Annotated in this window: 50 protein-coding genes (1 of these 50 cut by a window edge); 23 read left to right on the top strand and 27 right to left on the bottom strand. The window is 72.4% G+C overall.

What is annotated here, in order from left to right:
• The 5 genes from ftsH to dacB all read right to left on the bottom strand — a co-directional run.
• On the bottom strand, window positions 1–678 hold the 5' end (the start) of the coding sequence (ftsH, locus tag ACWDZ4_RS22935; RefSeq protein ID WP_344495331.1) for an ATP-dependent zinc metalloprotease FtsH. Its footprint begins 1,356 nt before the window's first position; the window shows 678 of its 2,034 coding nt (coding positions 1–678); the start codon lies at window positions 676–678; its stop codon lies off the left edge, out of view.
• A 198-nt stretch (window positions 679–876) separates the two neighbouring features.
• Window positions 877–1,416, bottom strand: a complete 540-nt coding sequence (hpt, locus tag ACWDZ4_RS22930) for a hypoxanthine phosphoribosyltransferase (RefSeq protein ID WP_037647340.1) — start codon at window positions 1,414–1,416, stop codon at window positions 877–879.
• Between the two features lie 44 nt (window positions 1,417–1,460).
• Window positions 1,461–2,498, bottom strand: coding sequence for a tRNA lysidine(34) synthetase TilS (gene tilS / locus ACWDZ4_RS22925; protein ID WP_451510263.1), 1,038 nt, complete (start codon window positions 2,496–2,498; stop codon window positions 1,461–1,463).
• A 174-nt stretch (window positions 2,499–2,672) separates the two neighbouring features.
• The gene (locus ACWDZ4_RS22920) at window positions 2,673–3,803 is read right to left on the bottom strand and encodes a zinc-dependent metalloprotease (protein WP_451510262.1); all 1,131 of its coding nucleotides are present in this window, start codon (window positions 3,801–3,803) and stop codon (window positions 2,673–2,675) included.
• Window positions 3,804–3,879: 76 nt separating this feature from the next.
• Window positions 3,880–5,316, bottom strand: a complete 1,437-nt coding sequence (gene dacB, locus ACWDZ4_RS22915; RefSeq protein ID WP_451510261.1) for a D-alanyl-D-alanine carboxypeptidase/D-alanyl-D-alanine endopeptidase — start codon at window positions 5,314–5,316, stop codon at window positions 3,880–3,882.
• 180 nt (window positions 5,317–5,496) lie between these two features.
• On the opposite strand from dacB, the gene ACWDZ4_RS22910 reads away from it, so the two are divergent.
• Both ACWDZ4_RS22910 and ACWDZ4_RS22905 read left to right on the top strand, forming a co-directional pair.
• A complete protein-coding gene (locus ACWDZ4_RS22910) occupies window positions 5,497–5,991 on the top strand; it encodes an inorganic diphosphatase (RefSeq protein ID WP_069930540.1) in 495 nt (164 codons plus the stop codon).
• Between the two features lie 150 nt (window positions 5,992–6,141).
• A complete protein-coding gene (locus ACWDZ4_RS22905; protein ID WP_451510260.1) occupies window positions 6,142–7,896 on the top strand; it encodes a threonine/serine exporter family protein in 1,755 nt (584 codons plus the stop codon).
• A 72-nt stretch (window positions 7,897–7,968) separates the two neighbouring features.
• Here ACWDZ4_RS22905 and ACWDZ4_RS22900 read toward each other — a convergent pair whose 3' ends face one another.
• The 5 genes from ACWDZ4_RS22900 to ACWDZ4_RS22880 form a co-directional block, all read right to left on the bottom strand.
• Window positions 7,969–8,673, bottom strand: coding sequence for a DedA family protein (locus ACWDZ4_RS22900; protein WP_451510259.1), 705 nt, complete (start codon window positions 8,671–8,673; stop codon window positions 7,969–7,971).
• A 158-nt stretch (window positions 8,674–8,831) separates the two neighbouring features.
• A complete protein-coding gene (locus ACWDZ4_RS22895; protein WP_451510313.1) occupies window positions 8,832–9,590 on the bottom strand; it encodes a MerR family transcriptional regulator in 759 nt (252 codons plus the stop codon).
• A gap of 520 nt (window positions 9,591–10,110) precedes the next feature.
• Window positions 10,111–10,659 (bottom strand): DinB family protein, encoded by a 549-nt coding sequence (locus ACWDZ4_RS22890; protein WP_451510258.1) that lies wholly within the window; start codon window positions 10,657–10,659, stop codon window positions 10,111–10,113.
• A gap of 146 nt (window positions 10,660–10,805) precedes the next feature.
• Window positions 10,806–12,263: an aldehyde dehydrogenase family protein gene (locus ACWDZ4_RS22885; RefSeq protein ID WP_451510257.1), complete on the bottom strand. Its 1,458-nt coding sequence runs from the start codon at window positions 12,261–12,263 to the stop codon at window positions 10,806–10,808.
• A 63-nt stretch (window positions 12,264–12,326) separates the two neighbouring features.
• Window positions 12,327–13,190, bottom strand: coding sequence for a helix-turn-helix domain-containing protein (locus ACWDZ4_RS22880; RefSeq protein ID WP_451510256.1), 864 nt, complete (start codon window positions 13,188–13,190; stop codon window positions 12,327–12,329).
• Between the two features lie 341 nt (window positions 13,191–13,531).
• Between ACWDZ4_RS22880 and ACWDZ4_RS22875 the strand changes: the two genes are divergently transcribed.
• A complete protein-coding gene (locus ACWDZ4_RS22875; RefSeq protein ID WP_451510255.1) occupies window positions 13,532–14,035 on the top strand; it encodes an ATP-binding protein in 504 nt (167 codons plus the stop codon).
• 82 nt (window positions 14,036–14,117) lie between these two features.
• On the opposite strand, the gene ACWDZ4_RS22870 is transcribed toward ACWDZ4_RS22875, so the two are convergent.
• The 5 genes from ACWDZ4_RS22870 to rpmG all read right to left on the bottom strand — a co-directional run bounded on the left by ACWDZ4_RS22870 (window position 14,118) and on the right by rpmG (window position 16,392).
• Window positions 14,118–14,360: a DUF397 domain-containing protein gene (locus tag ACWDZ4_RS22870; RefSeq protein WP_451510254.1), complete on the bottom strand. Its 243-nt coding sequence runs from the start codon at window positions 14,358–14,360 to the stop codon at window positions 14,118–14,120.
• Window positions 14,361–14,477: 117 nt separating this feature from the next.
• Window positions 14,478–14,726, bottom strand: coding sequence for a 30S ribosomal protein S18 (rpsR, locus tag ACWDZ4_RS22865; RefSeq protein ID WP_451510253.1), 249 nt, complete (start codon window positions 14,724–14,726; stop codon window positions 14,478–14,480).
• On the bottom strand, window positions 14,723–15,874 hold the full coding sequence (locus ACWDZ4_RS22860) for a CobW family GTP-binding protein (RefSeq protein WP_451510252.1): 1,152 nt from the start codon (window positions 15,872–15,874) through the stop codon (window positions 14,723–14,725). Before ACWDZ4_RS22860 ends, rpsR begins: the two co-directional genes overlap by 4 nt.
• On the bottom strand, window positions 15,871–16,122 hold the full coding sequence (locus ACWDZ4_RS22855) for a type B 50S ribosomal protein L31 (RefSeq protein WP_451510251.1): 252 nt from the start codon (window positions 16,120–16,122) through the stop codon (window positions 15,871–15,873). Before ACWDZ4_RS22855 ends, ACWDZ4_RS22860 begins: the two co-directional genes overlap by 4 nt.
• 105 nt (window positions 16,123–16,227) lie before the next feature.
• On the bottom strand, window positions 16,228–16,392 hold the full coding sequence (rpmG, locus tag ACWDZ4_RS22850; RefSeq protein ID WP_450260721.1) for a 50S ribosomal protein L33: 165 nt from the start codon (window positions 16,390–16,392) through the stop codon (window positions 16,228–16,230).
• Window positions 16,393–16,442: 50 nt separating this feature from the next.
• On the opposite strand from rpmG, the gene rpmB reads away from it, so the two are divergent.
• The 3 genes from rpmB to ACWDZ4_RS22835 are packed head-to-tail and all read left to right on the top strand — an operon-like array spanning window position 16,443 to window position 17,512.
• Window positions 16,443–16,679, top strand: coding sequence for a 50S ribosomal protein L28 (gene rpmB, locus ACWDZ4_RS22845; protein ID WP_451510250.1), 237 nt, complete (start codon window positions 16,443–16,445; stop codon window positions 16,677–16,679).
• Window positions 16,679–16,984 (top strand): 30S ribosomal protein S14, encoded by a 306-nt coding sequence (gene rpsN / locus ACWDZ4_RS22840; protein ID WP_451510249.1) that lies wholly within the window; start codon window positions 16,679–16,681, stop codon window positions 16,982–16,984. The genes rpmB and rpsN overlap by 1 nt, the downstream gene beginning before the upstream one ends.
• A gap of 39 nt (window positions 16,985–17,023) precedes the next feature.
• Window positions 17,024–17,512: a hypothetical protein gene (locus tag ACWDZ4_RS22835; RefSeq protein ID WP_451510248.1), complete on the top strand. Its 489-nt coding sequence runs from the start codon at window positions 17,024–17,026 to the stop codon at window positions 17,510–17,512.
• Window positions 17,513–17,535: 23 nt separating this feature from the next.
• Here the strand turns inward: ACWDZ4_RS22835 and ACWDZ4_RS22830 are convergent, their stop codons facing one another.
• The 3 genes from ACWDZ4_RS22830 to ACWDZ4_RS22820 form a co-directional block, all read right to left on the bottom strand.
• Window positions 17,536–17,913: a hypothetical protein gene (locus ACWDZ4_RS22830; RefSeq protein ID WP_451510247.1), complete on the bottom strand. Its 378-nt coding sequence runs from the start codon at window positions 17,911–17,913 to the stop codon at window positions 17,536–17,538.
• Between the two features lie 257 nt (window positions 17,914–18,170).
• On the bottom strand, window positions 18,171–19,355 hold the full coding sequence (locus tag ACWDZ4_RS22825) for a DUF2786 domain-containing protein (protein WP_451510246.1): 1,185 nt from the start codon (window positions 19,353–19,355) through the stop codon (window positions 18,171–18,173).
• A gap of 198 nt (window positions 19,356–19,553) precedes the next feature.
• Complete coding sequence (locus ACWDZ4_RS22820) at window positions 19,554–20,465, bottom strand: NADP-dependent oxidoreductase (RefSeq protein ID WP_451510245.1); 912 nt, start codon at window positions 20,463–20,465, stop codon at window positions 19,554–19,556.
• A 139-nt stretch (window positions 20,466–20,604) separates the two neighbouring features.
• Here ACWDZ4_RS22820 and ACWDZ4_RS22815 point away from each other — a divergent pair, with 139 nt between their 5' ends.
• The 9 genes from ACWDZ4_RS22815 to ACWDZ4_RS22775 all read left to right on the top strand — a co-directional run bounded on the left by ACWDZ4_RS22815 (window position 20,605) and on the right by ACWDZ4_RS22775 (window position 30,919).
• The gene (locus ACWDZ4_RS22815) at window positions 20,605–21,903 is read left to right on the top strand and encodes a LuxR C-terminal-related transcriptional regulator (protein WP_451510244.1); all 1,299 of its coding nucleotides are present in this window, start codon (window positions 20,605–20,607) and stop codon (window positions 21,901–21,903) included.
• An 89-nt stretch (window positions 21,904–21,992) separates the two neighbouring features.
• Window positions 21,993–23,699, top strand: a complete 1,707-nt coding sequence (locus ACWDZ4_RS22810; protein WP_451510243.1) for a bifunctional 3'-5' exonuclease/DNA polymerase — start codon at window positions 21,993–21,995, stop codon at window positions 23,697–23,699.
• A 59-nt stretch (window positions 23,700–23,758) separates the two neighbouring features.
• The gene (locus ACWDZ4_RS22805; protein ID WP_451510242.1) at window positions 23,759–24,163 is read left to right on the top strand and encodes a DUF6479 family protein; all 405 of its coding nucleotides are present in this window, start codon (window positions 23,759–23,761) and stop codon (window positions 24,161–24,163) included.
• A gap of 149 nt (window positions 24,164–24,312) precedes the next feature.
• Window positions 24,313–24,786 (top strand): Dps family protein, encoded by a 474-nt coding sequence (locus ACWDZ4_RS22800; protein WP_451510241.1) that lies wholly within the window; start codon window positions 24,313–24,315, stop codon window positions 24,784–24,786.
• 33 nt (window positions 24,787–24,819) lie between these two features.
• Window positions 24,820–26,256, top strand: coding sequence for a cytochrome P450 (locus ACWDZ4_RS22795; RefSeq protein WP_451510240.1), 1,437 nt, complete (start codon window positions 24,820–24,822; stop codon window positions 26,254–26,256).
• Between the two features lie 140 nt (window positions 26,257–26,396).
• Window positions 26,397–27,050, top strand: coding sequence for a DsbA family protein (locus ACWDZ4_RS22790; protein WP_451510239.1), 654 nt, complete (start codon window positions 26,397–26,399; stop codon window positions 27,048–27,050).
• Window positions 27,051–27,122: 72 nt separating this feature from the next.
• On the top strand, window positions 27,123–27,941 hold the full coding sequence (locus tag ACWDZ4_RS22785) for a VOC family protein (RefSeq protein ID WP_451510238.1): 819 nt from the start codon (window positions 27,123–27,125) through the stop codon (window positions 27,939–27,941).
• Window positions 27,942–28,394: 453 nt separating this feature from the next.
• The gene (locus ACWDZ4_RS22780; protein WP_451510237.1) at window positions 28,395–29,849 is read left to right on the top strand and encodes a Gfo/Idh/MocA family protein; all 1,455 of its coding nucleotides are present in this window, start codon (window positions 28,395–28,397) and stop codon (window positions 29,847–29,849) included.
• Window positions 29,850–29,878: 29 nt separating this feature from the next.
• Complete coding sequence (locus ACWDZ4_RS22775) at window positions 29,879–30,919, top strand: NEW3 domain-containing protein (protein WP_451510236.1); 1,041 nt, start codon at window positions 29,879–29,881, stop codon at window positions 30,917–30,919.
• 33 nt (window positions 30,920–30,952) lie between these two features.
• Here the strand turns inward: ACWDZ4_RS22775 and ACWDZ4_RS22770 are convergent, their stop codons facing one another.
• Window positions 30,953–31,933, bottom strand: coding sequence for a helix-turn-helix domain-containing protein (locus tag ACWDZ4_RS22770; protein ID WP_451510235.1), 981 nt, complete (start codon window positions 31,931–31,933; stop codon window positions 30,953–30,955).
• A gap of 124 nt (window positions 31,934–32,057) precedes the next feature.
• On the opposite strand from ACWDZ4_RS22770, the gene ACWDZ4_RS22765 reads away from it, so the two are divergent.
• Window positions 32,058–33,086 carry a saccharopine dehydrogenase family protein gene (locus tag ACWDZ4_RS22765; protein WP_451510234.1) on the top strand — a complete coding sequence of 343 codons (1,029 nt, stop codon included), beginning with the start codon at window positions 32,058–32,060 and terminating at the stop codon, window positions 33,084–33,086.
• A gap of 211 nt (window positions 33,087–33,297) precedes the next feature.
• Here the strand turns inward: ACWDZ4_RS22765 and ACWDZ4_RS22760 are convergent, their stop codons facing one another.
• On the bottom strand, window positions 33,298–34,122 hold the full coding sequence (locus ACWDZ4_RS22760; protein WP_451510233.1) for a DeoR/GlpR family DNA-binding transcription regulator: 825 nt from the start codon (window positions 34,120–34,122) through the stop codon (window positions 33,298–33,300).
• Window positions 34,123–34,352: 230 nt separating this feature from the next.
• Here ACWDZ4_RS22760 and ACWDZ4_RS22755 point away from each other — a divergent pair, with 230 nt between their 5' ends.
• Window positions 34,353–35,303, top strand: a complete 951-nt coding sequence (locus ACWDZ4_RS22755) for an SIS domain-containing protein (protein ID WP_451510232.1) — start codon at window positions 34,353–34,355, stop codon at window positions 35,301–35,303.
• 3 nt (window positions 35,304–35,306) lie between these two features.
• On the opposite strand, the gene ACWDZ4_RS22750 is transcribed toward ACWDZ4_RS22755, so the two are convergent.
• Entirely contained in the window at window positions 35,307–35,819 is a 513-nt protein-coding gene (locus ACWDZ4_RS22750) for a 2'-5' RNA ligase family protein (RefSeq protein WP_451510231.1), read from the bottom strand.
• Between the two features lie 90 nt (window positions 35,820–35,909).
• Window positions 35,910–37,268, bottom strand: coding sequence for an APC family permease (locus tag ACWDZ4_RS22745; protein ID WP_451510230.1), 1,359 nt, complete (start codon window positions 37,266–37,268; stop codon window positions 35,910–35,912).
• Between the two features lie 545 nt (window positions 37,269–37,813).
• Between ACWDZ4_RS22745 and ACWDZ4_RS22740 the strand changes: the two genes are divergently transcribed.
• Together ACWDZ4_RS22740 and ACWDZ4_RS22735 are read left to right on the top strand one after the other, a co-directional pair.
• Entirely contained in the window at window positions 37,814–40,876 is a 3,063-nt protein-coding gene (locus ACWDZ4_RS22740) for an AfsR/SARP family transcriptional regulator (RefSeq protein WP_451510229.1), read from the top strand.
• An 88-nt stretch (window positions 40,877–40,964) separates the two neighbouring features.
• Window positions 40,965–42,242, top strand: coding sequence for a DUF1015 family protein (locus ACWDZ4_RS22735; protein WP_451510228.1), 1,278 nt, complete (start codon window positions 40,965–40,967; stop codon window positions 42,240–42,242).
• Between the two features lie 96 nt (window positions 42,243–42,338).
• Here ACWDZ4_RS22735 and ACWDZ4_RS22730 read toward each other — a convergent pair whose 3' ends face one another.
• The 5 genes from ACWDZ4_RS22730 to ACWDZ4_RS22710 all read right to left on the bottom strand — a co-directional run bounded on the left by ACWDZ4_RS22730 (window position 42,339) and on the right by ACWDZ4_RS22710 (window position 49,568).
• A complete protein-coding gene (locus ACWDZ4_RS22730; RefSeq protein WP_451510227.1) occupies window positions 42,339–44,156 on the bottom strand; it encodes a fatty acyl-AMP ligase in 1,818 nt (605 codons plus the stop codon).
• A gap of 55 nt (window positions 44,157–44,211) precedes the next feature.
• The gene (locus tag ACWDZ4_RS22725) at window positions 44,212–45,621 is read right to left on the bottom strand and encodes a condensation domain-containing protein (protein WP_451510226.1); all 1,410 of its coding nucleotides are present in this window, start codon (window positions 45,619–45,621) and stop codon (window positions 44,212–44,214) included.
• Complete coding sequence (locus ACWDZ4_RS22720) at window positions 45,621–45,914, bottom strand: acyl carrier protein (protein ID WP_451510225.1); 294 nt, start codon at window positions 45,912–45,914, stop codon at window positions 45,621–45,623. The genes ACWDZ4_RS22725 and ACWDZ4_RS22720 overlap by 1 nt, the downstream gene beginning before the upstream one ends.
• A gap of 97 nt (window positions 45,915–46,011) precedes the next feature.
• The gene (locus ACWDZ4_RS22715; protein WP_451510224.1) at window positions 46,012–47,721 is read right to left on the bottom strand and encodes an acyl-CoA dehydrogenase family protein; all 1,710 of its coding nucleotides are present in this window, start codon (window positions 47,719–47,721) and stop codon (window positions 46,012–46,014) included.
• The gene (locus tag ACWDZ4_RS22710) at window positions 47,718–49,568 is read right to left on the bottom strand and encodes an acyl-CoA dehydrogenase family protein (protein WP_451510223.1); all 1,851 of its coding nucleotides are present in this window, start codon (window positions 49,566–49,568) and stop codon (window positions 47,718–47,720) included. The genes ACWDZ4_RS22715 and ACWDZ4_RS22710 overlap by 4 nt, the downstream gene beginning before the upstream one ends.
• 188 nt (window positions 49,569–49,756) lie before the next feature.
• Here ACWDZ4_RS22710 and sbnA point away from each other — a divergent pair, with 188 nt between their 5' ends.
• The 4 genes from sbnA to ACWDZ4_RS22690 form a co-directional block, all read left to right on the top strand.
• Window positions 49,757–50,740, top strand: a complete 984-nt coding sequence (gene sbnA, locus ACWDZ4_RS22705; RefSeq protein WP_451510222.1) for a 2,3-diaminopropionate biosynthesis protein SbnA — start codon at window positions 49,757–49,759, stop codon at window positions 50,738–50,740.
• A gap of 8 nt (window positions 50,741–50,748) precedes the next feature.
• Window positions 50,749–51,738, top strand: a complete 990-nt coding sequence (gene sbnB, locus ACWDZ4_RS22700; RefSeq protein ID WP_451510221.1) for a 2,3-diaminopropionate biosynthesis protein SbnB — start codon at window positions 50,749–50,751, stop codon at window positions 51,736–51,738.
• A 61-nt stretch (window positions 51,739–51,799) separates the two neighbouring features.
• Window positions 51,800–52,021: an MbtH family protein gene (locus ACWDZ4_RS22695; protein ID WP_451510220.1), complete on the top strand. Its 222-nt coding sequence runs from the start codon at window positions 51,800–51,802 to the stop codon at window positions 52,019–52,021.
• 79 nt (window positions 52,022–52,100) lie between these two features.
• Window positions 52,101–56,455 (top strand): amino acid adenylation domain-containing protein (locus tag ACWDZ4_RS22690; protein ID WP_451510219.1); only part of this gene is annotated, 4,355 nt, incomplete at its 3' end.

The following is a 56,455-nucleotide window of genomic DNA, read 5'->3' as shown; positions in this document are numbered from 1 at the left end:
GCCCGCGACAGCACGCGCGAGGAGCGTCTTGCCCGTACCGGGCGGGCCGTACAGCAGCACACCCTTGGGGATCTTGGCGCCGACGGCCTGGAACTTCGCCGGCTCCTGGAGGAACTCCTTGATCTCGTGGAGCTCCTCGACCGCCTCGTCGGACCCCGCCACGTCGGCGAACGTCGTCTTCGGGGTGTCCTTGGTGATGAGCTTGGCCTTGGACTTGCCGAACTGCATGACCCGGGAGCCGCCGCCCTGCATCTGATTCATCAGGAACAGGAAGACGACCACGATGAGGACGAAGGGGAGCAGGGAGAGCAGAATCCCGACGAAGGCGTTCTGCTTGGTGGGGGAGACCGTGTAGCCCTTTTCGATGTCCCCGCTGTCGAACTTCGACTGCAGCTTGTTGGCGAGCGCGACGCCCTGGTCGCCGATGTAGCTCGCCTGGATCTTGCTGCTGTCCTTGACCTTCTGGCCGTTCTTCAGCTCGACCTTGATGACCTGTTCGTCACCGGTCGTCAGCTTGGCCTGCTTGACCTGGTTCTTGTCGATCGTCTGGACGACCTCGGCAGTGTCCACCGTCTTGTAGCCGCCGGACGAGCCGACAACCTGCATCAACACGACCACGGCGAGGACGGCCAGCACGATCCACATGACCGGCCCACGGAAGTATCGCTTCACGTCCATCCATACGGGGCGGCAGTCGCCCCGTCCCTCCTGCCCGTAGGTAAATGCTGCTGTTCAAAAAGACTGTTCTTCGGACGGTACCCCAGCATTGTCACCCGCGACTGCCGGGGACGGCCGGTGAACCTGCCTTCCCCTGCTCCAACGGCGGGACACGGGTGGAGGTTCCCGGCAAGCGGGGCACGGCCCGGCCCGGCCGGCTCAGCCGCCGTAGACGTGCGGCGCGAGCGTGCCGACGAAAGGCAGGTTCCGGTACTTCTCGGCGTAGTCCAGGCCGTAGCCGACGACGAACTCGTTGGGGATGTCGAAGCCGACCCACTTCACGTCGAGCTGGACCTTCGCCGCCTCGGGCTTGCGCAGCAGCGTGCACACGTTCAGGGAGGCGGGCTCGCGCGATCCGAGGTTCGACAGCAGCCAGGAGAGCGTCAGGCCCGAGTCGATGATGTCCTCGACGATCAGGACGTGCTTGCCCTTGATGTCGGTGTCGAGGTCCTTGAGGATGCGCACCACACCGGAGGACTGGGTGCCCGCGCCGTACGACGAGACGGCCATCCAGTCCATCGTGACGGGGGTGGACAGGGCACGCGCCAGGTCCGCCATGACCATCACGGCGCCCTTGAGGACACCGACGATGAGCAGGTCCTTGCCCGCGTACTCCGCATCGATCTTCGCGGCCAGTTCGGCCAGCTTCGCGTCGATTTCTTCCTTGGTGATGAGCACCGACTTGAGGTCGGTGCCCATGTCCTTCTCGTTCACCCGGGTCACTTTCGTAGTGCTTCAGCGCATCAGCCCTGCCGAATGACCAGTCTGCCACCCTGCCGCCGCGCCTCCACCCGGCCGGGGAGGTTGATGCCCCCCTGCCCGCGCCAGCCGGTGATCAGCCGGTCGACCTCTTCGAGGTGCCGCGCGAAGAGCGCCCCGGCCGGTGAGCCCGCCGAGATGGCCGCACGGCGCAGGACGCGGCGGCGTACGGCCGGGGGCAGGGCGTAGAGCTTGACGCACTCCAGGTGGCCGGATTCGTCCCGTACGGACGCGTCCGCCTCGGCGGCCCAGCCGTCCAGGGCGTCGGCGTCGTCCCGGGAGAGCTGCGCCGTCCGGGCCAGGGCCTCGACGACGCCCTTGCCGAGCGCCTTCTCCAGGGCCGGCAGGCCGTCGTGGCGCAGCCGCGAGCGCGTGTAGGCGGGGTCGGTGTTGTGCGGGTCGTCCCAGACGGGCAGCGACTGGACCAGGCACGCCTTGCGGGCGGTCTGCCGGTCGAGCTGGAGGAAGGGCCTGCGGTAGCGGCCGGCGCCGGTCACGGCGGCCATGCCGGACAGCGAGCGGATGCCGGAACCGCGGGCGAGGCCGAGCAGGACCGTCTCGGCCTGGTCGTCGCGCGTGTGGCCGAGCAGGACCGCGGCGGCGCCGTGGCGCTCCGCGGTGGCGTCCAGCGCGGCGTAGCGGGCGTCGCGGGCGGCCGCTTCGGGGCCGCCGCCGCGGCCGACGGTCACCGCGACGGCCTCGACGGGATCGAGGCGCAGTGCGGCGAGGCGGTGGACGACCTCGCCGGCCCGTACGTCGGAGCCTTCCTGGAGGCCGTGGTCGATGGTGACGCCCCCTGCCCGGATGCCGAGCTTGGGCGCTTCGAAGGCGAGGGCGGAGGCGAGCGCCATGGAGTCGGCGCCGCCGGAACACGCGACCAGCACGAGCGGCGGGGGCGGCTCGTGCGGGGGCGCGCCCGGTGCGGTGACCGGTGCCGTGCGTGAAGTGATGTCGTTGAGTACGTCGTGGAGTACGCGGCGGACCGCCAGGCGTATCGCTGCGACCGCAGGATGGGGACCCATGTCCGGTGCCCTTCGGTGAAGTTGGGGGTGCCTCGGGAGGAGAAGCCAGTCACACAGAGTGCGTCGATGGTGACAGAGCCGAGCCATTACCCGAGCATCGCACGCCTACTCAGCCCTCACGGTCCCTCGGATGGGTGATTGAAGGGGCGTACTCCTGCCGTCGGCCGGATCCGATCACGACTCTGCCCTACGGTGCACCCGCGCGACCCAGTCCGCCGGTCTGGCGATCTCGGCCTTGGTGGGAAGCGTGTTCGGGGAGGTCCAGGCCCGGTTGAAGCCGTCCATCCCGACCTCCTCCACCACAGCGCGCACGAAACGCTCACCGTCGCGGTACTGACGGAGCTTGGCGTCCAGACCGAGCAGCTTGCGCAGGGCGAGGTCGAGGCGGCTCGCGCCGCGGGCCCTGCGCTGCTGGAACTTCTCGCGGATCTCGGCGACGGAGGGCACCACGTCGGGGCCCACGCCGTCCATCACGAAGTCGGCGTGGCCTTCGAGCAGCGACATGACCGCGGTCAGGCGGCCCAGGATCTCGCGCTGGGCGGGGGTCTGGACGATCTCGACGAGGCTGCGGCCGCCGTCCTCGCCCGCCTCGCCCTCGGGGCGGCCGCCGGCCAGCGACTGGGCCGCCTCGCGCAGCCGCTCCAGGACGGTCATCGGGTCGACCTCGGTCTCGGCGAGGAACGACTGGATTTCGCCCTCCAGGTGGTCGCGCAGCCAGGGCACGGCCGTGAACTGGGTGCGGTGGGTCTCCTCGTGCAGGCAGACCCAGAGCCGGAAGTCGTGCGGGTCCACTTCGAGCTCCCGCTCGACGTGCACGACGTTGGGGGCGACGAGCAGGAGGCGGCCGCCGCCGGTACCGGCGGGCAGCTCGCGGGAGGGCGGGGCGAACGTCTCGTACTGCCCGAGGACGCGCGAGGCGAGGAAGGAGAGCAGCATGCCGACCTCGACGCCGGTCACCTTGCCGCCGACCGCGCCGAGCACCGCGTTGCCGGGGCCCGAGCCCCTGCGCTCCTGCATCTTGTCGAGCAGCGGCCGCAGCACTTCCCGGAACCCGGCGACGTTCGCCCTGATCCAGCCGGCCCGGTCGACGACCAGGACCGGGGTGTCCTGCGGCTCGTGCCCCTCGGGGATCATCCGTGTGAAGGAGCGGACGTGCTCCTCGGAGGCCTTGGCGTGCCGGCGGAGCTCGGCGACGACGGCTCGCGCCTCGTCCCGGCTCACGTCGGGGCCCGGCCTCACCAGTCGGGTCGCGGTCGCCACCGCGAGGTTCCAGTCGACCATCTCCGCACCACTGATGCTCGTCATGCGTCAACCGTACGTTGTCGACCGGGCCCGCGGTCAGGTGTCGTCCCCCACCCGTACCCCTGAACTTCCTCGGGGTTCACGTACGTCCCGGCCGCCCGCCGGAGGGCTCGCAGCCGCAGTTGGCGATCGCGGAGGCCAGCCGGTCCAGGGCGGACTGGGCCGCGGCGGGGTCCTTGGCGCCCTCGGCGAGGAAGGCGAAGGAGAGGAGCCGGCCGTCCGCGTCGACGACGGTTCCGGCCAGGGTGTTCACGCCGGTGAGGGTGCCGGTCTTGGCGCGGACCGTGCCCGTGCCCGCGGAGTCCTCGGTGTACCGGTTCTTCAGGGTGCCGTTGAAACCGGCCACGGGGAGGCCGGTCAGGACGGGCCGCAGCTCGGGGCGGGCCGGGTCGGCGGCGCGGGCGAGGAGTCCGGAGAGCAGGGCGGCCGAGACGCTGCCGGCGCGGTCCAGGCCGCTGCCGTCGGCGAAACGGGCGTCGGCCAGCGGCAGCCGGAGCTTCTTCAGCCGCGCCTCGACGGCCCTGCCCGCTCCTTCGAAACTGGCCGGTTCGTCCGAGGCGAGCGCGGTCTGGCGGGCGAGGGCCTCGGCGAGGTCGTTGTCGCTGTGGGTGAGGGTGCGCTCGACGAGGGCGGAGAGGGGCGCGGAGAGGGTCCTGGCGACCGGTGCGGCGCCGCCGGGCGCCTTCCCGGCGGCGGGGGCCCGCTTCACCTCGACGCCGCGTTCGCGCAGCATCTCGGCGAAGGCGCGGGCGGCGTCGCCCGCCGGGTCGGTGCTGCGCGGGGCGGGACCGTGGCGGGAGCCGTCGAGGCGGCCCTCCTCCAGCATCAGGGGGGAGACGGGGCTGATGTTCTCGTTGGGGCTGATGGGGTGAAGGGCGGGCCCCGAGTACAGCGAGACGTCGTACGCCAGCTCCGCCTCGGTGACACCGCGGTCCCGCAGCACCCGTACGGTGTCGTCGGCCAGGGAGGCCAGGTCGTCCCGGTCGAGCGTGGGGTCGCCGCCGCCGGCCAGCACGACCTTCTTGCCGTCGGGGACCGCGGTGACGGTGGTGGCGATGCGGTGGTCGGGGCCGAGGGCCAGGAGCGCGGCGGCCGTCGTCGCGATCTTGACGGTGGACGCCGGGACCAGCCCGTCCGCGTCGCCCTTCCCGTACACCTGGGTGCCCGTCGCGGTGTCGAGCACCGACGCGGTACGCACCGTGCCGAGCGCGGGGTCGCGCAGCAGCGGTTCGAGGGCGTCCGCGAGCGCGCCGGGGGCCGGCGGCGGCACGGGCGAACCGAGCGCGGTGAGCACACCGGGCGCGCTGGGGGCGGGCGCCGGGGCGGCGGGCGGCGGCGGTTCGTGACGTGCGCCACCTTTCCCCGTACCCCCGTGCCCCTGGGAGGCGGCCCATGCCCGCTCGGCCTTACGCTGACCGGAGTCCCAGGGGCCCGCCGCGGTCACCGCCCCGGCGGAGAGGGCGAGACCGGCCACCGCCGCGACCGTCGCGAGCTGCCATATTTTTCGCTCCGGCACCTCGGACCAGCCCCTTTCGCGATCACCCACCTGCGTGAGGGACACTTAACCACTGCGTGTTGCCGGGAGCGTGACGCCCCGGCTCGTCCGGCCTACCGAACCGGCTGGGAGGTCTGGGGGTCGCTCCCCAGGAGGACGCAGCACCACCCGAAGCATGTGCTGATCATGGAGGAGCCACCCGTGGAGTTCGACGTCACCATCGAGATCCCGAAGGGTTCGCGGAACAAGTACGAGGTGGACCACGAGACCGGTCGGATCCGCCTGGACCGTCGACTCTTCACTTCCACGAGCTACCCGGCGGACTACGGCTTCGTCGAGAACACCCTCGGCGAGGACGGCGACCCGCTGGACGCGCTCGTACTGCTGGACGAGCCCACGTTCCCCGGCTGTGTCATCAAGTGCCGCGCGATCGGCATGTTCCGGATGACCGACGAGGCCGGCGGCGACGACAAGCTGCTGTGCGTCCCGGCGTCGGACCCGCGGGTGGAGCACCTGCGCGACATCCACCACGTGTCGGAGTTCGACCGCCTGGAGATCCAGCACTTCTTCGAGGTCTACAAGGACCTGGAGCCCGGCAAGTCCGTCGAGGGCGCCGACTGGGTCGGCCGTACCGAGGCCGAGGCCGAGGTCGAGGCCTCGTACAAGCGCCTGCAGGCGCAGGGCGGCAGCCACTGACGAGCCCCCGGGCTCACGCGACACCACGACGGCGGGCGGTGCACCCCAACGGGGGCGCACCGCCCGCCGTGTGTTGAGCCACCCGCAAGGGGAAGGTGTCCGTCCGCATACTGGACACTGCCTGGGCAGTGCCTGGGCACCGAACGGGGCATGGCCTGGCCGTTCACCGGGCAGGCGGGCTCACTGGATCAAGGAATCGAAGCGAGGCGAGTGGTGGCGGAGCCGAAGCGCGGCGGCACTGGGGCCGGGAGCGAGGGCCCCGAGGACCGCAAGCCGCAGTCGGACGAGGCGCGCAGCGCCTTCGCGCCGCCGGCCGGGGTGGAGCAGCCGGAGCCGGCCGACGAGGACAGCCCGACCTCCGAGTTCGCCCTTCCGCCGGGGCTGACCACCGGGGAGCACCACGTGATGCCGGAGGCGTCGGCCTTCGACACCCCGAGCAGCTACAGCGCCCGCAACCCGCCGCCCGCGTTCACCCCGGCCCACGGCATGCCCATGGTCAAGCTGACCAAGGAGGCGCCCTGGCAGGACCGGATGCGCACGCTGCTGCGCATGCCGGTGGGCGACCGGCCCGTGCCGGAGCCGGTGCAGCGGCACGACGAGGCCGGGCCCGCCGTACCGCGCGTGCTGGACCTGACGCTGCGTATCGGGGAGCTGCTGCTCGCGGGCGGCGAGGGGGCCGAGGACGTCGAGGCCGCGATGTTCGGTGTCAGCCGGGCGTACGGGCTCGACCGCTGCGAGCCGAACGTCACCTTCACCCTGCTGTCGATCTCGTACCAGCCGTCACTGGTGGAGGACCCGGTGACGGCGAGCCGGACCGTGCGCCGCCGGGGCACCGACTACACCCGGCTGGCCGCGGTCTACCACCTCATCGACGACATCACGTCCCCGGACACCGACGTCACGCTGGAGGAGGCGTACCGCACGCTGGCGGAGATACGCCGCAACCGCCACCCGTACCCCGGCTGGGCGCTGACGGCGGCCAGCGGGCTGCTGGCCGGCGCGGCCTCGGTGCTGGTCGGCGGTGGGCCCGTGGTGTTCCTGGCGGCCGCGATCGGAGCGATGCTCGGCGACCGGCTGGCGTGGCTGTGCGCGGGGCGCGGGCTGCCGGAGTTCTACCAGTTCCTGGTGGCGGCGATGCCGCCCGCCGCGATAGGGGTGGCGCTCACGCTGGCGCCGACGACGACGATGTGGGACGTGCGGCCCTCCGCCGTGATCACCGGTGGGCTCTTCGCGCTGCTGCCGGGGCGGGCCCTGGTCGCGGGCGTCCAGGACGGCCTGACCGGCTACTACATCACCGCCTCGGCGCGGCTGCTCGAAGTCATGTACTTCTTCATCGCGATCGTCATCGGCGTGCTGGTCGTGCTCTACCTGGGGGTGCAGCTGGACGCGGAGCTGCACGCGGCGACGGCGCTGGAGGCGGTCGAGCGCCCGGTGACGCAGATCCTGGCGTCGATGCTGCTCTGTTTCGCCTTCGCGATCCTGCTCCAGCAGGAACGCAACACCGTGCTGATAGTGACGCTGAACGGCGGAGTGGCCTGGCTCGTCTACGGCGCGATGCACGACGTCGGCGAGATCTCGCAGGTGGCTTCGACGGCCGTCGCGGCCGGGCTCGTGGGGCTCTTCGGGCAGCTGTTCTCGCGCTACCAGTACGCCTCGGCGCTGCCGTACGTCACGGCGGCGATCGGACCGCTGCTGCCGGGTTCGGCGACGTACTTCGGTCTGCTGGCCATCGCGCAGAACGACCTGAACTCGGGGCTCGCGTCGCTGTCGAAGGCGGCGGCGCTGTCGCTCGCGATCGCCATCGGGGTGAACCTGGGTGGCGAGATCTCCCGGCTGTTCCTGAAGATGCCGGGGGCGGGGCGTGGGGCGAGCCGCCGCGCGGCCAAGCGGACGCGCGGCTTCTAGGTCTCGTACGGAGCGGATCCGGTCCTTGTGCGTACGGGGATCCGCTCCTTGTGCGTACGGGGATCCGCCCGGTCAGCGCTTGGCGTGGCGGCCGCGCTGGGGGGCCGGGGACGTGCCGTCGGCGGCCTGGCCGGCGGCCTCGGCCGCGGCGGCCTTCCTGCCCTTGCTGCGGGCGCGCAGGTACTCGATGACGATCGGCACGACCGAGATCAGCACGATCAGGATCAGGATCGCTTCGATGTTCTTGTGGACGAACTCGATCTTGCCGAGCGAGGCGCCGAGCAGCGTGACGCCGGCGCCCCAGAGCACACCGCCGATGACGTTGAACGTGATGAACGAGCGGTAGTTCATCCGGCTGACACCGGCGATGATCGGCGTGAAGGTGCGGACGATCGGCACGAAGCGGGCCAGGACCAGCGACTTCGGCCCGTACTTCTCGAAGAACTCGTGGGCCTTCTCGACGTTCTCCTGCTTGAAGAGCTTGGAGTCCGGGCGCTTGAAGAGGGCGGGGCCGACCTTGCGGCCGAAGAGATAGCCGACCTGGTCGCCGACGATCGCCGCGATGCAGACCAGGGTGCAGACCAGCCACAGCGGGGTGTCCAGGACCCCCGTGGTCACCAGCAGACCGGTGGTGAACAGCAGCGAGTCGCCCGGCAGGAAGAAGCCGATGAGCAGGCCGGACTCGGCGAAGACGATGACCAGCAGACCGATCAGGCCGAACTGCTCCAGCAGGTAGTCCGGATCCAGCCAGGCCGGTCCGAGCGCAAGCGTATTCATCGGGTACCGGCTCCAGGGTGGGATCGTCTGCGGCGGGGTTGCCGACCAAAGCTATCAACGTGGCCGGAGCACTCCTGGTTCCAGTAGGCGTTCCCGTGGGCCCCGGGGCGCCCCCGGGGCCCACATGGGCTGTTTGTCCTGTCGCTCGTTCCGCCGCGTTACGCGTGGCGGGCGGCGTTGGCCAGGATCGCCTCGCGCAGATAGGCGGCCAGACCGGGCTTCGCCGCGTCGATGGAGGTGGTGAAGCGCTCGTCCGTGACGTACATCTCGGCGAGGCAGACGTGCATGTCGTAGCCGCAGTCGTAGTGATTGCCGCTGATCCAGGCGCGGTGCTCCTCGGCCAGGTCCATGGCCCGGACCGAGTCGGGCGCGGCACCCTCCTCCATGGCGGCGACCAGGCGGGCGGTGTTCTCCTCGCCCTCCGCCTTGATCCGCAGCCAGTCCTCCTTGGTGTACGACGCGGTCCTGCGCTGCGACTGCGTGTACGCCTCGCTGGTGCCCCAGCGCCGCTCGACCTCCTCGGCGTACTGCTCGGGGTCGTGGTCGCCGAAGACCTCGAACTTCTCTTCCGGGGTGAGGTTGATGCCCATCTTCCGTGCCTCCAAGGCGGTCTCGACGGCGGCGGCCATCTCCTGCAGTCTCGTGATCCGGCCGGACAGCAGCTCGTGCTGGCGCCGCAGGTGTTCCTGCGGGTCCACGTCCGGGTCGTCGAGGAGGGCCGCCACCTCGTCGAGCGGGAAGCCGAGCTCCCGGTAGAACAGGATCCGCTGCAACCGGTCGAGGTCGGCGTCGTCGTAGCGCCGATGGCCCGCGTGGCTGCGGCCGCTCGGGGAGAGCAGTCCGATCTCGTCGTAGTGGTGCAGTGTGCGCACTGTCACTCCGGCGAATCCGGCGACCTGTCCGACGGAGTAGCCCATCGCTTTCCGCTCCTTCTTCTTCTCGGTACGCACCTCAGCCTGAGCCCTCACGTCACGTGAGGTGCAAGCCCCGGGCGCCGGCCGCCGAGGCCGGTCCCGGCAGTCGCCCAGTGGTGACTCGCGCAGCCGCCACTGCGACGCTCCCCCGTCCAGGACCGCCACGTACGGGCGGCAGAACCCGCTCTCGGGCCGCTCCGCGTCCTGCCCGCACTTCGCGAGCAGCTTCGCGAGCAGCGTGCAGCCGGCGCCGCGAGAACGGCGCCGGTCAGCGTCCCTGCCGATCCGAACGGCCTGCGCATCGAAGCCCCCCGGTCTCGCGGTGGACCGCTTCTCCTTCTGGTACACCGCAGAGCACGCCCGGGTCCCCCTTCTCCGACCGTCTTTTCGAGTGGCTCGGCCGACCGGACCTCCGTACCGCCTCGATCAGCCGGCGAAGGTGCACGCCCCGCCCTCGACCCGGGCGATCGGGCCGCGCGTCCACCGGCCGTCAGCCGTGCGCGCGCCCGTGCTGCCGGCCGGTTCAGCCCCAGGTTTCGCCGCGCTCCAGCGCCACCAGCTCGAACGCCGTCCTGCCGTCCAGGCTCTCGCGGATGATGTCGGCGTGGCCGGCGTGCCGGGACATCTCGGTGATCAGCCGGAGCAGCAGCCAGCGCATGGAGACCCGCTGCCCGCCGGGGAACCAGGGCTCGTCGGGCAGCGGGAAGGTGTCGTCCAGGCTGGGCACGGAACGGATGAACTCTTCGGTCTGCCGGGCGGCCTTCTCCCAGTACGCCAGACGGCTCTCGACCGTCTCGTCACCGGTGAGACGGAAGCTCTCGTGCCAGTTCTCCTCGGACCGCTGGATCTCCGGTGCGACCTGCTTCGCCCGGGCCAGCCATGCCTGCTCGGTCTCGGACACGTGCTTGAGGAGCCCGGAGAGCGAGCGCTCGCTCGCGCTCGGCCTCGTCGCCGCCTGCTCGTCCGTCAGGCCGAGCAGCGCCCGGCGGATGCCGCCGCGCTCGGCGTCCAGGAAGGCCAGGAGCGCGCCGCGCTCGTCGTCGCGGGCCTCGGGGTTCACGTGCACGACCATGGTGTCCGCCTCTTGTCGAAGGGGGTTCAGGGACGCTGCCGTCCTGCTGACAAGAACCACGTTACGAACCCTTGCGGACAGCTCCTGTCCGCATCGGCCCGCGCCGGCCCGCGTCGATCCGCGCCGGCCCGCGTCGGAAGGGACAGTCAGAAGGGGAACTTCCTCCGGCCGTGCTGCACCGAGATCCACTTCTGGGTGGTGAACGCCTCCACCGCCGACTCCCCGTTCAGCCGCCCGATCCCCGAGAGCTTCTCGCCGCCGAAGGCCACCTGCGGTTCGTCCTGGACGGTCGCGTCGTTGATGTGGATCATCCCGGTCTCGATCCGCTCGGCGAACCGCACACCCCGCTCCAGGTTCCCCGTGTGCACCGCCCCGCTCAGCCCGTACCGGCTGTCGTTGGTCATCCGTACGGCCTCTTCCTCACCGTCGAAGGGCAGCAGCAGCACCACGGGCCCGAAGATCTCCTGCTCCAGGACCGAAGAGCCGGCCGGCAGGTCGCTCAGTACGGTCGGCTCGACGAGGTTGCCGCGCACCGCGCCCCGCACGAGCGCGGTCGCGCCCTCCGCGAGCGCCTGCTCCACCAGCCCCGTCAGGGAGTCCGCCTGGAAACTGTTGATGACCGGGCCGATGTGGGTCCCGGGGTCGGCCGGGTCGCCGGTCACCAGGGACCGTACCTTCGCGACGAACTTCTCCGTGAACTCCGCCTCCACGGACCGGTCCACCAGGACGCGGTTGGCGGCCATGCAGACCTGCCCCTGGTACACGAAGCGGCTGAAGACCGCGGCGTCCACCGCGTAGTCGATGTCCGCGTCGTCCAGCACCACCAATGCGCTGTTGCCGCTCAGTTCGAGCACGGTGCGCTTGAAGTGGCTCGCGGCGACCGCGGCGACGTGCCGTCCCACCTTGTCGGAGCCCGCGAAGGAGATCACCTTCGGCACCCGGTGCTCTATCAGCGCGTCGCCGATCTCCGCGATGTCCGTGACGAGCACGTTGAGCAGCCCGGCCGGCAGCCCCGCGTCCTCGAAGATCTTGGCGATCAGGCCGCCGCCGACGACCGGCGTGTTCTGGTTCGGCTTGATCACGACCGCGTTGCCGAGCGCCAGCGCGGGGGCGACCGACTTGAGCGTCACCAGGAACGGGAAGTTGAAGGGGCTTATGACCCCGACGACGCCGACCGGCAGCCGGTGCACGCGGTTCTCCTTGCCCTCCACGGGCGAGGGCAGGATGACCGCCCCGGGGCGCAGCGCCGTCCGCATCGCCTCGCGCAGGAACTCCTTGGCGAGGTCGATCTCGTACGACGCCTTCAGCCGCGTACCGCCGAGCTCGTCGGTGATCGCCTCGGCGATCTCGTCCTCCCGCTCCTCCGTGATCCGCAGGGCGCGTTCGAGGACGTCCCTCCTGCGGTACGCGCTCGACGAGGCCCAGGCGGGCTGCGCGCGCTCCGCCGCCAGGTACGCCTCGTCGACCTCGTCCACCGAGGCCACCGTGATCGCGGCGAGCTTCTCCCCGCTGTAGGGGTTGAAGTCGATGATGTCCCACGAGCCGCCGCCGGTCCGCCACTCGCCGTCGATGTACTGGTGGGCCAGGTCGGTGAAGAAGGACATGCGATCCCTTACTGCAGGGTGAGCAGGTGCGGACTCCCGTCGGGACACCATCCTACTGGCGGGTTACGTCAGTTGGAGCAGACCACGGAGCACGTCCCGGGACTCGGCGGGGCTCGGACTGTCCTTCTGGAGCCGCTCCATCACCCGTTCGTACTGGGCGACTTCCTCGCGCTTGTCCAGGTAGAGCGCGCTGGTGAGCTGCTCCAGGTAGACGAGGTCCGAGAGGTCCGACTCGGGGAACCGCAGCATCGTGAACGCGCCGCTCTCGCCCGCGTGTCCGCCGAAGCTGAACGGCATGACCTGAAGCGTGATGTTCGGCTGCTCCGAGACCTCGATGAGGTGCCGCAACTGCTCCCGCATCACGGCCCGGTCGCCGTACGGGCGGCGCAGCGCGGCCTCGTCGAGCACGGCGTGGAAGTGCGGCGCGCGCTCGGACACCAGCACCTTCTGGCGCTCCAGGCGCAGGGCCACCCTGCGGTCGGTCTCGGCGGCGCTCGCGTGGGGCATGCCGCGGGTGACGACCGCGTGGGCGTAACGCTCGGTCTGCAACAGGCCGTGGACGAACTGGACTTCGTAGATCCGGATGAGCGAGGCGGCACCCTCCAGTCCGATGTACGTCTGGAACCAGCCGGGCAGTACGTCGCCGTAACTGTGCCACCAGCCCGCCACGTTGGCCTCCCGCGCCAGGCTCAGCAGAGACTCGCGCTCCGCCGCGTCCGCGACGCCGTAGAGGGTCAGCAGGTCCTCGACATCTCTGGCCTTGAAGCTCACCCGTCCCAACTCCATGCGGCTGATCTTCGATTCGGACGCTCGGATCGAGTAGCCGGCCGCCTCGCGGGTGACACCACGCGACTCGCGCAACCGCCTGAGCTGGGATCCCAGCAGGATGCGCCGCACCACGGAGCCGCTCGACTCGCCTGCGGTCACTTCTCCGGCCCTCCCCAGTCCGACAGCTCAGCAGCGGAAGCCCTCCCCCGGGCCCCGAGAGGCGCAGTCTGCCATCAAAACGCTTCACCCCGTACTCGTTCGGTTACAGAAATGGCAAGAGCCACACAAGGCGCCGAAAGAGGACAGCGGAAGAAATACGCAAGAACTGTCACGGAAACGAACAGGTCCGGCACGTGCACGTGCATCTGCCCTTGCATCTGCCGTACTCATTCGGAACCATGGTCCGCGCGCACCTGCATGCTCTTTACGTGCTGTCGCCGTACCACCGCCGCACCGCTACCGCCGTATCGCAACGACCGCGAATCCCGGGAGTGCCTCGTATGGGGACGAATGGATCGACCGTGCTCGAGCCGTTCGAGCCACTGAGGCAGGGCCTCCCACCCATCGACCCCGCGGCGGTCTCCAACTCGGCCTCCTGCGCGCTGCCCGCCCGGTACGAGGCGGTGTGCGGCGCCCGGCAGTTCACCAAGTCGACGCTGGCCCGGTGGGAGCTCGGCGAGCGCTTCGACGACGTGGCCCTGGTCGTCTCCGAGCTCGTCACCAACGCACTGCGGCACGCCCTGCCGGCCGACGTCCCGCGTACGGGCGAGCAGGACCCGCCCGTACGGCTGCACCTGATGCGCTGGACCTCGCGTCTGGTGTGCGCGGTGCGCGACCCCAGTGACGAGAGTCCGGTGACGCGTGAGGCGGACGACTTCTCCGCCGAGTCGGGACGTGGCCTGTTCCTGGTCGACTCGTTCAGCGACAGCTGGGGCTGGCACCCGCTCGCCGGGCGACCGAGCGGCAAGGTCGTCTGGGCGCTGTTCCGCCTGAGAGCCGAGTAGCTGGTAGCTGGTAGCTGGTAGCTGGTAGCTGGTAGCTGGTAGCTGGTAGCGGATCGTTGCCGCCGGGGCCGGTGGCTACCGGTCAGCCGCCGGCTATCAGGTGGTCGAACTCGCCGCCCTTGACGCCGAGCAGCATCGCCTCGATCTCGGCGGGCGTGTAGACGAGAGCGGGCCCGTCCGGGTGGCGCGAATTGCGGACCGCCACATTCCCGCCCGGCAATTTGGCGAACTCCACGCAGGAACCCTGTGAGTTGCTGTGCCTGCTCTTCTGCCAGACCACCCCGTGGAGCTCTGTGGCCGCCATGCCGTTGTACGCGTGGTGCACAGGTCGCTCCCGGAAAGTGCAGATGTCAACTGCCCCGGATCATAGCTTTGTTCACTTGCTGATGCATGGGCAGATGCACGTGCACGCGGGGTGTTCCTTCGGTTACAGAATCCCCGCTCAGCGCGAGGAGTACGGCAGGAGGGCCATCTCCCTGGCGTTCTTGACGGCCCGTGCCAGCTGCCGCTGCTGCTGGGCCGAGACCCTTGTCACACGGCGGCTGCGGATCTTCCCGCGATCCGAAATGAATTTCCGCAGCAGACCGGTGTCCTTGTAGTCAAGGTACGCAATACCCGCCTCGTCCAGCGGATTGGGGCGGGACTTGGCGGATTTGCGAGGGTCATTACCTCGGAACGGCCGGGACATCATGCCTCCAGAAGGGAATCAAAAGCGGACGGCAGGCGCTTCCACGCATCACGCCCCGCCGCGTATTCGGCGTCGGTCAGCAAGCAGGATTCGAGGAGCCCTTCGAGCCCGTCGCGGTCGAGCCCGGGGGACGTGAAGACCAGGTGCTGGCAGCAGTCCCCGTGCTCGGGGTGCCAGTCGAGTGCGGCCGCCGCCCTGCGGACCGGCGGGACCATCTCCCACGCGGCGTCCGGCAGCGACGCCAGCCACGGCCCCGCGCTCTCCACGCACAGTGCTCCGCCCGCCGCGTCCCACGCCATCAGCGTGTCCGGCCGGTCGGCGAGCCAGAAGCGGCCCCGGCTGCGGGCCGCGGAGCAGGTCAGGTCCTCCAGCGCCGCGTACAGCCGCTCCGGGTGGAAGGGGCGGTCGCGGTGCCACACCAGCGTGGAGACGCCCTTGTCGTCCGCGTCCTGCGGAAGCAGCGCGCACGCCGGGTGCTGGCGGGTGGCCGCCGCCTCGATGTCGAAGCCGGCGAAGGCCGCCTCGGCCAGCTCGCCGGACGCGGCCCGGACCCGGCGGGCCGTCGGGTGCAGCTGCACGAGGAGGGCTTCGTCCTGTTCGTCCGCCTCCTCACTCTCGACGACGGCCAGGACCGGGGCGTACTCCAGCTGCCGCGCCCAGGTGTCCGCGACCGTCCGCCGGTCGGTCGCCGCCGCGGCCAGGCCGGCCTCCGCCAGGTCGTCGCCGCAGCCGAGGCAGGGCAGGAGCAGCGCGGGGTCGACGGCGGTCATGACGGCGGTGAGGTCGAGTACGTCCCCGCCGTGCGCGACGACGACCTCGGCCATCGCCTTGGGCTCGACCGAGTCCCACAGCTCGACGACCGCGAGGCGGGTGAGGCCGCTGCCGGCCAGCCGCTCCAGCTCGGGCACGAGGTCTTCGCGCAGCGCGCAGCAGGCGCAGTCGTTGACCAGCGGCGCTTCGCCGGACGTGCATATGCCCCCGGTGTCGCGGACGGTGCGGCGTACCGTCCCTTCGGCCGCGGTCGAGAGGTCGTGGTGCAGGGCGACGCTGCCGGGGACCCGGCTCAGCAGTTGCTCCACGACCTCCTTGCGTGCGTCGGAGTGCAGCCCGCCGACGATGACGACCGGCAGCTTCGATGCCTCGCCGCTCACCGCTTCTTCGCCCCGTAACGGCGTTCGAAGCGCTCCACGCGTCCGGCGGTGTCCAGGACGCGCGCCGTCCCCGTGTAGAAGGGGTGGCTCTGCGAGGAGATCTCCACGTCGACGACGGGGTACGAGCGGCCGTCCTCCCACTCCACCGTCTTGTCGCTGGTCAGGGTGGAGCGGGTGAGGAAGGCGAAGCCGCCGGCCTTGTCACGGAAGACGACGGGGCCGTACGGCGGGTGGATTCCGGGCTTCATGGAGTGATGCCCCCTTCTGGTCTGGCTGGTCCGGCTGGTCCGGCTGAACTGGCTGATCCGGCTGGTCTGGTCGGCCCGGCGGGTCCGGTCAGGCCGTGGTGCCGGTCAGCGCTCTTCGCGGAAGTCGACGTGGCGGCGGACCACCGGGTCGAACTTGCGGAGCGTCATGCGGTCGGGGTCGTTACGGCGGTTCTTGCGGGTCACGTAGGTGTAGCCGGTCCCCGCCGTGGACCTGAGCTTGATGATCGGGCGGATTTCGTTGCGTGCCATGGGGTTAGTATATGGAAATGGTTCCCATTTTCAAAAAGGAGTGATCGACCTTGTCCGCCCACTGCCAGCTGACCGGCGCCCAGCCAGGATTCGGCAACCACATCTCCCACTCGCACCGGCGCACCTCGCGCCGCTTCGACCCCAACATCCAGCGCAAGCGCTACTGGCTGGCGAGCGAGGGCCGCCATGTGCGGCTCACGCTCAGCGCCAGGGCGGTCAAGACCGTCGACGTGATCGGCATCGAGGCGGCCGTGGCCCGGATCCGCGCGCGGGGGGTGAAGGTCTGATGGCGAAGAAGAGCAAGATCGCCCGCAATGAGCGGCGCAAGGCCGTCGTCGAGCGGTACGCCGTGCGGCGGGCGGAGCTGAAGGAGATCCTCCGCAGGCCCGGAGGGAGCGAGGCCGAGCGCCGGTCGGCGCGGGAGGAGCTGGCCCGCCAGCCGCGCGACGCGAGTCCGACGCGCGTACGCAACCGGGACAGCGTGGACGGCCGGCCCCGGGGCCACCTCAGGAAGTTCGGGCTGTCCCGGGTCCGGACGAGGGAACAGGCACACGCCGGTTTCCTCCCCGGTGTGCGCAAGTCCTCCTGGTAGCTTGGCGCGTTCGGACCTGACGAAACTGGGGAGCCCGGAGTGCGTGAGCACGTACGTACCACCGTCGCGGCGGCGGCCGTCGCGGCCGCCCTCGTCCTGACCGGTTGCAGCGGTGACAGCGGCGGCACGGACGGCGGCAAGAGCGAGGAGAAGGCCGGCGGCAGCGGACAGAGCAGCACGCCGTCCGGCGGGGCCAAGGGGGCGGGGGCGCCGGCGGACGTCACCGGGTCCTGGATCGCGACGACCGACGGCAAGGTCGTCGCGTTGATCGTCCAGGGGTCCGACGCGGCCGTCGCGGGTGAGCACGTCTGCTCCGGCAAGGTCAACAAGGAGGACACGGTGACGCTGGACCTGAGGTGCGGGGACGGCAACACCGACCGTACGGCCGGGCTGGTCACGCCGGGGGCCGGCGGCGGCACCCTCACGGTGAAGTGGGACAGCGGGCTCAAGGACTCCTTCAGGAAGTCCGCCGGTGGCGCGCTGCCGGAGGGGATTCCCACGGACGTGCCGAAGCTGCCGGGTTCCTGACGGGCGGTCGGTCGGCCGGCCGGTCAGGCCGGGTTACGCGTGGGCCGCGGTTCCCTCACGGGGCCGCGGCCCTTCCTCGTCGAGGGCCCGCGGCAGGTCGCCCAGGCCGTCCAGGGCGCCCAGGAGCATGCCCGCGCCCTTGCGTACGACGCGGCCTGGGACGCCTCGCCGTCCCAGGCCGCCAGCGCCTCGCGGACCGCGTGCCACTGCGGGGCGCGGCGCTCGCGCACCGCCTTCGCGCCCTCCTCGGTGGCCTCGCGCAGGGCCTGTGCCAGGGCGGCGGCCGCCGGTACGGGGGTGGTCGCGCGCCCCGGGAGGCGGGCCTCCATCAGCATCGCGACGCGGCCCGGCTCCGGGCCGAGGATGCGTGGCCTCCCCGAGCCGAAGCACGGGGAGGCCACGCACGCAGATGCGACACCGGCACCGGCCACACGGAACGAACTGACAGAGGATGCATCGCCACGGGTGCCGGAGGAGACACACAAGCCTGAGCCGATACGCGTCGGCGGCGCGGGGACTGGGCGGGAGCAGTGGGTGGCCTGCGGGCGTCGCGCGCCCCGGGGTTTCGGCCGGGGGTCCGGGGACTGGCCCCGGACCGGCACAGCACGTCCCGAACACCACCCCCTGCGCGCCCCGCCCCCTCCCGTCCGGTGGGCTGTCAGCGGGTGAGGCCGGGGCGGCCGGGCATTCTCGCCCGGTCGGCGGCGGCCGTGCCGTGTTCCCAGCCCGCGTGGTCGTTGACGCCCCGTATCCGCGTCGACGTCGTCTGCGGGAACATCCGCTCCGCCCGGTCCTCCACCGCCACGTCCCGCGCCGCCAGCACCGGCAGCAGCGAACCGCCGGCCTCCTCGGTCACGTGCCGCGTCGCCTCGGACAGGCGGTGGCCCACCCGGCTCGCGTACGCCGTCAGGAACGCCTGGCGGAATGCCTTGGTGCGCTTGCGGCCGGCCGCGCGCTGGGCCGCCTCCGCGCGGGTCATCGCCGTGGTGCCCTGCACGAGGAGGGAGGTGTAGAGCAGTTCCACGGCTTCGAGGTCGGGTTCGAAGCCGATGACGGTGGAGAAGCCCAGGGCGCTGTTCCACACCGCGCGGCAGCGGTTCGCGGAGGCGGCGGCGTCGAGGAGGATCGCCTTGGCCGTCTCGTACGGGGCGTCGACGCCGATCCGGCAGGCGGCCGGCGCGTCACCGGTGCGGCCCTGGGCGGCGAGCAGCGCGGCGTCGATGCTGTGGCGCGCCATCAGCTCCTGCGCCTTGGCGGTCAGGGCTTCCGCCTCGTCGGGGTAGTCGGTGGCCTCCGCCTTGGCCAGCAGCGCGCGGATGCGGGTGAGCATGCGCGGTTCGCCGGGGGTGGCGGGTGAGTGCGGGCGCGCGCGGACGGGGTCGCCCGGGGGCGGGCCCACCGGCTCGATCACGGGAAGGCGGATCAGGAGGCGGAAGAGTTCGAGGAGCGCTGTGGCGAGGGAGAAGCGGTCCGTCCGCTCGCGGGCGGCGAGCGCGTCGGCGTAACGGTCGTCGCTGCCCCACCAGGGCTCCGTCGCCGCCAGATCGCGCAGCTGTGCCTCCCAGCGGGGGGCCGTTGCGGCGTACCTGCGGTTCTCGGCCGCGATCAGGTCGGTCGTCAGGCGCACGTGCAGGTCGTCGAGGTCGCGCCGGACGACGCGGACGACGTCGGCGGGCTGCCAGCCGCGCTCCCAGGCCCGGCGTACGGACTCCTCGCCCCGGCGCAGGAGCTCACGGCCCGCGTCGGACCAGGGCGCGGCGGCGACGAGGGAGGCGCCGAGGTCGAGGCCCGCGTCGTCCTCGGCGTACACCGCCGCCGCGACCGCCTTCTCGATCTGTTCCATCAGCGGGCTCCCGCCGACGGTCCGGCGACGGCCGGGATTCCGTGGTCCTTCTGCGGTTCGCCGCAGTCGGCCACGGGCCCGGTGGTTGTCTTCCTGTGCCCCGCTGACATCGGAGTGCCTCCTTACGCGACCGCGCGCCGCCACCGACGATGGTCCCAGTCGCGGACAGGAACCACGAACGCGGGGAGAACGGCCCCGTCAGGGGAAGAGGAGCACCAGCTTGCCGCCCGCGCGTCCCGACTCGCTCAGCTCGTGCGCCTTCGCCGCCTGCGCCGGTGCGAACGTCTGCGCCACCGTCAGCCGCAGCGCCCCGTCCGCCACCAGCCGGGCGTCTTCGGCCAGCCGGTCCTGCGGGCGGGCCGTGCCGCCTGTCGAGAAGGTCACGCCGAGGTCCGCCGCCGCCGGGTCGGCGAGGGTGACGATCCGGTCCGTCCTGCCGCCGCGCAGCTCGATCGAGACCGGCAGCGCGCCCCGCCCGGCCGCGTCGAACACCGCGTCCACCCCCCGCGGTGCGACCGCCCGCACCCGCTCGGCCAGCCCGTCGCCGTACGTCAGCGGGACCGCGCCCAGCGCGCGCAGCCGGTCGTGGTGGGCCGGGCTCGCCGTGCCGACGACCGTCGCACCGCGCACCACCGCCAGCTGTACGGCGACCGCGCCGACCGCGCCCGCCGCGCCGTGCAGCAGCAGCGTCTCGCCCTCCCGGACGCCGAGCAGACCGAGCACGCGCCGCGCCGCCTCACTGGCGACGGGCAACGCGGCCGCTTCTTCCCAGCTCAGGGCGGCGGGCTTGGCGGTGATGTCGGTGGCCAGGGCGTATGCGGCGTACGCACCCGTGGTGGTCCAGCCGAACACCTCGTCCCCGGCCGCGTACCCGGTGACGCCCTCGCCGGTCTCGTCCACGACCCCGGCGAACTCGATGCCGGGGACGGCGGGCGGCGAAGTGGGGAAGACGTGCTCCAGGAGGCCGGCGCGGATCTTGCAGTCGACCGGGTTCACTCCGGCCGCCCGCACCTTCACCCGTACCTGGCCGGGGCCGGCGTGCGGCTCCTCGGTCTCTGTGAGCCGCAGCACTCCGGGGTCGCCGAACCGGTCGAAAACGATCGCGTCCATGGGCCTCTCCTCTGTGGGGATCATCACCTGCCCTCTCAGCGTTGTCCCTGTCCCGCCCAGGCAGGGCCCGCCTTTTGGCCGGTTCCGCCCCTCCGGAAGGCGGGCCGGCGGGCAGAACCGCCGCCTTACGCTGTCTGCCATGCAGCCGATGGCCGACAGGAACGCAGGAACCGCCGCTCTCACCGCCGCCGCCGAGGTGATCGGCGCGCCGCTGGAGCAGGTGCACGGGAGGCTGTCGGCCGTGCTGGGCGGGATCGTCGCGCACCGCGCTTCCGCCGAGCTGTCCAGCAGTTGCGCGCACTCCCCCTTCAAGGCGCACGGCGAGCCGGGCCTCGCGGGCCGTATCACCGGCTCCGAGACGGCGGCGATCGCCGCCGGCGTGCGGGCCGGACGGCCCTGGCAGGGGCACGCCCGTATCGCCGGGGACGAGCGTCCCGTCCTGGCCGTGGCCAGCGACGCGACGGCTCGCGGTGCGCTGCTCGTGCTCGTACGGACGGAGGACACCCCGGTGCCGGAGGCCGACGCCGCCGTCGTCCAGGCGTTCTGGGACCTGGTCACCGGTCATCTGGACCGCCTCTCCGCCGAGGCCGTGCCCGGCCCGCTCGCCCGGTCGCGCACCGCCGCCGGCGAGCGGGCGCGCGCCATCGCCGAGCTGAGCGAGGCGCACGCCGCGGCCCTGACCGCCCTGCTGGGCGTACTGCGCAGCCGCGCCCTCGACGACACGGCGGCCCGCGCCCACGCCACCGAGCTCGCCGTGACCTCGCTGGTCGAGCTGCGCGCCGAAGCGGAACGGGACCAGGCCGTCGCCGAAGAGCCCGCCGACCAGGCCTTCGCCCGCCTCGCGCAGTCGCTGCGTCCGCTGCTGAGCCACGGTCCGGTCCGGCTGGAACTCGGTCCGCCCGGCGACAGCCGTCCGCTGGCCGCCGACGTCGTGCACGCGGCGCGTGCGGTCGTACGGGCCGTGGTCCTCGCCGTACTGGAGCAGCACCCGCTCGACCGCGTCCACGTCGGCTGGCAGATCGGCGACGGGGGCGTGGACGGCTCCCCGGGCGCCGTACTGCGCGCGACCGTACGGGACGACGGCCCCGGCGACCTGACCCGCGACGCCGTCGCCGTCCACCGCGTGGGCGAGCGGCTCGCCGCGCTCGGCGGCCGCCTGGACGTCGAAGCGGTGCCCGGCTGGGGCACCACGGTCACGGCGGTCCTCCCGCTGGGTACGCCGGAGGCCGCCCCCGCCGATCCGCTGGCGGCGCTCGGGGCGCGCGAACGGGACGTGCTCGCGCGTCTCGCGCGGGGGCACCGGAACCGGGCCATCGCACAGGAGCTGCACATCAGCGAGTCCACGGTGAAGTTCCACGTGGCGAACATCCTCAGCAAGCTGAGCGTCAGTACGCGCGGTGAGGCCGCCGCCCTGGCGCACACACTGCGGGCGGCCTGACCGGGCGCCGCCACTCGCTCCGGTCCCCGCTGCCTTCGAACCCCGCGGGTGAACGGCCGTTGTCAGTGCCGGGTGCCAGACTCGCACCCATGAGCGAGCGCTGGGCCGTCGCCGCGACGGACGGGGGTGGGGCGCTGCTCGTGCCGCTGGGGCGGGACGGGCGGCCGGCCGGTGACGTGCGCGAGGAGCCCGATCTCGTGGCCGCGGTCGGCTCCCGGCCCGAGGTCGGGCGGTGGGTGTGGCGGTCCACCGCCGAGATCTATCCGCGCCTGCTCGCCGCCGGGGTGCGGGTCGGGCGGTGTTACGACATCGAGGACGCGGAGTCCCTGCTGCTCGGCCACGAGGGGCGGCACGGCGAGCCGCATTCGGCGGCGGCGGCCCGGGCGCGGCTGCACGGCCTGCCCGTACCGCCCGATCCGCCGCAGCGCGCCGCCGAGCCCGGCTCGCAGTCCTCTCTCTTCGAGCCGCAGCCGGTGGCGGTGGCGTTCGAGGACCTGCTGGAGGTGTACGCCGATCAGCAGCGCAGACACGGCGCGGCGGAGCACCCCGGCCGGATGCGGCTGCTGACGGCCGCCGAGTCGGCGGGGATGCTGGTGGCCGCCGAGATGAACCGGACGGGGCTGCCGTGGCGGGCGGACGTCCACCGGGCGCTGCTGGAGGAGCTGCTCGGCGAGCGGTACGCGGGCGGCGGCGAGCCGCGGCGCCTGGCGGAGCTGACGGACCAGGTGTCGGCGGCCTTCGGGCGGCGCGTACGGCCGGAGCTGCCCGCGGACGTGATCAAGGCGTTCGCGCAGGCCGGGATCAGGGTCGGGTCGACGCGGCGGTGGGAGCTGAAGGAGGTCGGCCATCCGGCGGTGGAGCCGCTCATCGCGTACAAGAAGCTGTACCGGATCTACACGGCGCACGGCTGGGGCTGGCTCCAGGACTGGGTGCGCGGGGGCCGTTTCAGACCCCAGTACCTGCCGGGCGGGACGATCACGGGCAGGTGGGTCACCCACGGCGGCGGCGCGCTCCAGATCCCGAAGGTGATCCGGCGCGCGGTGATCGCGGACGACGGCTGGCGGCTCGTGGTCGCCGACGCGGACCAGATGGAGCCGCGCGTCCTCGCCGCCATCTCGCGCGACCCGGGGCTGATGGAGGTGGCGGGGCAGCCCGGCGACCTCTACAAGGCGGTGTCGGACCGGGCGTTCGCCGGTGACCGCGGCATGGCGAAGCTCGCGGTGCTGGGCGCGGTGTACGGGCAGACGTCGGGGGACGGGCTCAAGAACCTCGCCGCGCTGCGAAGACGCTTCCCGCGTGCCGTCGCGTATGTGGACGACGCGGCGCGCGCGGGCGAGGAGCAGCGGCTCGTACGGACCTGGCTGGGGCGGACGTGCCCGCCGGCCGCGGGGTCGGGTGACGACGACAGCAACGGCGAGGCGGGTATTCCGCAGGACGACGGCACACCGGTGGCGGCGCAGCGCGACGGCGGGTTCACGCCGGGGTACGCGTCGGTGAACGCCCGCGCGCGGGGCCGTTTCACCCGGAACTTCGTGGTGCAGGGCAGCGCCGCCGACTGGGCGCTGCTGATGACGGCGGCGCTGCGGCAGAGTCTGAGGGCGGCGGGGCTCCGGGCGGAGCTGGTCTTCTTCCAGCACGACGAGGTGATCGTGCACTGTCCCGCCGAGGAGGCGGAGGCGGTCGCGGAGGCGATCCGCGCGGCCGGTGATCTGGCCGGGCGGACCGCCTTCGGGGAGACACCGGTGCGTTTCCCCTTCACGACGGCGGTCGTGGAGTGCTACGCCGACGCGAAGTGAGGAAATGTTTCACCTGCACGGCAGCTCATGACTCGGGCGCCCGTGGGTACTCGCCGCGCATGAGCGCACTCCAGAGCAGAACAACCGGTGAGATCGCGGGCTTCGCGGACCCCGTCGCCGCGAGTGACCTGGTCATCGGCATCGCGCCGTTCATCGCGGGCCTGGCCGTCGTGGCCGCTCTGACCGCCGCCGTGTGGTGGGGCATCCGGATCAGAAGTCGCGAACCGGCTCCTCCTACGCCCGAGGAGCAGCCGCACCGCCCGCCCGACGCGGAGCTGCCTGAGGACGTGGAGTACCGGGAGCCCGACGAGGTGACGCCTCCGCAGGGCAGGCGGCTCCTGCCGCACGAGCTCAGGAACAGCGGGAACTCGTCCGGCAAGCACAGCGACAAGGACCCCCACGAGCGACGGCAGTGGAGTGAGAATTCCGGCGGCTCGTTCGGCAGCGGGGGCCCCGGCGGCTGACTCGCCGGCAGACGGCACGACGCCGGGCGTCAGCGGGCCGGGAAGGCGGAGACCGGACCGGTCGGGCCGGCCGGACCACAGGTGAAGACGGACGACACGACAGACGACAGAGCATCGAAGACGACAGAGCATCGAGAAGGAGCAACTGTATGACCGCCCTGAAGAGCACCCTCCCCGAAGCTGCCCGCCAGACCACCGCGGACGCCCTCCAGGGCGCGCTGGTGGATCTCCTCGGTCTGTCGCTCCTGGCCAAGCAGGCGCACTGGACGATCGTGGGCCCGCGCTTCCGTTCCATCCATCTCCAGCTCGACGAGGTGGTGGCCTTCGCCCGTTCGTACGCCGACGTCGTCGCCGAGCGCTCGTCGGCCATCGGCGTCGCACCGGACGGCCGGGTCGAGACGGTCGCCAAGACCGGTGAACTCCCCGGGCCCCCGAACGGCTGGAACCAGGACGACGACGTCGTGACCCTGATCGTCGACACGCTCGGCACCATCGGCCTCAGGATGCGCGAGCGGATCGAAGCGACCGAGAAGGCCGACCCGGTGACCCAGGACATCTTCATCGGGCTCACCGCGGAGCTGGAGAAGCAGCGCTGGATGTTCCAGGCCGAGAACCAGCACTGACACCGAGGCCGGCCCGCACCTGGGAGCCGCCGGATGACCCGCACGACCGGACGAGCCCGACGAGCCGGACGAGCCGGACGAGCCGGTCATGCGGCAGGGGCGGGACAGGCCGCAGGAGCCGGGCGTCACGCCTCGGTCCCCGCCCCCGCCCCCGCCCGCGCATCCGGCCGGGACACCGCCCGGCTCGTGGTCCGGGCGGCCCTGCCGATGCTCCTCGAGGGTGGCGGTGTCGGCAGCAGTGCCACCGTGCGCCGCAGACAGGGCCTGGCGCTCGCCGCCCGCCTCGACACCGACCGCCGCACGGTGGAGCTCCTGAACGGCCTGCGCGCGCGGTACGGTCCCGGTCCGCTGCGTCTGCGCCTGGCCGGCCGGGACATCGCGCTCCCCCTCCGCGCCGAGGACGCGGACCGTGTCCTGGCCCGGACGCCGGAGCCGTTCAGCCCGGCGGTCCGCGAGAAGCACGGCCCGCTCGGCGGGGTGCGGCCGCACGGCGTGCCGTTCTCCACGGGCCCGGAACGCGGGGGACGCAGGGCCTTCAGCGAGGAGGTCCTGGAGACCGGGCACCCCCTCCACCGCCTCGCTCCGCGGTTCGTGCGCATCGTCCGCGAGGAGGCCGACGGACTGCTCGGCAGCACCGGGGCCCACGCCGGCCGGTTGGACCAGGACGCCTTCGGCGCCGCCTGGTGGCGGGTCGTACGCCGTGTCCTCCTCGGTGACGCGGCACGCGACGACACCGCGCTCACCGGTCGGCCCGGGCGTCCCGGCCGGCTGCGCGCGTACCTGGACCGGGCGGAGCCGGGCAGCCTCGCCGGGGCGTGGGAGAGAGCGTCGGCGGGGGCGTCGGCGCGGGCCCCCGCCGGGCCGGGCACCGGCCCGGCGGACCAGGTGACGCACTGGCTGTCGGCGTTCGACGCGGCGGGCACGGCGGCCGTACGGGCGCTGGCCCTGCTGGCCACCCACCCCGCTCAGGAACAGCAGGTGCACAATGAACTGGCCCTGCCCGACCTGTCGCGGCCGCAGCTGCTTCCCTACACCCGCGCGTGCGTCCTGGAGTCCGTGCGGCTGTGGCCGACGACGCCGTTCCTGCTGCGCGAGAGCACCCGGCCGACGCGGTGGAGTGAGGGAGCCACCGTGCCCGCGGGCACGGTCTTCCTGGTGTACGCCCCCTTCTTCCACCGGGACGGATCCGTTCCGTACGGCGACCGCTTCGTACCGGAGATCTGGCTGGACGGCACGGCGCACACCGGCCCCGCGCTGGTGCCGTTCGGTTCGGGCCCCGGCGGGTGCCCCGGCCAGGACCTCGCCCTCCTCGTCACGTCGACGCTCGTCGCCGCGCTCATGGAGCGTCACGGCTTCTGGCTGCACGGCCCGGCGCGGCTGCGCCCCGGCCGTCCGCTGCCGTACACCCTCGATCACTTCGCCCTGTGCTTCACCGTCACCGCGAGACACGGTGGGAGCGGGGCCCGGTGAACAGGGTCCGGTGAACAGGGCCGGAGAGCCTCGGCCCGCCAGGTCCGCGCGGACGAAATGATGCGGCGCGCGCCCCTTCGTGCGTAGCTGGACGGGACCGCCCGAGAGGGACGACCGGAGGGGGACGGAGGAGACGCGCCATGAGCCGTACGCCCCCGCAGGGGCCCGGCGCCGCAGGGGCCCCGGCCGCCGTGCCGGACCACACGTCCGGCCCGGGAGGGCTTGTCGTCCCGTACGGCCCGGACGGCGACGACGTCCCGGTCCTCTCGGTGTACGAGGACCCGCGCTGCCCGTACTGCGCGGCCATGGAGCGGTCCTCGGGCGCCGCGGTCCGCGCCTTCGCGGACGAGGGCCGGCTGCGCCTCGAATACCACTTCGCCACCTTCCTCGACGCCTCGCCGGGCGGCCGCGGCTCGAAGCCGGCGCTGGGCGCGCTGGGCGCGGCGGCCGACGAGGGGCAGGCCGTGTTCAAGGGCCTCCACGAGGCGCTGTACGCGAACCAGCCCGCCGAGAGCGACGACGCGTACGGCGACACGGCCCATCTGCTGGCGGTCGCCAGGACGGTCGCCGGTCTGCCCTCCGAGGCGTTCAAGCAGGCGGTCGAGGACGGCACTTACCTCCCGTGGGCGGAGGCGGTGGCCGACGCCTTCGAGCGCAGCGGCGTACGCGGCACGCCCGCCCTGCGCCTGAACGGCCGTTCCCTGCACGCTTTCGACAAGGAGGGCCGGGCCCTGCCGGGCCCGGAGGTCGCCCAGCAGATCGAGCAGGCGCTCTCCCCCGGCCGCACCATCTGAGGAAGCCGACGGGCGGTTGTCAGTGGCGGGTGACAGGCTGTTCTACGAGGATCCGCGACGAAAGGAAAGGTCATGATCACCACTGACTTCGTGCCCGGTTCCCCCTGTTGGATCGACCTCGGCTCCCCCGACGTACCCGCTACGACCGCCTTCTACGGCTCGGTGTTCGGCTGGCAGTTCCAGAGTTACGCCCCCGGCACCCCGGACGCCTCCGACTTCGGCTTCTTCAAGCAGGGCGGCAGGACCGTCGCCGGAATCGGCCCGCTCACCGAGGAAGGAGCCCGGTCGGCCTGGATGATCTACTTCTGCACCCCGGACGCCGACGCCACCACCGAGGCCGTGGAGCGGTCGGGCGGCACGGTGCGGGTCGCCCCGATGGACGCCGAGGGCGAGGGGCGGATGGCTCAGTACACCGACCCGCAGGGCGGTCAGTTCGCCGTCTGGCAGCCGGGCAAGACGCGGGGCATGGAGATCACCGACCAGCCGGGCAGCCTGTGCTGGACCGAGCTCTACACCACCGACTCGGCCGCGGCGCAGCAGTTCTACGGCGGCCTCTTCGGCTGGGAGACGCAGGACATGGAACTCCCGGGCGGGGGCGGGACGTACTCGATGATCATTCCTTCCGGCCTCCCCCAGGAGCGCATGCACGGCGGCCTCATGCAGCTCCCCCCGGACGCACTCGCGCTGAACGGCGGCAAGCCCTACTGGCATCCGGTGTTCGCGGTCGAGGACTGCGACGCGACGGTCGCCAAGGTCACCGGGAGCGGCGGCAGCGTGCAGATGGGGCCGGAGGACGCCGAGGACGTCGGCCGGCTGGCCGTCTGCGTCGACCCGTCCGGCGCGGACTTCGTGGTGCTGGCCCCGGCCATGCCGGCCCCGGCCACCGCCTGAGGCGATGCCCTGGCACCTCGCGCACAGAGGGGGCGAGGGGGGACAGGAGGAGACGGGGAGGACGGGGGAGACGGGGAGGCACCTGAGGCCGGGCCGGTGAGTCACCGGCCCGGCCTCAGGTGCGCTCAAGCAGCCACCCTCACCACCATGGCGGCGGCCGGCTCCCGGGCCCCGGCCCCGGCCGGGAGGGACGCCGCCGGTACGGGCGTACACGGACGGCAGGGCCCCGGCGGGCCGCCCGTCCCGTACGCCTTGCTGACCGTTACGAGCCGCAGGGCTTCGGCTGCCGCCCCGCGGGTGTGCTCGTGCCTCGTCCGGCCGCCTCCGCGCCGCCGGATGCTTGTTTCTGTTCGTAACACCGTTCCTGCGAACACCTATTGACATGTAACTGGCGACCCGGCCAGAGTCGACCCCGCAAGTGATGCCGGTCACGTCACGAGGAGCGTTGTCGCCATGCCCGAAATCCCCGCAGTCTCACGTCGGTTGCTACTCGGAGGAACGCTGGCCACCGGTGCGCTCGCCGGGATCGGCTCGGCCGGGAGCGCGTCGGCGGCGTCCGTGGCCGCCGCGTCCGAGGCATCCGACGTGTCCGCCGCGACACCCGGCCGCAGACCGGGTCAGAAGTCGATGATCAACGTGCCCTTCGAGGTCCACCAGACCGTCCGCGTCGCAGTGATCGGGCTCGGCAACCGGGGCTCCGGGATGACCCCCGGCTGGTCGGCCGTCCCCGGCTGCGTGGTGACCGCCGTCTGCGACATCCGCGCCGACCGCGCGAAGCGCACGGCCGACCAGCTGGTCGCCAAGGGCAAGCCGCGCCCCGCCGAGTACGGCGGCTCGGCCGACTCGTACGCGGACATGCTCAAGCGCGACGACATCGACCTCGTCTACATCGCGACGCCGTGGGAGTTCCACTACGAGCAGGGCAAGGCCGCGCTGCTGGCCGGCAAGCACGTCGTCGTCGAGCTGCCCGTCGCGACCGGGCTGAGCGAGCTGTGGGACCTCGTGGACACCTCGGAGCGCACCCGCAAGAACCTGATGCTGTCCGAGAACTGCAGCTACGGCCGCAACGAGCTGGCCATGCTCAAGGCGGCGCACGAGGGCCTGTTCGGCGACATCACCAACGGTCACGGCGGCTACCTGCACGACCTGCGCGCCCTGCTCTTCTCCGACACGTACTACACGGACTCCTGGCGCCGGCTCTGGCACACCCGCTCCACCGCGTCGTTCTACGCGATGCACGGGCTCGCCCCGGTCGCGGCGGCCATGGACATCAACCGCGGCGACCGGATGACCGTGCTGCGCGCCACCGCGACCGCGCCGAAGGGGCTCGCCGACTACCGCGAGCGCTTCGTCCCGAAGTCGCACCCCTCGTGGCGGGAGACGTACATCAACGGCGATCTGGTCACGTGCCTGATCGACACGGCCAAGGGCCGGGTCATCCGGGCCGAGCACGACGTGAGTTCGCCCCGGCCGTACAGCCGCATCAACTCCCTCGCCGGCAGCCGCGGCATCTTCGAGGACTACGCCGGCGTCTCGTCGGCCGGCGGCGGCCGCATCTATGTCGAGCCGGACCACGGCGGTCACTCCTGGCGCGCCTTCGACGCCTACCGCAAGGAGTTCGACCACTGGCTGTGGAAGAAGATCGGCGACGACGCCGCGAACAACGGCGGCCACGGCGGCATGGACTACGTCCTGCAGTGGCGCACGGTGCAGCTGATGCGGGCGGGGCTGGTCCCGGACATCGACGTGTACGACTCGGCCGCCTGGTGCGCGCCGGTTCCGTTGAGCGCCATGTCCCTGGCGAACAAGGGGCGTCCGGTCGCGATACCGGACTTCACGCGGGGCGGCTGGGTCAATCTCCGTCCCGGCCTGGACTCGCGCACCACCGAGATGCCCCCCGTCTCCTGAGGACGCGAAGCGCGAAGGAGGAGCAGGCCATGAGACCAGCGCGACCGATCAGACCGCTCGGAGCCGTGGCCGTGGCCGTGGCGGTGGCGGTGGCGGGAGCGGTCCTGTTCGTTCCCGCCCCGGCGGTGGCGGCCGCGCCACAGGAACCGGCGACGGCGACGACCGGGATCGGGGCCGGGACCGGGACCGGGACCGGGGTGAGCGTCTCCCCCGTGGACCTCGACGGTCCGGCCGTCTCGACGGTGAAGGTGACCGTCAGGAACGGCGGCCCGCAGCGCATGCGTTCGCTGAAGGTGTCGTTCGCCGGACCGGCCGGGTGGGCGGTCCAGCCGTCCGTACGCGCCGTGGACGGTTCCCTCGCGACGGGGGCCCCGGCCGGTGCGACGTTCCGGATCCAGGTGCCGGAGAAGCGGCCGGGGTTCGTGGTCCGTACGTTCACGGCGACCGTGACGTACCAGGGCGGGGACGGCAGGGGCACGGCCACCGGCACCCGCGCCGAGCGCAGCGGAACACCGCAGGCGAGCCTGTCGGCGGCGTACGACAACGTGGCGGTCACCGACGAGTCCGCGACGCGGGCCGGCGACTACGACGGCGGGGGCAACAGCTTCTCGGCGCAGCAGCTGGCGGCCGTCGGCCTGACGCCCGGGGCGGGGGTCGCCGCCCTCGGGGCCGAGCTGACCTGGCCAAACGTGCCGGCCGGCACGGAGGACAACGTGGCGAGTTCCGGGCAGGCCGTCGCGCTGGGAGGCAAGGGCGGCAAGCTGGTGTTCCTCGGCTCCGGCGTCACCGGCGCCGCCACGGGCGACGCCACGGTGTACTGCACCGACGGGTCGTCCGGCACGGGGACGTTCGGCTTCCCCAACTGGTCGTTCGACCCGGTCACCGCGCACGGCGCGACACTGGTCGAGTCGACCGACGGCCGCAACCGGCAGGACGGATACGGCAACGCCACCGTGAAGTACAGCGTCTTCGCGCACTCGGTCCCGCTGGATCGGGCCAGGACGGTCGAGTTCGTGGTCCTGCCCTCGAACGCCGGCATCCACCTCTTCGACATGGCGATCGCGCCCTGACCGCGTGCCGGTCCACCGGCGTGAAGCGCCTCTTCAGCGCGGCGCGCCGGGTTCCGTGCCGTGCGGGCCGGGGCGGGTCCGCGAGCGGAAGGTGCGGCGGTAGGTGTCCGGAGGCACGCCGACCGTCCGGTTGAAGTGCCGGCGCAGCGTGGTGGCGGTGCCCATGCCGGTGGCCGCCGCGATGGTGCCGACGCTGTCGTCGGTGGTCTCCAGCAACTCCTGGGCATGGCGGATCCGTTGGGTGAGCAGCCATTGCAGGGGGGTGGTGCCGGTCACCGACCTGAAGTGGCGGCCCAGGTTGCGCGAGCTCATCCGTGCCTGGCGGGCCAGGTCCTCCACGGTCAGCGGACGGTCGAGGCGTTCGATCACCCAGGGGAGGAGTCCGGCGAGCGGGTGGTTGCCCGGGGCGGGAACCGGGGTGGTCACGAACTGGGCCTGGCCGCCGTCCCGGTGCGGCGGTACGACCAGGCGACGGGCGAGCGTGTTGGCGACCGAGGAGCCGTGGTCGAGGCGGACGAGGTGCAGGCACAGGTCCATGGCGGCGGCTTTGCCGGCGGAGGTGAGCACGCTGCCGTTGTCCACGTAGAGGACGTCCGGGTCGACCGTCACCTGCGGGTAGCGGGCGGCCAGGGCTCGGGTGTGCGCCCAGTGCGTGGTCGCTCGCCGCCCGTCCAGCAGGCCGGCGGCGGCCAGCACGAACGCGCCCGTGCACAGGGAGGCCACGCGTGCGCCGGCCTCGTGGGCCGCGCGAACCGCGTCGACCAGGTCACCGGGCGGGTCCTCGTCGAGATCGGCCCAGCCCGGGACGATCACGGTTTCGGCGCGCGCGAGCCGGTCGAGACCGTGATCGGGCTCCAGTCGGAACCGGCCGACCCGCACGGCACCCGGCCCGCAGACGGAGACGCTGTACCAGGGGTCCGCCACCCCGGGCATGTCGGCTCCGAAGACCTCGTACGCCAAGGCCAGTTCGAAGTGCAGCATCCCGTCGGTGACGGCCAGCGCGACAGTTCCCATGTCCGGAATTGTACGGGGCATGGCGTTCCAGACACTCACGGTGGGACGGCCGCCCTCGTCAGGATGTCCGTGACGGATCGCAGCAGATCAAGCAGCAGATCAATTCGAGTACGGGGGAGAACCCATGGAACCGGGACTCACGGTGGCGGTGTTCGGCGCGTACGGGCACACCGGGCGCTTTGTGGTGGCAGAGTTGCGCGATCGCGGGTTCGTCCCGGTCCTGTCCGGCCGTGACGCCGACAAGCTGCGCGTACTGGCGTCCGGGTCCGGACTCGACGCCCGCCCGGCGTCGGTCGACGACCCGGCCTCGCTCGACCGCGCACTGGCCGGTGCGGCGGCCGTGATCAACTGCGCCGGGCCTTTCGCCACGACGGCCGCCCCCGTGATCGAGGCGGCCCTGCGCGCCGGGATCCCGTATGTGGACGTGGCGGCCGAGATCGAGGCCAACGCCGATACGTTCGCGCGCTTCACCGACCGTGCCCGCGCCGCAGGAGTGCTGATCGTTCCTGCGATGGCCTTCTACGGCGGCCTCGGAGACCTGCTGGTCACCGCGGCGATGGGCGACTGGACGGCGGCCGACGAGGCGCACGTCGCGTACGGGCTGAACAGTTGGCACCCCACCGCCGGAACGCGCGAGGCGGGCGCGGTCTCCCGACAGCGGCGGGGCGGCGGGCGCGTCGTGTACACGAAGGGGCGGCTGGAGCAGCGCCACGACGACCCGCCGGCCCTGGAGTGGCCCTTCCCCGACCCGATGGGCCTCCGGGCCGTCGTCGGGGAGTTCACGATGGCCGATGTCGTCACCGTCCCCAGCCACCTGCCCATTCCCGAGGTGCGCACGTACATGACGGTCGAGGCGGCCCGGGAGGTATCGGCCCCGGACACGCCGGCGCCGGCCGCGGTCGACGCGCGCGGGCGGTCCGCGCAGACCTTCCTCGTCGACGTCGTCGTGCGCTCCGGCGACGCCGAACGGCGCGCTGTGGCAAGGGGCCGGGACATCTACGCCGTCACCGCGCCACTCGTGGTGGAAGCGGTGGACCGCATCCTCACGGGACGGACCAGGACGGTCGGCGTCGCCTCCGCGGGCGAGGTCTTCGATGCACCCGGCTTCCTGCGGGCGCTGTCCTCGCACCTCTCCCTGGAACTGCGTCCGTAACGGGTGGGCCGTAGCGGGTGGGCCGCTCGCGCCGCGCGCCGGGCTGCTGTGGTCGCGGGGACAACGGGCCGGGACCGGGGCAGCCCGATGACTCCCGGCTCCAGAGCTGCCGGTCCGGGACAGCGGGGCTTCCCGAACGGGCCCCCGCACCGGAACCCGGAACCCCGGGCACCGGAACCCCGGCCCCGGGCCCCGGACCGTCGCGCCGTCCTCAGACGGCGATCACCTTGATCCCGGCGTCGGTGAGGCGGCCCGCCGCCTCGGCGGAGATGGCGGAGTCGGTCACCACGACGTCGATGCGGTCCAGCCCGCAGATCCGGGCGAAGGCGCGCTTGCCCATCTTGGACGAGTCGGTCACCACGATCACCCGGTGCGCGCGTTCGGCGAACAGCCGGCTGACGCTCGCCTCGTCCTCGTGGTGCGCCATGACGCCCAGGTCCGGATCCACCCCGTCGACGCCGAGGACGACGACGTCCAGCACGACCTCGTTGAGTACCCCCATGGTCAGCGGTCCGACCAGTTCGTACGTCTGCGGGCGGGCCACTCCGCCGGTGACCACGATCTTGATCTGCGGCCGCACCGCCAGCTCGCCCGCGATGTTGAGCGCGTTGGTGACCACGGTCAGGACCGGACCGACGGGAGCCGGGACGGAGGCGGAGGAAGGGGCGGCGGCCGCGTCGCGCAGGCCGCTGCCGGTCCGCAGCGCCAGGGCCCGTGCCACTTCCGTCGTGGTCGTGCCGCCGTTGAGGCCCACCACCTCCCCGTCGGCGACCAGATCGGCCACGGCCGCGGCGATCCGCTGCTTCTCGGACGCGTGCCGGGAGGACTTGTAGCGCAGCGGCAGCTCGTACGACACTCCGTGCGCGATCGCGCCGCCGCGGGTCCGCACGAGCATCTGCTGCTCCGCGAGCTCGTCGAGGTCCCGGCGGATCGTCGCGGCGGAGACTTCCAGGGTGGCGGCCGCCTCCTCGACCTCCAGCCTCCCCTCGGCGGCCAGCAGTTCCAGCAGCGCGCTCCACCGCTCGTGTTTGGACATGCGGCCGGACTCCTTCGTGCCAGACGTGCGTGAAGGCGATGGTAGCCCGCCGGGGCGGCGCGGCTCCGGGGAGCGCGCAGCCCCGCGAGGGGCCCGCGAGAGAGCCCCACCAGGGCGTCCTGGACTGCGTGTTCAGCTTCGTGGATACTTCGCCCCACGACAGACCAGCGCTCGAACCTGCTTGAAAGCCGACTGCTTTGAGCAGTTCCAATCATCGGGGAGTTCGTTCCATGTCCACCGCAGATTCCTCCCGCACCTCGGCCGAGATCGCCTCCCAGCCCGCCACCTGGGCCGAGGCGGCCGCGTCCCTCCCCCTCCACACGGACGCCCTGCCCCGCCGCGGCGAGCGCGTCGCCGTGATCGGCTGCGGCACCTCCTGGTTCATGGCCCAGGCGTACGCGGTACTGCGCGAGAACGGCGGCCACGGCGAGACGGACGCCTTCGCCGCCTCGGAGTTCCCGTACCGCGACGGCTACGACCGGGTACTGGCGATCACCCGCTCCGGCACCACGACCGAGGTCCTGGAGGTACTCCGGCGCGTGCGGGGCACCGTGCCCACCGGCGCGATCACCGCCGACCCGGCGACGCCCGTCATGCGGGCGGCGGACGCCGTGGCCGTACTGGACTTCGCCGACGAGGAGTCGGTGGTCCAGACCCGCTTCGCCACCACCGTCCTCGCGCTCCTCCGCGCCCACCTGGAGGCGGAGGGCGCGCTGCCGGCCGGTGTGCGTCCGCTCGCGGAGGCGATCCGGGACGCCGGGCTCGCCGTCACCGTACCGCCGGCCGCCGAGGTGCTCGGTGCCGAGCAGTTCACCTTCCTCGGCACCGGCTGGACGTACGGTCTCGCGCTGGAGGCGGGGCTCAAGATGCGTGAGGCGGCGGGTGCCTGGACGGAGGCGTACCCGGCCATGGAGTACCGGCACGGCCCGATCAGCATCACCGGCCCCGGCCGGGTGGCCTGGATCTTCGGCGCGCTGCCGGCGGGCCTGGCGGACGACGTCCTGCGGGCCGGCGGCACGGTGGCCGCCGGCTCCCGGGGGGTGCGGGGCGACCTGGACCCGCTGGCCGACCTGATCCGCGTCCAGCGCCTGGCGGTCGCGCTCGCCGAGGCGCGCGGCTACGACCCGGACAGGCCGCGCAACCTCACGCGGTCCGTGGTCCTGGAGGACACCGCCGCGTAACCCTCAGGACCGGCCCAGCGGGTACGCCGTACGGTCCCGCCAGCGGTCGCCGTCCCGGACGATCAGGTGGACCGCCCCGACCCGGGCCGTCAGCGGCAGGGCGGGCGCGCACTCGGCCTCCAGTGCGTCGTACGCGCGCTCGCAGGTCTGCGGTCCCTCGTGGTTGGCGAGCGTCAGATGAGGGTCGAGGCCCTCGCCGAACAGGCCCCGGTAGGGCACCGCTTCGGGCCAGCGGCCGGTGAGTTCCTTGGTGAGCGCCCGTACCGGATCGTGCGGCCGCGGGTCGAGGAAGAGGACGCCCGGATACCGGCCGAACCCGGCGAAGGACAGCTCGAAGGGGTCGTGCGCGCGGAACAGCCCCAGCAGCTCGCGGTGGACCGGACCGTCGATCCGGCTCTCGTGGAGGAACGGGTAGAGCACGGTGACATGGGCGGGAGAACCGGCCCTGACGAGCGGATCGGCCTCGGGGACCTTGATGGTCAGGGCCGTGTCCCCGTCGACGTCCGGCCACCCCACCGCCCCGCCCCTCCCCTTGTCTCCCCTTGATCTCCCCCCGGTCGTTCCCGCGGGAGCCAAGAGAACCACAGGCGGTCCGGCCCCCGGCGCTCAGCCCCCGCCCCTGCGCTTGTCCCTGCGCCTGCGTACGGCCGCCAGTACGCCGAGCAGCGCGCCCGCCGCGAGCACGATCAGGCCGCGGGTCCACACCTCGCGCTCGATCTGGGTCGCGAGGAGGACGCAGGACACCGCACCGAGCACGGCGACCGGGGTGGGCGTCCTGAAGTGGTCGTGGGGCACCGCGTCGCGGCGCAGCACGAGCACGGCCGTGTTGACGACGAAGAAGACGACGAGGAGCAGCAGTACGAGGGTGGAGGCGAGCGCGGCCACGTCACCGGTGAGCGCGAGCAGGAGGGAGAGCGAGGTGGTGGCGGCGATCGCGGCCCACGGGGTGCGGCGGCCGGGCAGCACCTTGGCCAGAAATCCCGGGAGGAGTCCGTCGCGTGCCATGCCGTACGCGAGCCGGGAGGACATGATGCCGGTGAGGAGCGCGCCGTTGGCGACCGCGACCAGCGCGATGAAGCCGAACAGCCGTGCCGGTACGCCCCCGGCGGCCTCGACCACTTCGAGCAGCGGTCCGCTGGACGCGGCGAGCGTCTCCGTGTCGACCGCCGCCGCGGCCGCGGTGCCCACCAGTACGTAGACCAGACCGGCGGTGGCCAGCGCGCCGAACAGGGCGCGCGGGTAGGACCGCCGGGGGTCGCGGGTCTCCTCGGCGACATTGACGGACGTCTCGAAGCCGACGAAGGAGTAGAAGGCGAGGACGGAGCCGCTCAGGACCGCCGCCGCGGGTCCGTGTCCGGGCGTACCGAGCTCGGTCAGCCTGCTCAGGTCGCCGTCACCGCGCAGCACCACCCAGGCACCGAGCCCGACGACCAGCACCAGGCCGCCGACCTCGACGAGCGTGGCGACGGTGTTGGCCCGGGTCGACTCCCTGATGCCGCGGGCGTTGAGCAGGGCCAGGGCCGTCAGGAAGACCACCGCCACGAGCGCGACGGGCAGGGAGACGAAGGTGGTCAGGTAGTCCCCGCCGAATCCCCGGGCGAGGGCCGCGACGGAGACGACGCCCGCGGCGAGCATGCAGAAGCCCGCGAGGAAGCCGGCGAACGGTCCGTAGGCGAGGGTGGCGTAGTGCGAAGCACCGCCCGCCCGGGGGTACTTCGTGGCGAGTTCCGCGTACGAGGACGCGGTCAGCAGGGCGAGGCCGAGCGCGACGGCGAGGGGCACCCACACCGCGCCGCCCGACTCGGCGGCGATCTGGCCCACCAGCACGTAGACGCCCGCGCCCAGCACATCGCCGAGGATGAAGAAGTAGAGCAGCGGTGTCGTCAGAGCCCGCTTGAGCGGGCCGCCCGGGGCCGGTCCAGGTGCCGGTGCCGATTCCTGTGCTGCTGTCCCGTGCGAGGCCACGGCCTCCCTTTCTGTCCGCTTCTCCACCGGCCGCGTGCTGCCGCTGCCGCGACGCCCCGCTTCCGCGACGCCCCGCTCCTGCGGTACCCCGCTTCCGCGATGCCACTGCCGCGGGGAAGCCGCACTCCGCCCGTGCGCGACCGCACGCGCCGGCGGCCGGCACCTCAGCCTCGGTGATCTGCCGGGCCCCGCACATCTCCGACACTCACCGCAACGAAAATGCGTCCGCAATCACGGTGCGTATTGAGCTGTTGTATCCGCATTGACTTTGCACCCCGTGTGGTGATCATTGGAAACATGTCTGCTGCCGCCCGCTGCCCGCATTCGACCCACGCGGTTCAGCCGCCCTCAGGTCGCGGGCCATCCGGCTGTGGGTTCGAGGCGTCCCGCGTAGTCCCCGGGCATCACCCTTCCGCAGCCCGGGCACGGCACTGCCCGACCGTCCTGGAACACCTCCATCCACCTGCTGTTTTCAGCCACATCGCACAGGAGCGGCCAGCGGTGACCGAATGCCGCCGAGCAGACAACAGGGACAGGACCATGCAGTGACCCACCCGTTGTCCTTCAAACTGCTCGGACCACTGGAAATCTCGGCCGGCGGCGAGATGATCCGGGTGCGCAGCCCCCGGCAACGCGCGGTTCTGGCCATGCTGCTGCTCTCGCCCGACCGCGTCGTCTCGATAGCGTCTCTGACGGAAGCCGTGTGGCAGGGCGATCCGCCGACCACCGCACGCAACCAAATAGCCATTTGCATTACCACTCTCCGCAAAATATTCCGGGAAGCCGCTTCCGTCGAAGACCTCATTGAGACGAGGCACCCGGGTTACATCCTCAATTCGAAGAACTGCTACATCGATCTGCAGGACCTGAGCGAATCGGTCGCGTGCGCCCGCATGGCCGCGGCGCACGACGAACAGGCCGACGAGGCCACCGCCCTCTTCGAGCACACCCTGGCCCTGTGGCGGGGCCCCGTCCTGGACGGGCTCACGGGGAGCAGGATCGACGACGCCGTCTCCCAGCTGTCCGAATTCAGGCTGGACATCAGCGAGGAGTACGCCGCGCTGCACCTGCGGTCCGGCGGGCACCACTCGGTCATCACACGGCTGACCGCGCTGGTCAAGGAACACCCGCTGCGCGAGCAGGCCAGGGTCCACCTCATGCACGCCCACAACCTGGCGGGCCGGCGCTCCGAGGCGCTGCAGGTGTACCGCGAGGGGCGCAAGGCCCTCGTCGACGAGCTGGGCATCGAGCCGGGGGCCGCGCTGCAGGAGCTCCACCAGCAGATCCTCCAGGACGCGAACGAGCTGGAGGGATTCACCACCCAGCCCGCTCCGGCCCCGGTTCCCGCCTCCCCGGCGCCGGCCCCGCCCGCCCCGGCCACCCACGCCCACGGCGCCGCCGTCGCCGTGCCCGCCCAGCTTCCGTTGCCCGTCACCGCGTTCACCGGCCGCGCGCCGGAGATCGCCACGCTCGACGGGCTGGTTCCCAGCGACACCGACCGCGGTCCCCTGGCGGTCGCGGTCATCTCCGGGGTGAGCGGCATCGGCAAGAGCGCTCTGGCGGCGCACTGGGCGAACCGGGTCGCCGACCGGTTCCCCGACGGCCAGCTCTTCATCGACGTACACGGCTATCACGAGTTCGACCAGCCGTTGTCGCCCATGTCCGTGCTCGACCAGTCGCTGCGCGGGCTCGGGGTGCCCAGCGCGCAGATCCCCGCCCACCTGCAGGAGCGGTCCGCCCTGTACCGCAGCATCCTGAACAACAGGAAACTGCTCATCATCCTCGACGACGTGCGGTCGTTCACCCAGATCCAGCCGCTGCTCCCCGGACGCGGCCAGTGCTTCGTACTGATCACCAGCCGTGATCCGCTGGACGAACTGACCAGCGACTACGCGGCGGTGCGGATCCCCCTGAAGGTCATGACCCCGGACGAGGCCGGCATCATGCTCGCCACGGTGATCGGCGCCGAGCGGGTCGCCACCGATCCGGCGTCCGCGGAACGGCTCGTGGAACTGTGCGGCCGGCTGCCCCTGGCCCTGCGGATCGCCGCGGGCCGGCTGGCCACCCGGCCCCACTGGTCGCTGCGCCAGCTGACGTCGCGCCTGGAGGACCGGTGGCGCCGCCTGGACGTCCTGAGCCCGAACGACGGCGGGGTGAGAGCCGGTTTCTGGCTCAGCTACCGGGAGCTCTCCCCCGGCGCCGCCCAGCTCTACCGAAGACTCGGCCTGCTCCCGGTGACCACCTTCGCCGCCTGGATGGGCGCCGCCGTCCTCGACGTCGGGATCGACCAGGCCGAGGACCTGCTGGAGCAACTCGTGGACGCCCAGCTGCTGGAGGTGTCCGCCCTCGTGCCTGGAGCCCCCGTCCGCTTCCGGTTCCAGGAACTGCTGCGACTGTTCGCGTGGGAGCGTGCACACTCCGAGGACTCCGACGCCGACCGGAACGTCACGATCGAGCGGGCCTACGCCGCCATGCTCACGCTGGCGGACACCGCGCACCAGCAGCTCTACGGCAAAGGCCACCTGACGGCCCACCAGCTGAGTCCGGACGCGGCGCTGCCCCCGGACACGGTCGCGGAACTGCTGGCCGACCCCCTGGAGTGGTTCGAGTCGGAGCGCACCTCCATCGTCGGCATGGTCGGCCACGCCGCGCAGAGCGGGGCGTCCGCCCACGCCTGGGGGCTGACCGCGCGCACCATGCCGCTCTTCGAGATGCGCAACTACCTGGAGGACTGGCAGCAGACCGCGCAGAGCGCCCTGGACGGCGCCCGCAGCGCGGGGGACGCCCCGGGTGCGACGATCATGCTGCGCTCGCTCGGCACCCTGGCGATCTACCAGCGGCGTTACACGGAGGCCGACTCCCTCCTCTCTTCGGCGATGGACCTCCTGGAGCAGAGCGACGACCTGCACGAGCGGGCCGTCGTGCTGCGCAACCTCGCGCTCTGCTCCCGCTTCAAGGGGGACCTGGACAACGCGGCCCGGCACTGCCGCGCGGCGCTCGACTGCTTCGGGCGGACGGACGATCCGACCAGCCGGTCCCACGCGCTCGGCCTGCTCGCGCAGATCGAGCTGGAGCGCGGGCAGACCGACCTCGGCATCACGCTGACGCGCGAGGCCATCAGGACGAGCGACGAGGCCGGCTCCGTACGGGGGAAGGCCCAGAACACCTACCGGCTCGCCGAGGCGTACCTGCGCGCCGGCGAGCTGGAGCGGGTCGAACGCGCCTGCCGGGAAGTCATCGAGCTGACCCGCGCGCAGGGCGACCGCCTGGGCGAGGCCTACGCCCTGCGCGCCCTGGGCGAGGCGCAGTGGCGGCAGGACCGTTCCCCCGAGGCGGAGGTCACCCTGCGGGAGGCGCTGACCGCCGCCGAGGACGTCGGGGACCGGTTCCTGCAGGCCCGCATCGAAACCGACCGGGCCTGCGCCGAAGCCATCCGCGGTGACGGCGCGGCCGTCGCGCGGCTGCGGCGGGCCCACGAGATCTTCCGCTGTCTGGCCGCGGCCTCGTGGGAGGAGCGCACCGCCCAGATCACGGACCTGATCGGCACGACACGGCAGGGCGCACGGGTCGACGCCGAGACGCTGGCGGAGCTGCTGGGCACGCGTTAGCGGAGGCCGCGCGCCCGCCGGTGTCCGGCCGCGGCCCGGTTTCCCGCCGGGAAACCGGATCGAAAAGACGTCTTCCTACGATGCGCCAATGAACCTCACGGGCCCTGCGGGCAACGGCCTGCAGCTCATCCCCTTCCGCGGTCTGCGGTACGTCCCCGAGCGGGTCAGCAGTCTCGCCGCCGTGACCTCGCACCCGTACGCCGCCGGCGCGGGCCCGGACGGCCCGCACCACCCGGACTCCGCCGACCCGCACCACATCGTGCGGCTGATCCTTCCGCAGGGGGCCACCCCCGCCGCCCGCGCCGAGCAGGCGGCGGCCACGCTCCGCCACTGGCTGTCGGGGGGTGTGCTCGCAGCCGATCCCGAACCCGCGCTGTACGTGTGCGAGCAGCGGGGCGAAGGGCTCATGCAGCGCGGACTCGTCGGAGCGCTGCGGCTGTCCGAGCCCGCCGAAGGCATCGTCCACCCCCACGAGGCCGTGATGCCGCACGTCGTGGAGGACCGGGCCGGCCTCATGCGGGCGACCGCCGCCCATCTGGAGCCGCTGCTGCTGGCCTACCGCGGCTCCGGCGGCCGGGGCGGGGCCGGCGCCGTCATCGAACGCACCGTGCTGCGCCCGCCGCTCGTGACGACCACCACGCGGGACGGCGTCAGCCACCGGATGTGGGCCGTCACGGACCCGGCGGAGCTGGCGGAGATCGACGCCGACCTCTCCGGCCGGCAGGCGCTGATCGCGGACGGGCACCACCGCTGGGCGACCTACCTCCGGCTCCGGTCCGAGCAGCCCCGCTCCGCGGCCTGGGACTTCGGGCTCGTGATGCTGGTGGACACGGACCGCCACCCGTTCCAGGTACGGGCGATCCACCGCGTCCTGCGCCGGCTGCCGGTGGCCGAGGCCCTGTCGGCGGTCGAGGGCTCCTTCCGGGTCCGCCCGGCCGGGGCGTCCCTGCCCGCCGCCCTGGAGGCCCTGGGCGCGGCCGCCCGTGACGGCAACGCCTTCCTGCTCACGGGGGGCGCGGGTTTCCACCTCATCGACCGCCCCGACCCGGACCTGCTCGCCCGTACGGTCCCCGCCGACCGGCCCCGGGCGTGGCGGGCGCTGGACGCCGCGGTCCTGCACGCCACCCTGCTCGACCACCTCTGGAAGGTGCCGGACGGGCCGGGGGACATCGCGTACGTCCACGACGGCCGGGCGGCGGTCGACCACGCGCGGCGGGACGGCGGGACGGCGGTCCTGCTGCATCCGGTACGGGAGGAGACCGTCCGGGACCTGGCCGGCGAGGGGGTCACCATGCCGCGGAAGTCGACCTCGTTCGGGCCCAAGCCGGCCGCGGGCCTGGTGCTGCGGAGCCTCGCGCACCACTGAGCACACCACTGGGCGCACCACTGGGTGCGGGGCGGTGTGCGGGGCGGTGTGCGAAGGGGCGGGCCCGTGAACGGGCCCGCCCCTTCGACACCTCGTTCAGGAAGCGACCTCGGCCCTGGCTCCGGCCCCGGCCCCGGCCTCGGCGAGCAACGCGCCGACCTGGCGGTTCACCTGGAGGTACCGGCTCTCCAGCCGGCCCTGGAGGAACGTCTCGCGGATCGCCGCCCGCTGGATCTTGCCGCTCGTCGTCCGCAGGATCCCGCCGCGCCGGACCAGGACCACGGCCCCCGGCCGCACGCTGAAGCCGCGGGAGACGCCCGCCCCGATCCGGCCGGCCAGCTCCTTCAGTCCGTCCTGCGAGATGCCGCCGCGCACCTCGTGGGCCACGACGAGCTGCTCCTCGGCCCCGCCCTCGGCGTTCTGGACGGGGACGACGAAGGCCGCGCCGAACAGCCCGGTCAGGTCGCTCTCCTGCGCCCTGAGGAAGTGTTCGACGTCCTGCGGGTAGATGTTCCGGCCGCGCAGGATGATCAGCTCCTTGATCCGGCCGGTGACGTAGACCTCGCCGTCGTGGACGGTCCCCAGGTCGCCGCTCCTGACGTAACCGCCGTCCCCGTCCGCGGTCCGCACCCCGAAGGTCTCACGGGTGGCGTCCTCGCGGCCCCAGTACCCCTGCGCGACGCTCTCGCCCCGGAGCCAGATCTCGCCGATCCGGCCCGCGGGCAGCACCTCCAGGGTCCGCGGGTCGACGATGCGTACGTCATAGGCCCTCGCGGAGCCGCAGCTGACGACGTCGCGGCCGGGCTCCGCCGGGCTCACCGGGTGGAACTCGTGGCGCTCCAGGCGCTCCTCGTCGAGGTGGCTGACGGTCAGCTCGCGGGAGCCCGTCCCCGAGATGAACACGGTCGCCTCGGCCATGCCGTAGCACGGCGCCATGGTGTCGCTGCGAAAGCCCGCCGGGGCGAAGCGCTCGGCGAAGGCGGTCAGGGTGGACGCCTGGACCGGCTCGGACCCGTTGGCGGCGAACCTCCACCGCGACAGGTCCAGCTGGGCCAGCTGCTCGTCGGTGACCTGCCGCACGCACAGCTCGTACGCGAAGTTGGGCGCCGCGGACCAGGTGATGCCGTACCTGTCGATCATCTGGAGCCACCAGTGCGGCCGCTTCAGGAACGTGGTCGGGCTCATCAGCACGCAGGAGCCGCCCAGCAGCAGCGGGGGCAGCAGGATCGCCAGCAGTCCCATGTCGTGGTACTGGGGGATCCACGACCCGAAGCGGGTGGTCCTGTCGAGCCCGAAGGCCTCGCTGAGGATCTGCGAGTTGTGCAGCAGGTTCCCCTGGTTGACCATCACCCCCTTGGGCGTGGAGGTCGACCCGGAGGTGTACTGGAGGAGCGCCAGGCTGTCGTGGTCCGCCTCGGGCATGCGCCAGGCCGCCGCGTGGGCGTCGGTGAACGCGGGACCGTCCGTGACGGCGCAGTCGATGCCGGCCGCCGGGTCCGACGCGGCCCAGTCCAGGACGGAGGGGGCGGCCGCCTCACTGGTGAGGGTGACCGCGACGACGGCGTTCTCCACGATGGAGTCCACCCGGCGCCGCTGGTGCTGGTACTGGCCCGGCAGGGAGGACGGGATGGCGACCATCCCCGCGTAGAGGCACCCCACGAACGCGGCGGCGAACTCCAGGCTCTCGGGATAGAGCAGCAGGACCCGGTCGCCCGGCGCGTACCGCTCCTGGAGCCATCCGGCTATCTTCCGCGCCTCGTGGTCCAGCCGGGCGTAGGACCAGGTCTCGGCGCCGTCCGGCGCGGAGGGGTCGCGGACGAAGATCACCGCGGGCTCGTCCGGAGTGGCCAGCGCGTTCTCGCGGATGCGTGCCGTGGCGCTCGGAGCCTGCATGAGCTGGTGGTGCTGGGACATGGAACCCCCTGGGATGAAGTGGGCTGGAATGCGCGGGCGCCGGTCGTCGGTACGGTCACCAGTCATCGGCCGCTCCCAGCGCCAGCAGCTCGTCCAGCTCGCCGGTGCCGACCAGGACCGGCGCCGTCACCGGTGCGTCGACGTCCTCGACGGCGGCGCCGAGCAGGTGGACGTAGTGGTCCAGGAACCGCTCGACGGTGTCCTCGTCGAACAGGTCCGTCGCGTAGCGGAACACCGCGGTGAGCGAGGACGCGCTCTGCCGCATCTCCACCGAGATGTCGAACTGGCCCTCCAGCTGCGGCACGTCGACGAGCGACAGGCGCAGCCCGGCGTACTCCGTCGGCGTGCCGGCCGCCGCGGCCTCGGTGACCTGCTGGAGCAGCGGCTCCAGACGGCCCGGCGCGACCATCGTGAAGGCCATCCGCACCGGTGGGCTGCCACCGGCGTACCGGGCTTCCCCGGCCAGCAGGGCGTAGGGGTAGCCGATGTGCTTCATCGCCGACATCACCTGGCGCTGCGCCGACCCGGCCGCGTCCGCGAAGGTCGTCGAGGCCGTGAAGCGGGCCGGGAGGACCAGCGTGTTCACCAGGTACCCGACGACCTGCCGCATGCCGGGGCCGCTGCGGGTGGTCGTCGGGCAGCCGATGAGGAAGTCGGTCCGGCCCGTGTAGCGGTGGACGAGGGTCTGGAAGACGCTCAGCAGCAGGGCGAAACCGGTGACGCCCGCCCGCTTCGCCGTCTCCCGCAGCTTCGGCAGCAGCTCGTCGGGAACGCGCAGTTCGCGGGTGGCCCCGTTGAACACCCCGGGCCGGTCCTCGCCCCGCGGGCGGTCGGCGAGCAGCTCGGCGGCGTCGGCGCCTTCGGTGAACTCCTCCCAGAACGCCCGGAGTCTCTCGCGCCGGGGCCCGGCGAGCAGCTGCTGCTCCTGGGCCACGTAGTCGTCGTAACCGCGCTTCAGCGGTGGCAGCGGCGACGCGGAGTCCGCCGCGTACGCGTCGAGCAGTTCCTGGAGGAGCAGCCACTGCGAGGTGGCGTCGGTGACGATGTGGTGGGCGGAGACCACCAGTACGGCGTCGTCCGGCGCGACGCGCAGCAGCAGCGCCCGGCAGGTCCCCTGCCCGGTCAGGTCGAACGGGGTGTCGCCGAACTCCCTCACCAGCCGCACCAGTCGGTCGTCGTCGGCGTCGGCCTCCGGCGCCTCGCGCACCTCCAGGGCGACCAGGTCCGGCGACCCGACCAGCCGCCGGGGGCCGGCCGGGGTGTCCACGAAGGTGGAGCGCAGGACGTCGTGGCGGTCCACCACGGAGCGCAGGGCGCGGCGGACCCGCCCCTCGTCGAGCGGACCGCGGATCCGCAGGGCGGCCTGGACGTTGTACGCCGGACTGCCGGGCGCCATCCAGTACAGGAACCAGAGCGCCTCCTGCCCGATGGACAGCGCTCTGGCGGCGGGCCCGGTCTCCGCCATCAGCGGGCGCCGAGTTCGGAGTGGATGTGGGCCGTGAGCGCGTCGATGGTGGGGTGGTCCCAGGCGAGGGTCGCCTCGACGAGGATGCCGTACTCGTCCTCGACGTCGCCGCACAGGGTGAGGGCGTAGACGGAGTCGAGGCCGATCTCGACGAGCAGGTCGTCCGGGGCGATCTCCTGCGGGGTGATGTCGAGGAAGTACGCGACCCGCTCGGTGAGCCAGGTGCGGACGGTCTCGGCGGTCGCCGCGGTGCTGATGGCCTCGACGGTCGCCGCGGTGGTGAGGTCGGACATGAGAAGACTCCTTGAGATGTGCAGGGTGTGGAAATTGGTGGGGAAGGGTTTCTGGTCCGGATACGGATACGGGCCCGGGCCCGGACAGGTCCTGGGGTCAGGCGAGCGAGAGTTGCGGACGGCCGAGGTCGTAGCCCTCATGGCTTTCCTCCCTGGAGATCAGTTCCTCGAAGAGCCGCCGCTCCGTCGGGGCGGGCAGCGTGCCCACGTCGTGGCCGAGGCGTGCGGCGATCCTGGACAGGACGCCGGTCAGCCAGTCGGGGTCGCGCAGGAACGCGTCGCCGCTGTGCTGGTTGTCCTGCCAGACGCCGATGCAGGCGGCGGCCATGGCGAGGTGGGCGTACCGGTCGGCCAGGGCGAAGCCGGCCCGGCCCGCGACCACCGAGTGTTCCCTCGACGGCAGCGCGAGGCAGCGCTCGCGCAGGTCCGCCAGGTCCGCGCGCAACAGGCCGGTCAGCTGTGCCGTGGCCGTGGGCAGGAGCGCCTCGGCGCCCGGGTGGCCGAGCATCGCGGTGAGGTGGTCGGCTCCCCGGGAGGTGAGTTCCAGGGCCTGGTAGTCGATGTCGTCCAGCGGGGCGTCGAGCCGGAACAGCTCCGTCGGCGGGCGCTGGGCCCGCAGCCAGCTGGTGGCGGCGAGCCGGGGCAGCTGGGGCAGCATCGTCGCCTGGCACACGGAGGCGTTGGCGTGGGCGAAGGTGATGGCGGGCAGGTCGCGGGCGAACTTCTGGAAGACGCCGTACGTACCGTCCCGCAGGTAGGAGTTGGCTCCCAGCACCGTGCCCAGGGCGTGCGAGGACCGGTGGAGGACCTTGGGCACGAGGTACTTGTTGGCCGCGGTCAGGACACTGGTCTGGCCGGGCAGGACGTGCAGGGCGCGGCAGGCCACGGTGGACAGGCAGTCGCCGGCCAGCAGGTCCAGGAAGGCGCCGACCAGCGTGGCCCTGGCGTGCGGCAGGTCGGCGACCCGGCGCCCGTACAGCCGGCGGCCGAGCGCGAAGCGGGTGACCGTGCGCAGCAGGGTGTCCGAGGTGCCGACCATCATGCCCGGCAGCACCGCCCGGGTGGTCTGGAAGGCGCGCAGCACGGTCTCCATCGCCCCGCCGGCCGGGCCGATGTGCGCGTCGGCGGGGACGGGGTAGTCGGTGAACTCGGCGCCGCCGATGAGGCAGCCGCGCAGGCCCACGGTGGGGTACCGGAAGTCGCGCCGGACGCGGTCGGCGGGGCCGTCCGCCAGGTCCACGAACAGGTGCGAGTGGCTGCGGTTGCCCGGGCCGTCGCCGGTGCGGGCGAGCAGCACGACGGCGTCCGCCCGGCCGATGTTGTTGACGATCTGCTTGCGGCCGTTGATCAGGATCCGGTCGCCGTGCGGGGCCGCGGCGAGGTCGGTACGGGTGAAGTCGTTGCCGTGGGCCAGTTCGTTGTACCCGGCCGCCGTCTTGCCGCCGCCGAGCAGGATCTCGGCCATCCGCCGCTGCTGCCGGTCGTTGCCGGAGGTCCACATGGCGGACCCGGAGATGTAGTTGGTGAAGCCGTACCCGAGCGCCAGGGTGGGGTCGCGCCGGGAGACCGTGCGCATCATGAGCATCAGGCGTTCGATGCCGCCGAGCCGCCCGCCCAGCCGCTTGGGCACGTACTCGGCGTTGAACCCGTAGGCGTCCAGGGCCTTCTCGCCCTCGGGCAGGATCTCGGCGCGCTCGTCCGCCTCCAGTACGGACCGGAAGCCCAGCGGGTTGTCCGGGTCGTCGGCGTTGCCCAGCGCGCTCTCCAGCGCGGCCGGTCCGCCGGTCTCTGCGGCTGTCTCGGTCATGACGTCTCCAGGAGCTGTGACGCGGAGGGGATGGCGGAGGGGGAAGGGGCCAGCGGGAAGGAGAGCAGGGAGAACATCTCGCCCGTCCGGTGCTGGTCGAGGAGCAGGGGCATCAGCCGGTCGAGCACGGCCGTGGAGTCGGCCGCGGGCCGGCCGTCCCCGGCGGCCGCCGGCAGGACCCCCGGGGCCAGGCGTTCGAGGAGGCGGCTCAGGCACGCCTCCAGCCACAGGCCGTCCTGCCACAGGCCGGCGACGGCCGCGGTGTCCCGTGCCACCCGGTCCCGGTTGCGCAGCCACACCTGGAGGCAGGCGGCCGCCGCCGTGCACAGGGTGTAGCGGTGGGCCAGCGAGAAGGCGGGGGCGGGGACGTCCCGGGGGGTGGGGCGGTGGGACGCCATCCGCCGGTGCGTCTCGTCGGTGATCTCCAGTACGTCCTCGGCCAGGGCCAGCAGCGTCTCGGGGACCTCTCCGCCGGCGGCGAGCTTCCGCAGCTCGGCGACGCTCCGCGGCAGGGCGGCGGTGACGCTGTTGCCGGTGCGTGAGGTCAGGTCGAGGCGGGTCGGGTCGAAGTCGGGGACCGGGGTGCTCAGGGTGGCCGCGACGGCCAGTCCCTCGGGGTCCGTCCGCTCCGCCCGGTAACCCCGTGCGAGCACGCCGAACTGGTTGACCAGGGCGTTCAGGTTGACCAGGCTGTTGCCGTCGAAGATGCCGACGATCCGGTGGTCGCGCTCCAGCTTGGCGAAGGCGCCGTGCGCGTACTCCTCGCTGAGGAAGGACCGCGCGCCCAGGAACTGGCCCATGCTGGAGACGAGTTCGTCGACCGTGCTCGGCACGAGGTACTTCACCGCGCTCGACGTCACGCTCATCTCCTCGGTGAGCGCGTGGGCCCCGCGGCCGGCCACCAGGGTGACGGCCTCCATGGCGAGCAGGTCGGCGTACGCCTCGGTCAGGGTGCGGTGTGCCTGCGGCAGGTCGATGAGCCGCTTCCCGTACAGCTCGTGCTCCAGGCCGAAGTCGGTCGCGATCCGCAGGGCCCGGTCGGCCGCGCCGAGTGACAGGGCGGCGCAGATCGTGCGGGTGATCTGCAGACTCCGCAGGACGATCTCGATGCCCTGCCCCTCCTCCCCGATCAGGGCGCCGGCCGGGACGCGGGCGTCGGAGAACGCGATGCCGCTGATGTCCGCGCCCCGGATGCCGTGGGTGCGGGCGGCGGGCAGGCAGGTGTACGTGCCGGGGGCGAGCTCCGCCTTGTCGACGAGCAGCAGGCTGTAGCCGCGGGTGCCGCCCTCCGGTGCGGTACGGGCGAGAACGCAGACCAGGTGGGACCGGGTGGCGTTGTTGATCAGCCACTTCTCCCCGTCGAGCCGGTACCCGTCCCCGGTGGCGGTGGCGGTGAGACCGCCGGACAGCAGGTCGCTGCCGTGCTCGCGCTCGGTGAGGCCCCAGGAGACCACGGCGCCCGCCGCCACCCGCTCGCCGAGCGCCCGGGCCTGGGCCGCCGTACCGCCGACCCAGGTGCTCACCGCGCCCAGGTAGGTCTTGGTGTGGGCGATCGCCACCGTCAGGTCGCGGCGGGCGACCACGCGGACGAGCTGGAGCAGGTCCTCGTAGCTCCGCAGCGCCCCGCCGTGCCGCGCGGGCACGTAGTGGGCGGGCAGCCCCCGCGCGTCGAGCAGACGCACCGCGTCCTCGGGGAACGCCTCCAGCGCGTCGAGTTCACGGAGCCGGCCCGCGAAGAAGGGCAGGTCGGGGCGGTGGGGATCGCCCAGGTCCTGGTCGAATGCGCCGGCCAGGTCGTACGGCGCGTAGCGGGTCGGCCGGTCCGGTACAAGCTGAGGTTTCGTCACAACTCCACCTGGATCTGAGAACGCATGAATTCCGGAAGAACCCCAGTCTTGGGCACGCGCGGGAGCGCTGTCCTGGCCCTTCCCTGACAGGACCTTGCGGTGGCACTTCCCTGCCAGTACAGAACCCGTTACCTCGTTTGGGCGGCAGCTACTGTCTCCATTGCACGCCTACAGGTGAGAGGGAATCCATGCCGAAAAGATCTGATTCGGGGATTCTGGGTACGATCGGCCGGACGCCCCTGGTGGAACTGGAGAGAATGTTTCCCGGGGGGCACTCACAAGTCTTCGCCAAGATCGAGCGTTTCAACCCAGGTGGCAGTATAAAAGATCGAAGCGGCCTCAATATGATCTCCGAGGCCCTGCGCAGCGGCGAGATAACGCCGGGGCGATCGGTCGTCGTGGAATCGAGCTCGGGAAACCTTGCGGTCGGACTCGCCCAGATATGCAGATACTTCGGGCTGCGTTTCATCTGCGTGATCGACGCCAAGACCACCGAGCAGAACACGGCCATCCTCCGGGCCTACGGGGCCGAGGTGGAGGTGGTCGACGAAAGGGACCCCGCCACAGGAGAGTTCCTGCCCGTCAGGTTGCGCAGGGTGCGCGAACTGGTGGAAAGCATTCCGCACGCGTACTCGCCCAACCAGTATGCGAACCTGTTCAATCCGAAGGCCCACGAAAGCACCATGCACGAGATAGTCGAAGCCCTCGACGGGCGGCTCGACTTCCTCTTCTGCTCGGTCAGCACCTTCGGCACGCTGCGCGGCTGCGCGGACTACATCCGCCGCGCCGGGCTGGCGACCAAGGTCGTGGCCGTCGACGCGGAGGGCAGCGCGATCTTCGGCCGGCCGCCCACCAGGCGGCTCATCCCCGGCCACGGCGCATCCGTACGGCCCGCCCTGATGGACCCGGAAGCGGCCGACGACGTGGTGCACGTCTCGGACCTCGACTGCGTCGTCTTCTGCCGGCGACTGGTGGGGCGGGAAGCGATCCTGGCCGGCGGATCGTCCGGGGCCACGCTCGCCGCGGTGGACAGGACACTGCCGCGCATTCCGCGCGGATCCGTCTCCGCCCTGATTTTCCCCGACGGGGGAGACCGCTACCTCAAGACCATCTATTCCGACGACTGGGTGCGCGAGAACTTCGGTGAAGTCTCGCACCTGTGGAAGGGTTGATCCGTCCCATGCTGGTAATCCGCCAGTCCGACGTGGAAAAGCTTCTCAGCGGAAAGGAGAAGGAACACATCGAGATGGTCCGGGCGACCTACGCACTGCACGAGCAGGGCGCCACGACGGTCCCGCACTCCATCTTCCTCCGTTTTCCCGACCAGCCCGCCAACCGGATCATCGGCCTCCCCTCGTACCGCGGCGGCGACCATCCCGCCGCCGGGATCAAGTGGATTTCCTCGTTCCCCGGGAACATCCATTCCGGCACGGCACGGGCCAGCGCGGCGATGCTCCTCAACTCGCTGCGCACCGGTCACCCCGAGGCCCTGCTCGAAGGGTCTCTGATATCGGCCGCGCGTACCGCGGCCAGTGCGGCGCTGGCCGCCGAGATGCTCACCAGGGAAAACCGCCCCAAGGGTGTTTCCCTCATCGGCTGCGGCGTCATCAACCTGGAGATCCTGCGCTATATCAAGGCCGCTCTCGAAGGTCTTGAAGAAGTGACGATCCACGACAGCTCCAGGGTCCGCGCGGAGGAATTCGCCCGGCGCTGCGCGGAAATCCTTCCCGAGGCCCGCATTTCTCTCGCGGCGAGTCTCGACGACGCGCTGGCCGCGCAGTCCCTGGTCTCCTTCGCCACCTCGGCGGGCGAGCCCCACACCGACCTGACCGCGGCGGCGCCCGGCACGGTGGTCCTGCACGTCTCCCTGCGGGACATCGACCCCGAGACGCTCATCCAGGCGCACAACATCGTGGACGACGCGGACCACGTGTGCCGCGAGCGCACCTCGCTCCACCTCGCCGAGCAGATCACCGGGGGCCGCGCCTTCATCGACGCGACCATCGGCCAGCTCATCGCCGGCACCCGGCAGTTCACCCCGTCGCCGAAGAAGGTCACCGTCTACTCGCCGTTCGGGCTCGGGGTCCTCGACCTCGCCCTGGCCGTCGACGTGCACCGCGCCGCCCGCGGGCTCGGCCTGGGCGTGGAGATCACGGACTTCCTGTCCTGAACCCCGCCCGCCGCCCTTCCCCTTTCCCCGTACCCCCCTTCGCACCGCACCGAGGAGAACCATGTCCAGCGAACCGAACGACACCGCCGTGTACCGCGTCGTGCTCAACGGCGAGGAGCAGTACTCGATCTGGCGGGCCGGCCGGGAGCTGCCCGCCGGCTGGAGCGCCGAAGGCACCGAGGGCACCCGCGAGGAGTGCCTCGCCCGCATCAACGAGGTGTGGAGCGACATGCGTCCGCTGAGCCTGCGCCGCCGCATGGAGAGCCAGAACTCCGCCGCCTGATCCGCCGCCCCGAGCGGGCCCTTCACCAGCACCGAATTCCGAGTCGCACCTGGCGCCAGGTCATTCGAAGGAGCACCTGTTGAACGCCGCACAGTTGCCGGGGACCTCCCTGAGCGGAACTGTCCCTCCCACCCTGCCCGTGCTCGTCGCACAGCAGGCCGCCCGCACTCCCGACGCGACTGCCGTCATCGACGGTGCCCGCACGCTGACCTACCGGGAGCTGGACCTCGCCGCCGACCGCACGGCGCGCTTCCTGCGCTCGGCCGGCGCCGGCCCCGGCTCCCCGGTCGGCGTGTGCCTGGGCCGGGGCATCGACCTGGTCGTCACCCTCCTGGGGGTGTGGAAGGCGGGGGCCGGCTATCTGCCCCTGGACCCCGGACACCCCCAGGAGCGGCTGGAGTCCCTGCTCCTGGAGTGCGGCGCCACCCTGGTGGTCAGCGAGCGGGAGCTGACCGGCCCGGCGGCGGCGGGCGTCCGCGCCGTGTCTCCGCAGGACATACGGGACCGGGCCGAGGCTCCCTCGGAGACGGCCGCCCCCGCTGTCGCCGTCGATCACCTGAGTGTCGCGTACACCATCTTCACCTCGGGATCGACGGGACGGCCCAAGGGGGTGCAGGTCACCCACGCCGGCATCGCCAACCGGGTGACCTGGGCGGTGCGCACGCAGAAGCTGACCGCCGACGACCGCGTCCTCTTCAAGACCTCGATCGGCTTCGACGCGGCCGGCTGGGAGATCTTCGCCCCGCTGATCAGCGGCGGAAGCGTCGTCACCGCCCCGGACGGCACCGAGCGTGACGCCGCGGCGCTGCTGAGGGCGGTCGCCGACGGCGGCGTCACCGTCCTCCAGGTCGTTCCCTCCGTCCTGCGGCTGCTGGTCGAGGAGGACGGCTGGGCCGACTGCCACGCGCTGCGCCTGCTCTTCTCGGCCGGTGAGCCGCTGCACGCCGAACTCGTCGAGCGGCTGCGCGAGCGGGCCGGCCGGCGGATCGGCGTGTGGAACACCTACGGGCCCACCGAGTGCTCCATCGACATCACCGCCCACCGCGTGGACCCGGAGCAGAAGTCCGGCCCCGTGCCGATCGGCCGCGCCCTCAGCAACATGCGCGTGCTGGTGATGGGCCCCGACGGCACCCCGGTGCCCAAGGGTGTGACCGGAGAGCTGTACGCGGACGGAATCGGCCTGGCCCAGGGGTACGCGGGCCGCCCGGACCTCACCGCGGAGCAGTTCGTCCCGAACCCGTACGGCGCCCCCGGCTCCCGGCTGTACCGCACCGGCGACCTGGTGCGCTGGAACGCCGAGGGCGTACTGGAGTACCAGGGCCGGGCCGACGCCCAGCTCAAGGTCAACGGCGTGCGCATCGAGCCGGGCGAGATCGAGGCCGCGCTCACCTCCCACCCGGACGTCGGCGGCGCGGTCGTCTTCGCCTTCGCGGCGGACGACGGCGGCAAGCGGATCGGTGCCGCGCTCACGACCCGCGTCCCCCTCGACCCCACCGCCCTGCGCCGCCACCTCCGGCAGCGGCTGCCCGACACCCATGTCCCCTCGCTCTTCCACGGCGTCGACGTCTTCCCCCTGACCCCCAACGGCAAGGTGGACCGGGCCGCGCTCGCCGCCGCCGTGGACGAGACCGGCGCCGCGGCGGGGCAGGGCGGCTACATCGCCCCCCGCACCGGCGCCGAGGAGCAGGTCGCCGAGGTGTGGGCCGCCCTGCTCGGCCGGGAGAAGGTCGGCGCGACCGACGACTTCTTCGCCCTCGGCGGTACGTCGCTCCAGCTCACCAGGCTGGCGGCCAGGCTCCGCGCCTCGGGCGTCTCGATCTCGATGCGCGGTCTGTTCAGCGCCACCACGGTGGAGGCCCAGGCCAGGCTGATCGACGCGCCGTCCGACGGTGCCCGGCCGATACCGGCCGTGTCCAGGTCCGGCGCCCTGCCGCTGTCCTCCGGTCAGCGCAGGCTGTGGTTCCTCGACCGTCTGAACCCCGGCAGCCGCGAGTGGGTCGCCCCCCTGATCCTGCGGCTGCCGGCTGCCACGCCGGTGGACGTCCTGCGGTCCGCGCTCACCGCGCTCGGCGCCCGCCACGAGGCGCTGCGCACCCGCTACCTGGACGACGGCGGCGAGCCCCGCCAGGCCGTCGGGGACGCCGGGCCGGTGGAGCTCCGGGTCGTCGACACCGGACGCGAGGGCCTGGCCACGTACTTCGAGGAGCAGTTCGCCCGCGGTTTCGACCTGGCGACCGGTCCGCTGTGGCGCGTCCTGCTGGCCAGGGTCCCCGGCGAGGACCACGTCCTGCTCGTCACCATGCACCACATCGCCTGTGACGGCTGGTCCACCGTCGTCCTGGAGCGCGAGCTGCGGGAGCTGTGCGCCGCCGGACTCGCGGGCCGCGAGCCCTCGCTGCCGGTGCCCGGCATCCAGTACGCCGACTACGCGGCCTGGCAGAGCTCCCGGCTGACCGAGGAGTTCACGGCCGCGGAGCTCGCGCACTGGCGCACCGCCCTGGACGGCATCGCCCCGCTGGAGCTGCCCACGGACCGCCCCCGCCCGCCCGAGCGCGACCCGCGCGGCGCGGTCGTCCCGGTCCGGGTGGAGCCGGAGCTGGTGGCGAAGGTGGAGGAGCTGGGCCGCAGGCACGGCGCCACACCGTTCATGACCCTGCTGACCGCCTTCGCCTCGGTGCTGGCCAGGCAGAGCGGGCAGTGGGACGTTCCGGTCGGCACCCCGGTCGCGGGCCGGACCCGCCCGGAGGTCGCGAACACGGTCGGCTTCTTCCTCAACTCCCTGGTGGTGCGCTGCCCGTTGGAGGGCGATCCCACCTTCGCCGAGGCGCTGGGGCGGGTGCGCGCCGCGTCCGTGGCCGCGTTCGCGCACCAGGAGCTGCCGTTCGACCGGCTGGTCGACGAGTTGCAGCCCGAGCGCGACATGTCCCGTACGCCGCTCTACCAGGTCGCCTTCGACATGCACAGCGAGGGCGTCACCAGCGTCGCCACCGACGCGGCGGACCTGCGGGCGTTCGCCGAGGCGTGGACGGTCGCCAAGACGGACCTCTCCGTCTTCATCGGGCGGTCGGCGGACGGGTCGCTCGAAGGCGTCTTCGAGTACGCGACCTCGCTCTTCGACGCGTCGACCGTGGTCCGCGTGAAGGAGCAGTTCGTCCGCTTCCTGGAGGAGGTCACGGCCGACCCGGCCGTCCGGCTCTCCTCGGTCGCGCTCCTGCCGGCCGACGAGCGGCAGCGGTTGCTGGACCTGGGGACGGGCGAGTCGGCCGACTTCACGGACGCGTCCGTGCTCCGCCGCTTCGAGGAGCAGGCCCGCCGCGGCCCGGACGCGCCCGCGATCGGCTTCGCCGACGGGACGGTGACGTACGGCCAGCTGGACGTGCGGGCCAACCAGATGGCCCACCACCTGAAGGCGGCGGGCGTCGGCCCCGAGTCGGTGGTCGGGGTCCTGCTGGACCGCGGGCCGAACCTGATCGCGAGCCTGCTCGGGGTGTGGAAGGCCGGCGCGGCCTACGTGCCGGTCGACCCCTCCTACCCGGCCGAGCGCATCGCGGCCATGCTCGCCACCTCGGGCGCCGTGCTCGCGGTCACCGAGGAGGCGTACGAGGACCGCTTCGGCGGCGTCGGCACGGTCCTGGTGGACCGCGACCGGCCCATGCTGGACGAACGGCCGCGGACCGCGCCGGAGCGCACCGAGGACGGTGACGCGCTGGCGTACGTGATCTTCACCTCCGGTTCGACCGGCCGCCCCAAGGGCGTCGCCGTCACCCACCGGGGCCTGGCCAACCACGTCGGCTGGGCGGCCCGCGAACTGGCCGCGCAGGGCGGGCGGGGCGCACCACTGTTCTCCTCGGTCGCCTTCGACCTGGTCGTCCCCAACCTGTGGGCACCCCTGGTCACCGGACAGCGCGTCCACACCGTGGCGCAGGACACCGACATCGCCGACCTCGGCACCACCCTGGCCGGGGCCGGACCGTACAGCTTCATCAAACTGACCCCCGGCCACCTCGACATCCTCGCGGAACAGCTGACCGCCGAGCAGGCGGGCGCACTGGCACCGGTGCTCGTGGTGGCCGGCGAAGCCTTCACCCGCGCCACCCTGGACCGCTGGCGCGCCCTGGCACCGCAGACCCGTCTCATCAACGAGTACGGCCCCACCGAAGCCTCCGTCGGCACCTGCATCTACCCCGTCCCGGACCAGGAGTCGGCAGAAGTCCTGCCCATCGGCCACCCGCTGCCGAACATGACCATGCACGTCCTGGACCAGCACCTCGAACCGGTCCCGGTCGGCGTCCCCGGCGAGCTCTACGCCGGCGGCACCGGCGTCGCCCGCGGCTACATCGGCCGCCCCGACCTGACCGCCGAACGCTTCCTCCCCGACCCCTACGGGCCCCCCGGCGCACGCCTCTACCGCACCGGCGACCTCGCCCGCACCCG

The sequence above is a fragment of the Streptomyces sp. NPDC003016 genome (assembly GCF_053591455.1).
This window is presented reverse-complemented; position numbering and strand designations above follow the sequence as displayed.

Excerpts from the sequence above, each read along its gene's own strand:
- ACWDZ4_RS22885 (WP_451510257.1), bottom strand. The coding sequence starts at position 12,263 with ATGTCCTTCTTCACCGACCTGGCCCACCAGTACATCGACGGCGAGTGG.
- ACWDZ4_RS22785 (WP_451510238.1), top strand. The coding sequence starts at position 27,123 with ATGATCACCACTGACTTCGTGCCCGGTTCCCCCTGTTGGATCGACCTC.
- ACWDZ4_RS22900 (WP_451510259.1), bottom strand. The coding sequence starts at position 8,673 with ATGAATACGCTTGCGCTCGGACCGGCCTGGCTGGATCCGGACTACCTG.
- ACWDZ4_RS22720 (WP_451510225.1), bottom strand. The coding sequence starts at position 45,914 with ATGTCCGACCTCACCACCGCGGCGACCGTCGAGGCCATCAGCACCGCG.
- ACWDZ4_RS22820 (WP_451510245.1), bottom strand. The coding sequence starts at position 20,465 with ATGGACGCGATCGTTTTCGACCGGTTCGGCGACCCCGGAGTGCTGCGG.
- ACWDZ4_RS22855 (WP_451510251.1), bottom strand. The coding sequence starts at position 16,122 with ATGAAGCCCGGAATCCACCCGCCGTACGGCCCCGTCGTCTTCCGTGAC.
- ACWDZ4_RS22765 (WP_451510234.1), top strand. The coding sequence starts at position 32,058 with ATGGAACCGGGACTCACGGTGGCGGTGTTCGGCGCGTACGGGCACACC.
- ACWDZ4_RS22800 (WP_451510241.1), top strand. The coding sequence starts at position 24,313 with ATGACCGCCCTGAAGAGCACCCTCCCCGAAGCTGCCCGCCAGACCACC.
- ACWDZ4_RS22760 (WP_451510233.1), bottom strand. The coding sequence starts at position 34,122 with ATGTCCAAACACGAGCGGTGGAGCGCGCTGCTGGAACTGCTGGCCGCC.
- sbnA (WP_451510222.1), top strand. The coding sequence starts at position 49,757 with ATGCCGAAAAGATCTGATTCGGGGATTCTGGGTACGATCGGCCGGACG.
- ACWDZ4_RS22905 (WP_451510260.1), top strand. The coding sequence starts at position 6,142 with ATGGCCTGGCCGTTCACCGGGCAGGCGGGCTCACTGGATCAAGGAATC.
- ACWDZ4_RS22735 (WP_451510228.1), top strand. The coding sequence starts at position 40,965 with ATGAACCTCACGGGCCCTGCGGGCAACGGCCTGCAGCTCATCCCCTTC.
- rpmG (WP_450260721.1), bottom strand. The coding sequence starts at position 16,392 with ATGGCACGCAACGAAATCCGCCCGATCATCAAGCTCAGGTCCACGGCG.
- ACWDZ4_RS22725 (WP_451510226.1), bottom strand. The coding sequence starts at position 45,621 with ATGGCGGAGACCGGGCCCGCCGCCAGAGCGCTGTCCATCGGGCAGGAG.
- ACWDZ4_RS22730 (WP_451510227.1), bottom strand. The coding sequence starts at position 44,156 with ATGTCCCAGCACCACCAGCTCATGCAGGCTCCGAGCGCCACGGCACGC.
- ACWDZ4_RS22890 (WP_451510258.1), bottom strand. The coding sequence starts at position 10,659 with ATGGTCGTGCACGTGAACCCCGAGGCCCGCGACGACGAGCGCGGCGCG.
- ACWDZ4_RS22795 (WP_451510240.1), top strand. The coding sequence starts at position 24,820 with ATGACCCGCACGACCGGACGAGCCCGACGAGCCGGACGAGCCGGACGA.
- sbnB (WP_451510221.1), top strand. The coding sequence starts at position 50,749 with ATGCTGGTAATCCGCCAGTCCGACGTGGAAAAGCTTCTCAGCGGAAAG.
- tilS (WP_451510263.1), bottom strand. The coding sequence starts at position 2,498 with ATGGGTCCCCATCCTGCGGTCGCAGCGATACGCCTGGCGGTCCGCCGC.
- ACWDZ4_RS22815 (WP_451510244.1), top strand. The coding sequence starts at position 20,605 with ATGCAGCCGATGGCCGACAGGAACGCAGGAACCGCCGCTCTCACCGCC.
- ACWDZ4_RS22715 (WP_451510224.1), bottom strand. The coding sequence starts at position 47,721 with ATGACCGAGACAGCCGCAGAGACCGGCGGACCGGCCGCGCTGGAGAGC.
- hpt (WP_037647340.1), bottom strand. The coding sequence starts at position 1,416 with ATGGGCACCGACCTCAAGTCGGTGCTCATCACCAAGGAAGAAATCGAC.
- ACWDZ4_RS22770 (WP_451510235.1), bottom strand. The coding sequence starts at position 31,933 with ATGGGAACTGTCGCGCTGGCCGTCACCGACGGGATGCTGCACTTCGAA.
- ACWDZ4_RS22775 (WP_451510236.1), top strand. The coding sequence starts at position 29,879 with ATGAGACCAGCGCGACCGATCAGACCGCTCGGAGCCGTGGCCGTGGCC.
- ACWDZ4_RS22790 (WP_451510239.1), top strand. The coding sequence starts at position 26,397 with ATGAGCCGTACGCCCCCGCAGGGGCCCGGCGCCGCAGGGGCCCCGGCC.
- ACWDZ4_RS22755 (WP_451510232.1), top strand. The coding sequence starts at position 34,353 with ATGTCCACCGCAGATTCCTCCCGCACCTCGGCCGAGATCGCCTCCCAG.
- ACWDZ4_RS22920 (WP_451510262.1), bottom strand. The coding sequence starts at position 3,803 with ATGACGAGCATCAGTGGTGCGGAGATGGTCGACTGGAACCTCGCGGTG.
- ACWDZ4_RS22780 (WP_451510237.1), top strand. The coding sequence starts at position 28,395 with ATGCCCGAAATCCCCGCAGTCTCACGTCGGTTGCTACTCGGAGGAACG.
- ACWDZ4_RS22875 (WP_451510255.1), top strand. The coding sequence starts at position 13,532 with ATGGGGACGAATGGATCGACCGTGCTCGAGCCGTTCGAGCCACTGAGG.
- ACWDZ4_RS22810 (WP_451510243.1), top strand. The coding sequence starts at position 21,993 with ATGAGCGAGCGCTGGGCCGTCGCCGCGACGGACGGGGGTGGGGCGCTG.
- ACWDZ4_RS22825 (WP_451510246.1), bottom strand. The coding sequence starts at position 19,355 with ATGGAACAGATCGAGAAGGCGGTCGCGGCGGCGGTGTACGCCGAGGAC.
- ACWDZ4_RS22805 (WP_451510242.1), top strand. The coding sequence starts at position 23,759 with ATGAGCGCACTCCAGAGCAGAACAACCGGTGAGATCGCGGGCTTCGCG.
- rpsN (WP_451510249.1), top strand. The coding sequence starts at position 16,679 with ATGGCGAAGAAGAGCAAGATCGCCCGCAATGAGCGGCGCAAGGCCGTC.
- rpsR (WP_451510253.1), bottom strand. The coding sequence starts at position 14,726 with ATGATGTCCCGGCCGTTCCGAGGTAATGACCCTCGCAAATCCGCCAAG.
- ACWDZ4_RS22695 (WP_451510220.1), top strand. The coding sequence starts at position 51,800 with ATGTCCAGCGAACCGAACGACACCGCCGTGTACCGCGTCGTGCTCAAC.
- ACWDZ4_RS22895 (WP_451510313.1), bottom strand. The coding sequence starts at position 9,590 with ATGGGCTACTCCGTCGGACAGGTCGCCGGATTCGCCGGAGTGACAGTG.